This window comes from Janthinobacterium sp. AD80, assembly GCF_002878455.1.
GTDB lineage: Bacteria > Pseudomonadota > Gammaproteobacteria > Burkholderiales > Burkholderiaceae_D > Janthinobacterium.
On sequence record NZ_NRDQ01000091.1, the window covers coordinates 1 to 45,696 of the forward strand.

Annotated in this window: 40 protein-coding genes and 1 pseudogene; 35 read left to right on the forward strand and 6 right to left on the reverse strand. The window is 62.4% G+C overall.

Going from position 1 to position 45,696, the window contains the following annotated elements:
- The 33 genes from JaAD80_RS17945 to tatC form a co-directional block, all read left to right on the forward strand.
- The coding region (locus JaAD80_RS17945) for a putative porin (protein WP_102296014.1) at positions 1-1,505 on the forward strand (1,505 nt) is incomplete at its 5' end.
- Between the two features lie 9 nt (positions 1,506-1,514).
- Positions 1,515-2,210, forward strand: coding sequence for a hypothetical protein (locus JaAD80_RS17950; protein WP_102296072.1), 696 nt, complete (start codon positions 1,515-1,517; stop codon positions 2,208-2,210).
- Between the two features lie 28 nt (positions 2,211-2,238).
- Positions 2,239-2,727: a YbjN domain-containing protein gene (locus JaAD80_RS17955; RefSeq protein WP_258003068.1), complete on the forward strand. Its 489-nt coding sequence runs from the start codon at positions 2,239-2,241 to the stop codon at positions 2,725-2,727.
- 208 nt (positions 2,728-2,935) lie between these two features.
- A complete protein-coding gene (locus tag JaAD80_RS17960; RefSeq protein WP_102296017.1) occupies positions 2,936-6,040 on the forward strand; it encodes a DEAD/DEAH box helicase in 3,105 nt (1,034 codons plus the stop codon).
- A 50-nt stretch (positions 6,041-6,090) separates the two neighbouring features.
- Positions 6,091-7,218, forward strand: a complete 1,128-nt coding sequence (locus JaAD80_RS17965; RefSeq protein WP_102296019.1) for a HAMP domain-containing sensor histidine kinase — start codon at positions 6,091-6,093, stop codon at positions 7,216-7,218.
- A gap of 137 nt (positions 7,219-7,355) precedes the next feature.
- Entirely contained in the window at positions 7,356-8,036 is a 681-nt protein-coding gene (locus tag JaAD80_RS17970) for a response regulator transcription factor (RefSeq protein WP_102296021.1), read from the forward strand.
- A gap of 156 nt (positions 8,037-8,192) precedes the next feature.
- The gene (locus JaAD80_RS17975; protein ID WP_102296023.1) at positions 8,193-8,900 is read left to right on the forward strand and encodes a transposase; all 708 of its coding nucleotides are present in this window, start codon (positions 8,193-8,195) and stop codon (positions 8,898-8,900) included.
- Positions 8,901-9,094: 194 nt separating this feature from the next.
- Entirely contained in the window at positions 9,095-13,795 is a 4,701-nt protein-coding gene (locus tag JaAD80_RS17980; protein WP_102296024.1) for a glutamate synthase-related protein, read from the forward strand.
- A 77-nt stretch (positions 13,796-13,872) separates the two neighbouring features.
- Positions 13,873-15,336: a glutamate synthase subunit beta gene (locus JaAD80_RS17985; protein WP_102296026.1), complete on the forward strand. Its 1,464-nt coding sequence runs from the start codon at positions 13,873-13,875 to the stop codon at positions 15,334-15,336.
- 241 nt (positions 15,337-15,577) lie between these two features.
- Complete coding sequence (locus JaAD80_RS17990) at positions 15,578-16,387, forward strand: ABC transporter ATP-binding protein (protein WP_102296028.1); 810 nt, start codon at positions 15,578-15,580, stop codon at positions 16,385-16,387.
- On the forward strand, positions 16,384-17,169 hold the full coding sequence (mlaE, locus tag JaAD80_RS17995) for a lipid asymmetry maintenance ABC transporter permease subunit MlaE (RefSeq protein ID WP_102296030.1): 786 nt from the start codon (positions 16,384-16,386) through the stop codon (positions 17,167-17,169). The genes JaAD80_RS17990 and mlaE overlap by 4 nt, the downstream gene beginning before the upstream one ends.
- A gap of 79 nt (positions 17,170-17,248) precedes the next feature.
- Positions 17,249-17,719 (forward strand): outer membrane lipid asymmetry maintenance protein MlaD, encoded by a 471-nt coding sequence (gene mlaD / locus JaAD80_RS18000; RefSeq protein ID WP_102296032.1) that lies wholly within the window; start codon positions 17,249-17,251, stop codon positions 17,717-17,719.
- An 11-nt stretch (positions 17,720-17,730) separates the two neighbouring features.
- A complete protein-coding gene (locus JaAD80_RS18005) occupies positions 17,731-18,603 on the forward strand; it encodes a VacJ family lipoprotein (protein ID WP_258003069.1) in 873 nt (290 codons plus the stop codon).
- 71 nt (positions 18,604-18,674) lie between these two features.
- Positions 18,675-19,310 carry a phospholipid-binding protein MlaC gene (locus JaAD80_RS18010; protein ID WP_102296035.1) on the forward strand — a complete coding sequence of 212 codons (636 nt, stop codon included), beginning with the start codon at positions 18,675-18,677 and terminating at the stop codon, positions 19,308-19,310.
- 52 nt (positions 19,311-19,362) lie between these two features.
- Positions 19,363-19,710 carry a lipid asymmetry maintenance protein MlaB gene (locus JaAD80_RS18015; RefSeq protein WP_102296037.1) on the forward strand — a complete coding sequence of 116 codons (348 nt, stop codon included), beginning with the start codon at positions 19,363-19,365 and terminating at the stop codon, positions 19,708-19,710.
- A gap of 209 nt (positions 19,711-19,919) precedes the next feature.
- Positions 19,920-20,837: an ABC transporter ATP-binding protein gene (locus JaAD80_RS18020; protein ID WP_102296038.1), complete on the forward strand. Its 918-nt coding sequence runs from the start codon at positions 19,920-19,922 to the stop codon at positions 20,835-20,837.
- Complete coding sequence (locus JaAD80_RS18025) at positions 20,834-21,595, forward strand: ABC transporter permease (protein ID WP_102296040.1); 762 nt, start codon at positions 20,834-20,836, stop codon at positions 21,593-21,595. The genes JaAD80_RS18020 and JaAD80_RS18025 overlap by 4 nt, the downstream gene beginning before the upstream one ends.
- 46 nt (positions 21,596-21,641) lie before the next feature.
- A complete protein-coding gene (locus JaAD80_RS18030; RefSeq protein WP_034753824.1) occupies positions 21,642-21,878 on the forward strand; it encodes a BolA family protein in 237 nt (78 codons plus the stop codon).
- 4 nt (positions 21,879-21,882) lie between these two features.
- Positions 21,883-23,133 carry a UDP-N-acetylglucosamine 1-carboxyvinyltransferase gene (gene murA / locus JaAD80_RS18035; protein ID WP_102296041.1) on the forward strand — a complete coding sequence of 417 codons (1,251 nt, stop codon included), beginning with the start codon at positions 21,883-21,885 and terminating at the stop codon, positions 23,131-23,133.
- Between the two features lie 18 nt (positions 23,134-23,151).
- The gene (gene hisG / locus JaAD80_RS18040; protein ID WP_102296043.1) at positions 23,152-23,832 is read left to right on the forward strand and encodes an ATP phosphoribosyltransferase; all 681 of its coding nucleotides are present in this window, start codon (positions 23,152-23,154) and stop codon (positions 23,830-23,832) included.
- A 24-nt stretch (positions 23,833-23,856) separates the two neighbouring features.
- Positions 23,857-25,182 (forward strand): histidinol dehydrogenase, encoded by a 1,326-nt coding sequence (gene hisD, locus JaAD80_RS18045; RefSeq protein WP_102296045.1) that lies wholly within the window; start codon positions 23,857-23,859, stop codon positions 25,180-25,182.
- Positions 25,179-26,147, forward strand: coding sequence for a site-specific DNA-methyltransferase (locus JaAD80_RS18050; protein WP_308410621.1), 969 nt, complete (start codon positions 25,179-25,181; stop codon positions 26,145-26,147). Before hisD ends, JaAD80_RS18050 begins: the two co-directional genes overlap by 4 nt.
- Positions 26,148-26,180: 33 nt before the next feature.
- The gene (gene hisC, locus JaAD80_RS18055) at positions 26,181-27,275 is read left to right on the forward strand and encodes a histidinol-phosphate transaminase (protein ID WP_102296047.1); all 1,095 of its coding nucleotides are present in this window, start codon (positions 26,181-26,183) and stop codon (positions 27,273-27,275) included.
- 19 nt (positions 27,276-27,294) lie between these two features.
- Positions 27,295-27,885 (forward strand): imidazoleglycerol-phosphate dehydratase HisB, encoded by a 591-nt coding sequence (gene hisB / locus JaAD80_RS18060; RefSeq protein WP_092801522.1) that lies wholly within the window; start codon positions 27,295-27,297, stop codon positions 27,883-27,885.
- Between the two features lie 33 nt (positions 27,886-27,918).
- The gene (gene hisH, locus JaAD80_RS18065) at positions 27,919-28,557 is read left to right on the forward strand and encodes an imidazole glycerol phosphate synthase subunit HisH (RefSeq protein WP_102296048.1); all 639 of its coding nucleotides are present in this window, start codon (positions 27,919-27,921) and stop codon (positions 28,555-28,557) included.
- Between the two features lie 55 nt (positions 28,558-28,612).
- Complete coding sequence (hisA, locus tag JaAD80_RS18070; protein ID WP_102296050.1) at positions 28,613-29,386, forward strand: 1-(5-phosphoribosyl)-5-[(5-phosphoribosylamino)methylideneamino]imidazole-4-carboxamide isomerase; 774 nt, start codon at positions 28,613-28,615, stop codon at positions 29,384-29,386.
- Between the two features lie 61 nt (positions 29,387-29,447).
- The gene (hisF, locus tag JaAD80_RS18075; RefSeq protein WP_102296052.1) at positions 29,448-30,209 is read left to right on the forward strand and encodes an imidazole glycerol phosphate synthase subunit HisF; all 762 of its coding nucleotides are present in this window, start codon (positions 29,448-29,450) and stop codon (positions 30,207-30,209) included.
- Positions 30,210-30,243: 34 nt separating this feature from the next.
- Positions 30,244-30,681, forward strand: coding sequence for a phosphoribosyl-AMP cyclohydrolase (gene hisI / locus JaAD80_RS18080; RefSeq protein WP_102296054.1), 438 nt, complete (start codon positions 30,244-30,246; stop codon positions 30,679-30,681).
- A complete protein-coding gene (locus JaAD80_RS18085) occupies positions 30,678-31,049 on the forward strand; it encodes a phosphoribosyl-ATP diphosphatase (RefSeq protein WP_102296056.1) in 372 nt (123 codons plus the stop codon). The genes hisI and JaAD80_RS18085 overlap by 4 nt, the downstream gene beginning before the upstream one ends.
- Before the next feature lie 15 nt (positions 31,050-31,064).
- Positions 31,065-31,436 (forward strand): histidine triad nucleotide-binding protein, encoded by a 372-nt coding sequence (locus tag JaAD80_RS18090; protein ID WP_102296058.1) that lies wholly within the window; start codon positions 31,065-31,067, stop codon positions 31,434-31,436.
- A 79-nt stretch (positions 31,437-31,515) separates the two neighbouring features.
- Positions 31,516-31,752, forward strand: coding sequence for a Sec-independent protein translocase subunit TatA (tatA, locus tag JaAD80_RS18095; RefSeq protein WP_102296059.1), 237 nt, complete (start codon positions 31,516-31,518; stop codon positions 31,750-31,752).
- Positions 31,753-31,799: 47 nt separating this feature from the next.
- A complete protein-coding gene (tatB, locus tag JaAD80_RS18100) occupies positions 31,800-32,342 on the forward strand; it encodes a Sec-independent protein translocase protein TatB (protein ID WP_102296061.1) in 543 nt (180 codons plus the stop codon).
- On the forward strand, positions 32,339-33,094 hold the full coding sequence (gene tatC, locus JaAD80_RS18105) for a twin-arginine translocase subunit TatC (RefSeq protein WP_102296062.1): 756 nt from the start codon (positions 32,339-32,341) through the stop codon (positions 33,092-33,094). Before tatB ends, tatC begins: the two co-directional genes overlap by 4 nt.
- Before the next feature lie 83 nt (positions 33,095-33,177).
- On the opposite strand, the gene JaAD80_RS18110 is transcribed toward tatC, so the two are convergent.
- The 6 genes from JaAD80_RS18110 to JaAD80_RS18130 all read right to left on the reverse strand — a co-directional run bounded on the left by JaAD80_RS18110 (position 33,178) and on the right by JaAD80_RS18130 (position 42,752).
- Positions 33,178-33,843 (reverse strand): hypothetical protein, encoded by a 666-nt coding sequence (locus JaAD80_RS18110; RefSeq protein WP_102296064.1) that lies wholly within the window; start codon positions 33,841-33,843, stop codon positions 33,178-33,180.
- 179 nt (positions 33,844-34,022) lie between these two features.
- Entirely contained in the window at positions 34,023-35,882 is a 1,860-nt protein-coding gene (locus tag JaAD80_RS18115; RefSeq protein ID WP_102296076.1) for a DUF885 domain-containing protein, read from the reverse strand.
- Between the two features lie 176 nt (positions 35,883-36,058).
- Positions 36,059-36,247 (reverse strand): hypothetical protein, encoded by a 189-nt coding sequence (locus JaAD80_RS31565; RefSeq protein WP_258003070.1) that lies wholly within the window; start codon positions 36,245-36,247, stop codon positions 36,059-36,061.
- The gene (locus JaAD80_RS31570; protein ID WP_258003071.1) at positions 36,240-36,548 is read right to left on the reverse strand and encodes a hypothetical protein; all 309 of its coding nucleotides are present in this window, start codon (positions 36,546-36,548) and stop codon (positions 36,240-36,242) included. The genes JaAD80_RS31565 and JaAD80_RS31570 overlap by 8 nt, the downstream gene beginning before the upstream one ends.
- A 67-nt stretch (positions 36,549-36,615) precedes the next feature.
- A complete protein-coding gene (locus JaAD80_RS18125) occupies positions 36,616-40,797 on the reverse strand; it encodes a DEAD/DEAH box helicase (RefSeq protein WP_102296065.1) in 4,182 nt (1,393 codons plus the stop codon).
- Positions 40,794-42,752: a prolyl oligopeptidase family serine peptidase gene (locus JaAD80_RS18130; RefSeq protein ID WP_102296067.1), complete on the reverse strand. Its 1,959-nt coding sequence runs from the start codon at positions 42,750-42,752 to the stop codon at positions 40,794-40,796. Before JaAD80_RS18130 ends, JaAD80_RS18125 begins: the two co-directional genes overlap by 4 nt.
- A 198-nt stretch (positions 42,753-42,950) precedes the next feature.
- On the opposite strand from JaAD80_RS18130, the gene hemE reads away from it, so the two are divergent.
- Positions 42,951-44,036 carry a uroporphyrinogen decarboxylase gene (gene hemE, locus JaAD80_RS18135; protein WP_102296068.1) on the forward strand — a complete coding sequence of 362 codons (1,086 nt, stop codon included), beginning with the start codon at positions 42,951-42,953 and terminating at the stop codon, positions 44,034-44,036.
- A gap of 869 nt (positions 44,037-44,905) precedes the next feature.
- Positions 44,906-45,696, forward strand: a pseudogene (locus JaAD80_RS18145) (histidine kinase); the annotation flags it as partial.

Here is a 45,696-nt window from a genome sequence, read left to right on the forward strand (position 1 = left end):
CTGCCGGCGCGCCCGTGGCCCTGGCGCAAGTGCAGCCGGGCGACGTGCGCGTGCCGTACATTTCGCAAACCGTGCGCGAACAGATCCGTGACGAAATCAAGGGACAAGTCATGGCCGAGGCAAAAGCGGGCGGCTGGGCCGCGCCGAATGAAACGCCGGCATGGACCAAGCGCATCCGCATGGAAGGCGATGTGCGCGCGCGCTATGAATCGCGCTATTACGACATGGCCAACAGCAATATCGAGATCGACTGGCGCTCGCTCAACAGCGGCAGCGGCTATGACGTCAACCCGAATACCAACCTGACCCTGCCATCGCTGCTGAACACGCGCCAGGACCGCAAGAACTTGCTGCGCGCGCGCGCCCGCCTGGGCATCCTGGCCGATATTTCCGACAGCACGCAAGCAGGCATCCGCCTGGCCAGCGGCAATGACGACAGCCCCGTGTCGACCACGCAAACCCTCGGTGGCGGCCTGGGCAAGAAAAACATCTGGCTGGATCAGGCCTGGGTGTCGTACCAGCCCGCTTCCTGGCTGACGGTGACGGCGGGCCGTTTCGACAATCCCTTCGTGTCAGCCGATGAACTGTTTTCCAGCGAACTCAATTTCGACGGCATCGCCGCCAAGGTGCGGCAACCGGTTGGCGACAGCAAGGACGTGACGGTCTTCGGCACCCTGGGCATCATTCCGCTCGAGTATTCGTCCGACAATGCGCCGAGTCGCAGCCAGGCCAAAATGTCCAGCGAAAACAAATGGCTGCTGGGCGCGCAAGTGGGCGCCGCGTGGAAGGTCAACAGCGACAACCAGCTGCGCGGCGCGCTGGCCTACTACAACTTCCGCAACATCAGCGGTGAATATTCGCAGCCATGCGCGCTGTACGCGGGCGCCGATGGCTGCGGCACGGACTGGTCGCGTCCGTCGAGCATGCAAAAGGGCAATAGCTTGATGTTACTGCGCAATATCGCCCTGAACCCGCTCGACCCGGCGAATACGCCGCAGCCGCAATATGTGGGCCTGGCATCGAAGTTCCGCCTGGCCAACCTGAACGCGCGCTGGGACAGCAAGGTGGCCGGCGGCACGGACTTGCGCATCGAAGGCGATTATGTGCGCAACATGGCTTACGACAAGAACGACATGTGGGCGCGCGCGAAGGGCGGCATCATGAACAATTTCGGCGGCACGGGCGGCGTCACGCAAGCCGATTTCAAGAGCGGCGGCAATGCCTACATGCTGCAGGCGACCCTGGGCAAGGCCAGCCCGGCGGCGCGCGGCGACTGGAACGTGCTGCTCGGCTACAAGCGCATCGAACCGGATGCCTTGCCTGACGCCTACAACGATTCCACCTTCCACCTGGGCGGCACGAATGCGCGCGGCTACTACCTGGGCGGCGCGTATGCGCTCGACAAGAATACCTGGCTCAACGGCCGCTGGACGTCGAGCCGCGAAGTGTTCGGCTCGGCACTGTCGATCGACACCCTGCAAATCGAATTGAACGCGCGTTTTTAAGGAGCCATGATGTCGATTGTTAACGCGAACACGGCGCGCCTGTCGGCCGTGCTGCTCTTGCTGCTGGCGGGTAATGCCGCCCAGGCGCAGGGGCAGAAGGGCCAGAGCATGGAAGAGCGCCTGCGGGCCGAGCTGCGCAATGTCACGGCGCAGCTGCAGCAGACGCGCGGCGAACTGGAATTGCTCAAAGCCAAGGGCGCGCCAGCGGCCAAGGCGGCACCCGCCGCCGCGCCCGCCAGCGATGCCTTGAAAAAAGACCTGGCGCGCAGCCAGTCGCAGCTGGCGCAAGAGCGCGCGCAGCGGGAGCAGCTGGCGCAGGAGCAGCAGCGCAGCACAGCTGCCGCGCAAGAGGCGGCGGCCAGCCTGGCGCAATACCGCCAGGCCAGCGCGCAGCTGACGGCCAGCGGCAAGCAGCTGGAAGCGGAACGTGTGCGCCTCGACGGCGAAGTGACGGCGCAGCGCGGCGCGCTGGCCCGTTGCGAGAGCAAGAATGCCCAGCTGTATGCCACCGGGCAAGAAATTCTGCACGCGTACGAAGGACTCGATGTGCTGGACGTCATGCGGGCACGCCAGCCGTTTGCCGCGCAAAGCCGGGTCAAGCTGGAGCAAATCGCTCAGCAGTACGGCGACCAGTTGTACCAGGGCCGCTTTGATGCACGTCAAACGGAAGCGGCCGCCACGCCGGCCGCGCCCGCTCCCCAATAATTTTACTTTCTGACTGAATGGAATGACCATGGAACACACGAATACCTTGCTGACCACCCTGAACGCGGAACAAATGGCCGACGCCATCAAGGCGGCCGGCTGCGCCGTCACCAGCATCGAACACGATGGCGTGGTCCGCCTGCACAGCGCCAGCCATGGCATCGGTTTCCAGGTGCTGTGGGGCAATGAAGCGGCGCCTGGCCAGTATGCGGACCTGACCCTGAGCTGCCCGCTGCGCGTGCAGGGCGGCGACTTGCCGGCCGGCTTACTGGCTGAGTGGCACCGCAGCAAGCGTTTCGCGCGCGTGGCCCAGCATGGTGATTTTGTCGTGCTGGAAATGGATGTGCTGGTGGCCGGCGGCGTCAGCAAAGAGTACCTGAATATCAATCTGCAATTGTGGACACAGATGATGGGCCAGTTTTTCTTGTTTTTACGCAACTTTACGCCCGCCAATGACGGCGCCGCGCCGGCTGTCGCGGCGCCGGCCGTGGCCGAAGAAGAAAGCGTGCCAGCCTGACAAGGGCCTTGCGCGCGGCGGGAATGGCCGATGGCGGGCCATTTTTGCCGCCAGCGGGGCAGGAGTGTCGCATTAAATACTTATTTTTTAAGCATCGCGCATTAAAACTGCTCAAAGAGCGTGTGTGAATCAAGCCAGCAACGCCTGTATGGCGGATAATATTGCCTGTTGCCGATTTGGATACGACCTTTACACTCTAATGCGCCCCATGGATTTTACCCGCGACGAAACCAGTGAAACCCCAGTTGCCCCGGCCAGCGCGCCGGGTGCGCCTTTGCCGTATGCCGTCGCCACCTGGCTGCAGCGGGTGGAGGCAGCCGCCCATCCGAAGGCCGTGCTGACGATTGCCGAACCGGATCCCAAGCTCAACGGGCATCGTTTGATCTACGTGCTGGCGCCCACCAGCGGTGGCCGCCACGTGGCCCTGTGCCTGTACAAGGCGCGGCTGAGGCCGAATGGCGACGTGGCGGCGGCGTCTCCCATCAGCGAAATCTTTTCGCTGCTGTCGGCGCCGCCCAGCTTTTTGACGCCGGCCGACGAAGACCTCGTGCGTTTCTTCGTGGCCATGCGCAGCGGGCAGAATTCGCAGACGGGCAGCGCCACGGAGCCGAAGGGCAAGGTCGGCGCGGCCCTGCTGAAAATGCTGGCCGAGCAGGATAAGCTGCTGTGGGCCAATTCCTGGGCCGATGTCGGCAATGGCCTCGTGTACCCGCTGAAAGAAGGTCCCGTGCGTCCCGCCCGCCTGTTCTGGCGCGACGAGGGCAAGACCATGCGCCTGGGCTGGCAAGTCGATCCGCCGGAAGGCGCGAAGCACCATGGCGCCGACCAGATCGACTACATGCTGCCCACCGATCCGCCGTGGTATATCGACAACCTGTCGTGCGGCGTGCTGGAACTGAACCAGGGCGGCTCCGACATTTCCCTGGCCGACTTGCAGGCGCTGGTGGCGCAGGCGCCGCCCCTGAACGCCAACGACAAGGTGCGCGTGTCGCAACTGCTGCTGGCGCAAGGCTTGCAGCATCTGATGCCGCTGCCGCAGCCCCTGCCGCAGCGCTTGCGCAAGGATGTGCCGGCGCAACCGGTGTTGCTGATGGACAGCGCCATGCTGGCCGACGGCAGCGTCCAGCGCTGGCATGACTTCGCTGTACTATCCTACGACTACGATGGCGAGCGCGTCTCGTTCGATCCGTCGCAGCGGGTGGTGCGGCAAGTGGGCGAGGTGACGGAAATTATCCAGAGAAACACGGTCGATGAAGCGCGCGCGCTGGCCACCCTGGCCGAGCTGCAATTCAAGAAGCCGGGCGCCGCCCCCTTGAGCGGCTTGAAGGGCGCCTTGCTGCTGCCGTCCCAGGCGGACTGGCTGCGTTTTGCCGAGTCCGGCATTGATACCCTGCTGGAGCAGGGCTGGATCGTGGAAAAGACGGCCAAATACCGCTACGACGTGAGCGACGTGGACGACTGGTATGCAGAGATCGACGACCAGGACCCGGACAGCGGCAATGCCTGGTTCGAACTGGAACTGGGCATCGTCGTCAACCACGAGCGCGTGCCGCTGCTGCCCGTGCTGGTGCAGCTGATCCGCAACGCGCCCAACGATTTCAACCCGAAAGTCATCGAGGCGCATGCCGACGATGACCAGATGCTGGCGACCTTGCCCGATGGCACGCGCGTGGCCCTGCCTTGGGGCCGCGTGCGCCCGATCCTGAACACGCTGGGGGAACTCTACTTCAGCGACAAGATCAAACATGCGGTGCGCATGTCGACCCTGGACGCGGCGCGCCTGGAAGACCTGGCGCGCGGGCTGGAATTGCGCTGGTCGGGCGGCGAGCAGCTGCGCGCCATGGGCCGCAAGCTGAGCCAGTTCGGTGCCGTGCAAAAAGTGGCGGCGCCAGCCGGTTTGCAAGCCACCTTGCGCGACTACCAGGCCGATGGCCTGGCGTGGATGCAATTCCTGCGCGACCATGACCTGGCGGGCATCCTGGCCGATGACATGGGTCTCGGCAAGACGGTGCAGACCCTGGCGCATATCCTGGTGGAAAAGGAAGCGGGCCGTTTGACGCATCCGGCGCTCGTCATCGCGCCGACGAGTTTGATGGGCAACTGGCAGGACGAGGCGGCCAAGTTCGCGCCCAGCCTGAAAGTGCTGCTGCTGCAAGGCAAGGACCGCGCGCAGCAATTCGACCAGATCGACCAATGCGACCTGGTGCTGACCACCTACGCTTTGCTGCCGCGCGACGAGGAAACCCTGCGCGAGCATGATTTCCACCTGGTCATCCTCGACGAATCGCACTACATCAAGAATACGCGCAGCAAGGCGGCGCAAAGCGCGGGCCTGCTGCGCGCGCGCCACCGCCTGTGTTTGTCCGGCACGCCGCTGGAAAACCACCTGGGCGAACTGTGGTCGCAATTCCACTTCCTGCTGCCGGGCTTGCTGGGCGACGAGAAAACCTTCAACACCCAGTTCCGCCATCCGATCGAACGCCAGGACGACCCGCTGCGCCGCATGCTGCTGAACCGCCGCATCAAGCCGTTCCTGCTGCGCCGCACGAAAGATAACGTGGCCAAGGAACTGCCGCCGAAGACGGAGATGGTGCGCAAGGTGGAACTGACGGGGCCGCAGCGCGACCTGTACGAAACCGTGCGCCTGGCGATGGATCAGAAAGTGCGCGAGGAAATCGACAAGAAGGGCGTGGCGCGCAGCCAGATCGTCATCCTCGAAGCGCTGCTGAAGCTGCGGCAGGTGTGCTGCGACCCGCGCCTGGTGAAATCCCTGCCGGCGAAGAAGCAGTCGGCCGGTTCGGCCAAGCTGCTCGACCTGATGCAGATGGTGGAAGACTTGCTCGACGAAGGACGCAAGATCCTCGTCTTCTCGCAATTTACCAGCATGCTGGAATTGATCGAGGAAGAACTGGAATCGCGCGATATCCCGTATGCGCTGCTGACGGGCGAAACGAAAGACCGGGGCGCGCAAGTGGCGGCCTTCCAGCAGGGCGCCGTGCCGATCTTCCTGATCAGCCTGAAAGCGGGCGGCGTGGGACTGAACCTGACGGCGGCCGACACGGTGATCCACTACGATCCGTGGTGGAATCCAGCGGCGGAAAACCAGGCCACGGACCGCGCCTGGCGCATCGGCCAGGACAAGCCCGTGTTCGTGTATAAACTGATCGCCAAGGGCACGCTGGAAGAAAAAATCCAGCTGCTGCAGCAAAAGAAATCGGAACTGGCGCAATCGATCCTGGCCGAAGGCGAATCGCAAAAGATGGCCCTGACGCAGGAAGACTTGCAGCAGATTTTCGCCCCGCTCGAGGATTAACGGGGCGGCTGGCCCTATACTTGGCGATTATTTCTTGCCAGGTATAAAGCATGCTGCCTTTTCTCCTCTTGCTGCTTGCCGGCGTCATCCTCATGGCGCTGCGCTTTGTCCAGCTGCGCCGCGCCCTGCTGCGTGCGCGCGCCGGCGAACATCAGTTCCGCCTGCTGGCCGAGCACGGCCGCGATGTGGCCTTTTTGCTCGATGCCAGCACCCTCGAATTGCTGTACCTTAGTCCTGCCGCGCAGCGCATGACGGGCCACGACATGCCCGCCCTGCGCGTGCATGCGGCGCAGCTGGCAGCCGACGTGCCGGCCCGTCTGCAGCGCTGGCGCGCTGGCGATGCCAGCCGCTTGACACTGCTGCGTGAAGTGGCATTGCCGCATGCGGATGGGCAGGTGCTGGCGCTGGAAATCAGCTCGACCATCGTGCCGGGGCATGGCAGCCGTGGCGTGACCTTGGTGGGCACGGTGCGCGATGTCACGGCCATTCAGGCACAGGAAGCTGAGCGGGAAAAAGAGCAAAAACGCTTCGCTTCGATGCTGTCGCATGAATTCCGCACGCCGCTGGCCACCATTGATGGTGCCATCCAGCGCCTCGTTTCGACCTCGAAGGATGCCGACGAGGCCACGCGCAAGCGCTATGTGAAAATCCAGACGGCCGTGGACCGGCTGCTGGGCATGATCGACGAGTATTTGTCGCCTGAACGTATGGCGGCCATCGGCCGCGAGCGGGCCGCCGACGGCATCGCGCCGCTGGCCCTGCTGCAGCAGGCGGCGGCCACCGTGCCCGCCAGCCACACGGTGCAGCTGGAACTCGATGAAGACTTGCCGCTCAAACTGCGCTGCGACGTGCCGGGCATGGCCCTGTGCCTGAAGATTTTGCTGGACAACGCCGTCAAGTTCAGTCCGCCGGGCAGCGTGATTGGCTTGTCGGCCAGCCTGGTGCCCGAAGGCGGCGTGGCGCTATGCGTGCGCGATGCGGGGCCAGGCCTGCGGGAAGAGGAGCTGGCGCGGCTGTTTGAGAAAGGAAGCCGTGGAAGCCATGCCACGCACCCCGGTGCGGGGCTGGGACTGTATATGGCGCGCGCCGTCGTCGAGGTGCATGGCGGGACTTTGCAGGGGCATAATCTGCCCGAGGGCGGGGCACTTTTCCGGATTTGGCTGCCCGTTCCTGTCTAGACAAGGAAAAGCCTTGCTTCCGCTGAAGGCAACCGTGATAATTCCTTGACGTAAACCTGTTAGGCCGTCCATCATGGTGTCGAAGTGAATGGCATGGTTTGCCCACGGAAGCTCACTAACGGAAGAATGGCGTAGCAATGACGAAAATACTGATCGTCGAAGACAATCTGGACTACGCCGAAGACATGGCGGAGTTCCTCGTTGAGCTCGAACACGAAGTGCATATCACCAGCTCCGCTGGCGGGATGTGGACGGCGTTGAGCCATGGCAATGTTGGCGTGGTCGTGCTGGACCTGGGCTTGCCCGATGAGGATGGCTTCAACGTCATCCCCCGCATGCGCCAGCTGTATCCGCAAATCGGCGTGCTGGTGCTCACGGGCCGCGTCGCCTTCGACAGCCGCATCCTCGGCCTGCGTCTGGGCGCCGACCACTATCTCACCAAGCCGATCAAGTTTCCCGAACTGGCCGCCCACATCGAGGCGCTCGACCGCCGCGTCGGTCCGCAAGACCCCTTGCCCGAGCCGGGCAAGTGGACCTTGAAAGTAAGCGCTCGCCAACTTGAACTGATGGGCTCTGTCATCGCCCTGACGGAAAAAGAATTCAATTTCCTGCACCTGCTGACCATCAATACCCGCCCCGTGCCACGCGACGTCATCGTGGCCGGCATGGGCGGCGAAGATCCCGACGCGGGCCGCCGGGTCGACATGCTCGTGTACCGTTTGCGCAAGAAAGCCAAGATGGGCCTGGGCCAGGACTTGCCGCTGCGCAGCGCGTATGGCGAAGGCTACAGCCTGTCGGCCAGTTTCAATTTGTCGTGATCCGCTACTTCCTGCCGCCCGCCAGCGGCCGGCAGGATAAAAAGGGACAGAGTCAGCCGCCGTTTCCCGCATTTTCAATAAAACAGGGTCAGAGTCGACCTGCGCGTGCATACTGTGTAAAATCAAGGCCTTAGCCTTCATTTTTGTGACTTTGCCATGGCCCGTTTGCCCCGCCTCATCATTCCCGCCCTGCCCCATTACGTGATCCAGCGCGGCAGCAACCGCCAGAGCGTGTTCCAGGATGCGGCGGACTACGCGCAATTTTTGTCCTGGCTGAAAACGGGCGCGAAAATGTTCAAGGTGGCCATTCACGCTTATGTTTTATTGCCTGATCAACTACATTTACTGGCTACACCAGCCGATTCGACGGGCCTGGGACAGCTGATGCAGTGGCTGGGGCGCTACTACGTGCCGTATTTCAACCAGAAATATGGCCGCGAAGGAGCGCTGTGGCAGGGACGCTACAAAACTTCCGTCATCGACCCTGACAATTTCTTTCTCACCTGTTGCCGCTACCTGGAATGCGTGCCCGTGCAGGCCGGTCTGGCGGGCCAGGCGCTGGACCACGCCTGGTCCAGCTATGCGCACCATGCGGGTATGCGTCCCGACCCCGTCATTACCGACCACGCGCTGTACTGGGCGCTGGGCAACACGCCGTTCGACCGCGAGGCCGCGTATCTGCGCCTGTTTGAGCAGGGCCTGGGCAGCAGCCAGGTGAAGGTGGTGGAGCAGGCGGTGCTGAAGGGCTGGCCGCTGGGTAGCGACGCTTTCAAGCAGGCGCTGGAGCTGAAAATGCAGCGGCAGGTGCTGCCTGCCAAGCGTGGCCGTCCCCGCAAAATCGTGGCGGCAGCGGACGCTGCTTGAAAATCATTCGCATTTAAAACAAAAAGTGACACCGATCTCACGTTTTAATGAAATTGCTTTGACTATGTCCCTATTAAATTTTTAGAGCGACGGAAACGAATTTAATTCGACTCCGACCCTAATTGTTCTGGTTGAGTTTTTTGTTGCGTTGCACTACTCTAGTTTTTCGATAGTCATACGCAGCGGAGAAGCCCATGAAAGCGCAAGGCCTGTACGACCCAGCCAATGAACACGATGCCTGCGGCGTCGGTTTCGTCGCCCATATCAAGGGCAACAAGACCCATTCCATCGTTGAACAGGGCTTGCTGATTCTGAAAAACCTCGATCACCGGGGCGCCGTGGGCGCCGATGCGCTGATGGGCGATGGCGCCGGAATCCTGATCCAGATTCCCGACCAGTACTACCGCGAGGAAATGGCCAAGCAGGGCGTGGAATTGCCGCCGCCTGGCGAATACGGCGTGGGCATGGTCTTCCTGCCGAAGGAGCACGCGTCGCGCATCGCTTGCGAACAGGAAATCGAACGCGCCGTGCGCATCGAAGGCCAGGTCGTGCTGGGCTGGCGCAACGTGCCCATCGATACGGACATGCCGATGTCGCCCACCGTGCGCGCCAAGGAACCCGTGATCCGCCAGATTTTCATCGGCCGCGGCCCGGACATCATGGTCACCGATGCGCTTGAGCGCAAACTGTATGTGATCCGCAAGTCGTCAGGCCACGCCATCCAGGCCTTGAAGCTGTTGCACGGCAAGGAATTCTTCGTGCCGTCGATGTCGGCACGCACCATTGTGTACAAGGGCTTGCTGCTGGCCGACCAGGTGGGTGTCTACTATAAAGACTTGCAGGACGCGCGCTGCATCTCGGCCCTGGCCCTCGTCCACCAGCGTTTTTCGACAAATACCTTCCCCGAATGGCCGCTGGCCCACCCGTACCGCCTGATCGCGCACAATGGCGAGATCAACACGGTGAAGGGCAACTTCAACTGGATGCGCGCGCGCGAAGGCGTGATGAAGTCGGCCGTGCTGGGCGAGGACCTGCAGAAACTCTTCCCGCTGATCTATGAAGGCCAGTCCGACACGGCGTGCTTCGACAATGCGCTGGAACTGCTGTTGATGGCCGGTTATCCGATCGCCCAGGCGATGATGATGATGATTCCGGAAGCGTGGGAAAACCACACGACGATGGATGACAACCGCCGCGCCTTCTACGAATACCACGCTGCCATGATGGAACCGTGGGACGGCCCCGCCGCCATGGCGTTCACGGACGGGCGCCACATCGGCGGCACGCTGGACCGCAACGGCTTGCGTCCGGCGCGCTACATCGTCACGGACGACGACCTGGTGGTGATGGCGTCGGAATCGGGCGTGCTGCCGATCCCCGAATCGAAGATCATCCAGAAATGGCGCTTGCAACCTGGCAAAATGTTCCTGATCGACCTGGAAGCGGGCCGCATCATCGACGACCAGGAACTGAAAAACACCTACGCCAACGCCAAGCCGTATAAAGCGTGGATCAACTCGGTGCGCATCAAGCTCGACGAGATCAAGCTGGCTGAAGGACAAGCCAAGCTGGACCGTGCCCAGGGCGAAAAAGCCCAGCCATCGCTGCTGGACCGCCAGCAGGCGTTCGGCTACACCCAGGAAGACTTGAAATTCCTCATGGCGCCGATGGCCGTAGCCGGCGAAGAAGCGACGGGTTCGATGGGCAATGACTCGCCGCTGGCCGTCATGTCGAACAAACTGAAGCCTTTGTATAACTACTTCAAGCAGCTGTTCGCGCAAGTGACGAACCCGCCGATCGACCCGATCCGCGAAGCGATGGTGATGTCGCTGGTGTCCTTCATCGGCCCGAAACCGAACTTGCTCGATACCAACAACGTCAATCCGCCTATGCGCCTGGAAGTGGCGCAGCCCGTGCTGGGTTTTGATGACATGGCGCGCCTGCGCAACATCAGCGCACACACGGGTGGCAAGTTCAAGTCGTATGAGCTGGACATCTGCTACCCGCTGGCCTGGGGCAAGGAAGGCGTGGAAGCGTGCCTGGCCTCGCTGTGCGCGGAAGCCGTCGACGCCGTGAAATCCGGCCACAACATTTTGATCGTCTCGGACCGCGCCATTTGCGCCGACCAGGTGGCGATCCCCGCGCTGCTGGCCACCTCCACCGTGCACCAGCACCTGGTGAGCAAGGGCTTGCGCGCCTCCACCGGCCTTGTCGTGGAAACGGGCTCGGCCCGCGAAACCCACCACTTCGCCCTGCTGGCAGGCTATGGCGCGGAAGCCGTCCATCCCTACCTGGCCATGGAAACGCTGGTCGACATGGCGCACGGCTTGCCGGGCGAGCTGTCGGGCGATAAAGCCATCTACAATTACACCAAGGCCGTCGGCAAGGGCTTGATGAAGGTCATGTCGAAGATGGGTATTTCGACGTATATGTCTTACTGCGGCGCGCAAATCTTCGAAGCCATCGGCTTGAACAAGTCGCTGGTCGACAAATACTTCAAGGGCACGGCGTCGAACGTGGAAGGCATCGGCGTGTTTGAAGTGGCGGAAGAAGCGCTGCGCCTGCATGCGCTGGCCTTCGGCAACGATCCCGTGTTGTCCGACAAGCTCGACGCGGGCGGCGAGTACGCGTTCCGCGTGCGCGGCGAAGACCACATGTGGACGCCGGATGCGATTGCCAAGCTGCAGCACTCCACGCGCAGCAACAATTTCTCCAGCTATAAGGAGTACGCGCAAATCATCAACGACCAGAGCCGTCGCCACCTGACCCTGCGCGGCCTGTTCGAGTTCAAGCTCGACCCGACCAAGGCCATCGCGCTCGAGGAAGTGGAGCCTGCCAAGGAAATCGTCAAGCGTTTTGCCACGGGCGCCATGTCGCTCGGCTCGATCAGTACGGAAGCGCACGCCACCCTGGCCGTTGCCATGAACCGCATCGGCGGCAAGTCGAATACGGGCGAAGGCGGCGAAGATCCGAACCGCTACACGCAGGAATTGAAGGGCATTCCGATCCGCCAGGGCGATACCATGGCGTCGGTGGTCGGCAGCAAGCAGATCGTCGTCGATATTCCCCTGCAGGAAGGCGATTCCATGCGCTCGCGCATCAAGCAGGTGGCGTCGGGTCGTTTCGGCGTCACGGCCGCCTACCTGAATTCGGCCGACCAGATCCAGATCAAGATGGCGCAAGGCGCGAAACCGGGCGAAGGCGGCCAGTTGCCTGGCCATAAGGTGTCCGAATACATCGCCAGCCTGCGCTTTTCCGTGCCGGGCGTGGGCCTGATTTCGCCGCCGCCGCACCATGACATTTATTCCATCGAAGATCTGGCGCAGCTGATCCATGACTTGAAGAATGCCAATCCGCGCGCCTCGATTTCCGTCAAACTGGTGTCGGAAGTGGGCATCGGTACGGTCGCCGCCGGCGTCACCAAGGCGAAAGCCGACCACGTGGTCGTTGCCGGCCACGATGGCGGCACGGGCGCCTCGCCACTGTCGTCCGTGAAACATGCGGGCACGCCGTGGGAGCTGGGTCTGGCCGAAACGCAACAAACCCTGGTGCTCAACGGCTTGCGCAGCCGCATCCGCGTGCAGGCCGACGGCCAGATGAAGACGGGCCGCGACGTGGTCATCGCCGCCTTGCTGGGCGCCGACGAGATCGGTTTCGCCACGGCGCCGCTGGTGGTCGAAGGCTGCATCATGATGCGCAAATGCCACTTGAATACATGCCCGGTGGGCGTGGCCACGCAAGATCCGGTGCTGCGCGCCAAGTTCTCGGGCAAGCCCGAGTATGTCGTCAATTACTTCTTCTTCGTTGCCGAGGAAGCCCGTCAATTGATGGCGCAGCTGGGCATCCGCACGTATGACGAACTGATTGGTCGCGTCGACCTGCTGGACAAATCCAAGGCCATTTCGCACTGGAAGGCGCAGGGCCTGGACTTCTCGGCCATCTTCCACAAGCCGGAAACCCCGGACGGCCAGGCCTGTCGCCACGTCGAGTTCCAGGACCATGCGCTGGAAAAGGCGCTCGACCACAAGCTGATCGCGCAAGCGCGCGCGGCGCTGGAAAAGGGCGAGCGCGTCTCGTTCATCTCGCCCGTACGCAACTTGAACCGCACGGTGGGCACCATGCTGTCCGGCGAAGTGGCGAAGAAATACGGCCATGCCGGCTTGCCGGACGACACCATCCACATCCAGCTGCAAGGCACGGCGGGCCAGTCGGCCTGCGCCTTCCTGGCGCACGGCATCACCATCGACCTGGTGGGCGAGGGCAACGATTACGTGGGCAAGGGCTTGTCGGGCGGACGCATCATCGTGCGGCCGAATACCGAGTTCCGCGGCTGGGCCGTGGACAACATCATCATTGGCAACACGGTGCTGTACGGCGCGATTGCCGGCGAAGCCTTCTTCAATGGCGTGGCCGGCGAACGCTTTGCCGTGCGCAACTCGGGCGCCACCACGGTGGTCGAGGGCCTGGGCGACCATGGCTGCGAATACATGACGGGCGGCACGGTGGTGGTCCTGGGCAATACGGGCCGCAACTTTGCGGCCGGCATGTCGGGCGGCATCGCCTACGTGTACGACCCGGCCGGCGACTTTGCCAGCAAGTGCAACACGGCCATGGTCAGCCTGGACAAGGTCGTGTCGGCAGCGGAACAGCATGTCGACCGCGACGCCTGGCATACGCAGCACCGCGACGGCGCGCCGGAAGCCGATGAGGTGATCCTCAAGCGCCTGATCGAGCGCCACTTCAAGCACACGGGCAGCACCCGCGCCCGCGTCTTGCTCGATGACTGGGCCGCGGCGCGCGGCAAGTTCGTGAAAGTCTTCCCGAACGAATACAAGCGCGCGCTGATTGAAATGGCAGCTGACGCCGCCATGGAAGTGCAAGCCGTCGCCGCCTGAGCCAGCAGCTCATTGCCAAATGAATGACCAGGGAGCGGCCCGGCCGCTCCCCGCCAGCCAAATACAAAGGAAACATCGTGGGTAAAATTACCGGCTTCATGGAATTCAAGCGCCAGGACGAGCACTATCTGGAGCCTGCCGCGCGTCTGAAGAACTACAAGGAATTCGTGCTGCACCTGTCGGATGCGCAAGCAACCGTGCAGGGCGCGCGCTGCATGGATTGCGGCATCCCCTTCTGTACCACGGGTTGCCCCGTAAATAACATCATTCCCGACTGGAATGACCTGGTGTACCGCGGTAATTACCGCGAAGCGCTCGACGTTTTGCATTCGACGAATAACTTCCCGGAATTTACGGGCCGCATCTGCCCGGCGCCGTGCGAATCGGCCTGTACCCTGGGCATCCACGAAGATCCGGTCGGCATCAAGTCCATCGAGCATAAAATCATCGACATGGGCTGGGAGCACGGCTGGGTCACGCCGCAGCCAGCGGGATTCAGCACGGGCAAGAAAGTGGCCATCGTCGGTTCCGGCCCTGCCGGCCTGGCGGCGGCGCAGCAACTGGCACGCGCCGGCCATGCCGTCACCGTGTTTGAAAAGAGCGACCGCGTGGGCGGCTTGCTGCGCTACGGCATTCCCGACTTCAAGATGGAAAAGTCGCACATCGACCTGCGTGTGAAACAGATGGAAGCCGAAGGCGTGGTCTTCCGCACCAGCGTGCTGGTCGGCAAGGACTTCCCTGCCCACGTGAACAACTGGGCCAAGGAAACCATTTTCCCCGAAGACCTGGAAAAGGAATTCGACGCCGTCATCATGGCCGGCGGCGCCGAGCAGCCGCGCGACCTGCCCGTGCCGGGCCGCGAACTGAAAGGCGTGCATTTCGCCATGGATTTCCTGCCGCTGCAAAACAAGGTCAACGCGGGCGACAAACTCAAGGATCAGATCAAGGCCACCGGCAAGCATGTGGTGGTGATTGGCGGCGGCGACACGGGCTCCGACTGCGTCGGCACCTCGAACCGCCATGGCGCCGCCTCGGTGGCGCAGTTCGAACTGATGCCGCAGCCGCCGGAACAGGAAAACAAGCCGCTGGTCTGGCCGTACTGGCCGACCAAGCTGCGCACCTCGTCCTCGCACGAGGAAGGCTGCGAGCGCGACTGGGCCGTGGCCACCAAGCGTTTCGAAGGCAAGGGCGGCAAGGTGGAAAAGCTGATCGCCTGCAGAGTCGAATGGAAAGACGGCAAGATGAGCGAAGTGCCGAACTCGGAATTCGAGATGAAGGCCGACCTGGTTTTCCTGGCCATGGGTTTTGTTTCTCCCGTACAACAGGTGCTGCAAGCGTTCGGCGTCGACACGGATGCGCGCGGCAATGTCAAGGCGACAACGGATGGGGCCGGCTGCTACCAGACCTCGGTGGCCAAGGTGTTTGCCGCCGGCGACATGCGCCGCGGCCAGTCGCTGGTGGTGTGGGCCATCCGCGAAGGGCGCCAGTGCGCGCGCGCCGTCGATGAATTCCTGATGGGCGGCTCCCTGCTGCCGCGCTAGATTTCGCTCGCTTGCTCTAGCGGGGGCCACGGCGCGCGTTGCGCCGTGGCCCTTGTTATTTTAGTCACGTCGCCAGGCGCTGGGGGATGGACGTGCAGGCAGGCGTTTTTTACAATAAAATATCTGACTTTCGATTCATTAGTGTTGTATTCTCCCCCTCTACCGGGTTGCACAAGGGGGCGCCTCAGCAGAGATTGGCGTTTCTGCACTACAATACGCCATTAAAATAGCGAGTCTCGTCGTGCCAAATCTTGTTGAAATCCGTGATTTACACTTTGCCTATGGAGAACGTTCGATTTTATCGGGCCTTCAAATGGATTTCCCACGTGGAAAAGTTGTGGCCGTCATGGGTGGTTCCGGGAGTGGCAAGACAACCGTATTGCGCCTGATCGGCGGACAATTGCGGCCCAGTTCGGGCTCCGTGAATGTCGACGGCCAGATCGTGCATACGCTCAAGACCGAGCAGTTATACCAGCTGCGCCGCAAGATGGGCATGCTGTTCCAGCATGGCGCCTTGTTTACGGACCTGACGGCGTTCGAGAACGTCGCCTTCCCGCTGCGCGAACACACGGACTTGAATGAAGAGCTGATCCGCACCCTGGTGCTGATGAAACTGCATGCCGTGGGCTTGCGCAATGCCGCGCAACTGAAGCCGGCCGAGATTTCCGGCGGCATGGGCCGCCGCGTCGCCCTGGCGCGCGCCATCGCGCTCGACCCCGAATTGATCATGTATGACGAGCCGTTCGCCGGCCTGGATCCGATTTCCATGGGCGTGACGGCCAATTTGATCCGCAATTTGAACGATGCGCTGGGCTCCACGTCTATTCTGGTATCGCACGATGTGAAGGAGTGTTTCGCCATCGCTGATTACGTCTATTTTCTGTCATCGGGCAAGATCGTGGCGCACGGCACGCCCGCCGAGATGGCCGTGTCGACGCATCCGTACGTCAAGCAGTTCGTCAATGCCGAGGCCGATGGCCCCGTGCCCTTCCATTATCCGGGCAAGTCGCTGGCCGACGACCTGGGTCTGCAAGCGGGAGCGGGCCGATGATCGCCGGTTTCCTGGCAGCGATCGGAGCGTGGTTGCGTCGTTCGGTACAAGACCTCGGCTTTGCCGTGCGTTCCTTCTTTGTCATCATCGGCGCCTCGGGTGGCCTGTGGCGCCGTCCGCGCCTGGTGGTCGAGCAGCTGTTCTATATCGGCAGCCGCTCGGTGGTGATCATTGCCGTGTCCGGCCTGTTCGTCGGCATGGTGCTGGGTTTGCAAGGCTATTACACACTGAGCACCTTCGGCGCGACGCAGTCGCTGGGGCAGCTGGTGGCGCTGTCACTGATGCGTGAGCTGGGTCCGGTCGTGACGGCACTGCTGTTCGCCGGCCGCGCCGGCACCTCGCTGACGGCCGAAATCGGCCTGATGAAGGCGGGCGAGCAGCTGTCGGCCATGGAAATGATGGCCGTCAACCCCATCCAGCGCGTGCTGGCGCCCCGTTTCTGGGCCGGCGTGATCGCCATGCCGATTCTGGGCGGCATCTTCACGGCCGTTGGCATCATCGGCAGCTATCTGGTCGGCGTGGTGCTGATCGGCGTCGACGAAGGCTCGTTCTGGTCGCAGATGCAGGGCGGCGTGAATGTCTGGAAAGATATTGGCAACGGCACCTATGTCAAAAGCATGGTCTTCGGCGTCGCGGTGACCTTCATCGCCCTGTTCCAGGGTTATCAGGCACAGCCGACGCCGGAAGACGTCTCCGGTGCCACCACGCGCACCGTGGTGATTTCGTCGCTGATGGTGTGGTGGCTCGATTTCATGATGACGGCGTTGATGTTTAGCAAGTAATTGCCGATCGGCGACAAAATTAGCCGCTGGCGCAGGGTTTGCGCAGGGGGCAGCAAGTAAAAATTATTTAGGATTGTTTATGCAACGTAAATCTTTGGATGTCTGGGTGGGCCTGTTCGTCTTGCTGGGTGTGGCGGCGGTGATGTTTCTGGCGTTCAAGGCCGGCAATATGAGCTCGCTGTCGTTCAGCAAGACGTATACCATTACAGCCAAGTTCGACAATATCGGCGGCCTCAAGCCGCAAGCGCCCGTCAAGGGCGCCGGTGTGGTGGTGGGCCGCGTGGCGGCCATCACGTTTGACGACAAGACGTATCAGGCGCTGGTGCAACTCGACATCGAAGATGGCTACAAATTTCCGAAAGACAGCTCGGCCAAGATTCTGACGGCCGGTTTGCTGGGTGAACAATATATCGGCCTGGAAGCAGGCGGTGATTTGGCCAACCTGGCGGAGGGCGACAAGATTGCCCGTACTCAATCGGCCACAGTGCTGGAAGACCTGATCAATCAGTTCATCTACAGCAAGGCAGCGGAAGGAAAGGACAGCAAATGAGCGAGTCGACCATGAATAGCAACAAAGGCAGCCTGGCGCGTATCGGCCTGGCCCTGGCCATCGCCGCCAGCGTCAGCGCTTGCGCCACCGGCACCAATCCGCGCGACCCGCTTGAGGGCTACAACCGCGCCATGTTCAAGTTCAACGATACCGTTGACCAGGTGGCCCTGAAACCGGTCGCCACCGCCTACAAGAAGGTCACGCCGTCGTTCGTGCAAACGGGCGTGGGCAACTTCTTCGGCAACTTGTCCGACGTGTGGAGCGCCATGAACAACTTGCTGCAAGGCAAGGGCGAAGCGGGCTTGCAGGACGTCGTGCGCGTCAGCATGAACTCGACCTTCGGTATCTTCGGCCTGATCGACATCGCGTCGCAGGCGGGCATTCCCAAGCATAGCGAAGACTTTGGCCAGACCCTGGGCTGGTATGGCGTGCAGTCTGGTCCGTACGTGATGCTGCCGCTGCTGGGCCCGTCGACCGTGCGCGACACGGTGGCCCTGCCGCTCGATATCGCGGGCGACCCATGGCGCTACAAGGATCCGGCCTATGTGCGCAACATCGGCACGGTGACGCGCGTGGTCGACAAGCGCGCCGCGCTGCTCGACGCCACCAACCTGATGGAAGCGGCTGCGCTGGACCGCTATGAATTCATCCGTGACGGTTTCCTGCAGGCACGCGAAAGCAAGGTATTCGACGGCGACACGGACCGCCGCGACCGTAAAGTGCCAAAAAACGACACCAGCGATTACGCGCCGGAGTACGATGCACAACCGCAGCCGGCCCCGGTGGAAACGCCGCCTGCCACGGCAGCGGCCGACATGGCGCCTGCCGGCCTCGTAACATCTGGTAGCAATACCGTCGCTGTCGAAGCCAGGTCGCAAGAGTAAACTGGACGCAAGAACACCACGGCTGCGATCAACGCCAGCCGGTGCATAGCAACACCATGAAAGGTACAACCATGAAATTGATGAAACAATTGCTCGCGATGGCGACCATCGCCTTTGCCACCGCCGCCCAGGCCGCGCCTGCCGTGGAAGCGCCCGATGTGTTGGTAAAACGCATCAGCCAGGACGTGATCGACACGGCCAAGAACGACAAGGCCATCCAGGCTGGCGATATCAAGCGCGTCACCGAACTGGTGGAAAGCAAGATCTTGCCTTACGTGGACTTCCAGCGCATGACGGCCCTGGCCGCCGGCCGCTTCTGGCGCGATGCCACGCCGGAGCAGCAAAAGCAGCTGGCGGCGGAATTTCGCACCCTGCTGATCTACACGTATTCGGGCGCCCTGTCGCAGATCAAGAACGAAACCGTGGAATTCAAGCCGCTGCGCGCCGATCCCGCTGATACGGACGTGGAAGTGCGTTCGCAGGTGAACATGGCGCGCGGCGAACCCGTGCCCCTGAACTACCGCGTGGCGAAAACCCCGGCCGGCTGGAAGATCTATGACATCAACGTGCTGGGCGCGTGGCTGGTGGAAACCTACAAAAGCAGCTTTGCCAGCGAGATCAGCAAGGGCGGCATCGATGGCCTGATCAAGACCTTGCAAGCGAAAAACAAGGCCCTGGCCAGCCGTCCCGCTGCCAAAGCCAAATAATCGGCTATCATATAGCTCCTGACCCAGCTCCAGACCAGCGCAGCCCGACGCCATGCCCGACTCTCTTGACACCTTGCAGTCCCTGACTTCCCTGACCGTGCACAATGCCACCTCGGCATTGGAGCAGGGTCTGGACGCCATCCGCTCGGGCCAGACGAAGTTTGATTTGCGCAACGTCAAGGCCGTCGATTCGGCCGCCGTCTCCGTCATGCTCACGTGGCAACGCGCGGCGCAGGATGCGGGCGGCGTGCTGGAGCTGAAAAACCTGCCGGACAACCTGAAAAACCTCACCAAGCTGTATGGCGTCTGCTCGCTCGTCTCGAGCACCTTGAGCGCCGACGACTGCGCCAGCGCCGGCGGCCACGCCGAACGCAGCCCGTCCGACCTGCATCATCATTGATCCTGTCCCACTCCCCGCATCAGCAGTAGCTTTCAAGCCGGCAGGCCAGCAGCGCCGACGGATTGAACTCCAAGTGTTCCACGAATTTTCCAACTATAATTGACTGTTGCGCCGTCCTCCCTGAAGGTGGCGCCCTGCACCGGCCTGTCGGCCTGGATTTTGCCGGCACTGGCGCATCACACCAGACGCATCACACTTGAAACAAGCACATGACCGCAATTCAAATAACGAATGTAGAAAAGAGCTATAAATCGCTCAAGGCGCTGGGCGGCGTGTCGCTGGCCATCGAGGAAGGCGAGTTCTTTGGCCTGCTCGGTCCCAACGGCGCCGGCAAGACCACCCTCATTTCCATCATCGCCGGCCTGATACGGCCCGACGCGGGCACCGTCAAGATCCACGGCCACGACGTGGTCAAGGACTTCCGCAATGCGCGCCGCAACCTGGGTGTGGTGCCGCAGGAACTGGTGTTCGATCCGTTTTTCACCGTGCGCGAAACCCTGCGTCTGCAGTCCGGCTATTTCGGCCTGCCGAACAACGACAAATGGATCGACGAGGTCATGGAAAACCTTGACCTCACCGGCAAGGCCGACACCAACATGCGCGCCCTGTCCGGCGGCATGAAGCGCCGCGTGCTCGTCGCGCAGGCGCTGGTGCACAAGCCGCCCGTCATCGTGCTCGATGAGCCGACCGCCGGCGTCGACGTGGAACTGCGCCAGACCCTGTGGAAGTTCATCTCGCGCCTGAACCGCGAAGGCGGCCACACCGTCGTCTTGACCACCCACTACCTGGAAGAGGCGCAAGCCATGTGCCAGCGCGTCGCCATGCTGAAAACCGGCAAGGTGGTGGCGCTCGACACCATGTCGGCCCTGATCCGCCGCATCGCCGGCTCGCAGCTGCAGGTGCACCTGAAACACGGCGTCTTGCCGGCCGACCTGCGGCACCTGGTCTTGCACCCGGAGGAGCCGCAGGCGCCCAACAAGTTCAGCCTGCGCGTCAACGAATACAGCGAAGTCGAGAAAATCCTCGCCCGCCTGCGTGAAGCGGGCGCCGAGATCGACGAAATGCAATTGCAACAAGCCGACCTGGAAGATATCTTCTTGCAGATCATGGATAAAGGTACCGTATGATTTCGACAGGATTTCGCACCCTCGTCTACAAAGAGACGCTGCGCTTCTGGAAAGTGGCGACGCAAACCGTGGCCGCGCCCGTGCTCACGTCGATGCTGTACCTGCTGGTGTTCGGCCATGTGCTCGACGGCAGGGTCGAGCCTAGCCCCGGCGTCAGCTACACGGCCTTTCTGATTCCCGGCCTGGTGATGATGAGCGTGCTGCAAAACGCGTTCGCCAATTCCTCGTCCTCGCTGATCCAGTCCAAGATCACGGGCAACCTGGTGTTCGTGCTGCTCACGCCCCTGTCGCACTGGGAAATCTTCTCGGCGTATGTACTCGCTTCGGTCGCGCGCGGCCTGGCCGTGGGCTTTGGCGTATTTGCCATCACCTGCTGGTTCGCCGACCTGTCGTTTGTCGCACCGCTGTGGATCGTCGTCTTCGCCTTTTTGGGCGCCGCCATGCTGGGCACCATGGGCCTGATCGCCGGCATCTGGGCCGAGAAATTCGACCAGCTGGCCGCCTTCCAGAATTTCCTGATCATGCCGGCCACCTTCCTGTCGGGCGTGTTCTACTCGATCCACTCGCTGCCCGCGTTCTGGCAGACGGTGTCGCATTTGAATCCCTTTTTCTACATGATCGACGGCTTCCGCTACGGCTTCTTCGGCACCTCCGACGTCAGCCCGTGGCTGAGTTTATCCATCGTCGCCGGCTTCCTCGTGATCCTGGCGCTGGTATCGATCCGCCTGCTCAAGAGCGGCTATCGCTTGCGCCACTGATCGCGGCACATCACATCACCACATTATTCAATATCAAGGACTTATCGTGACCACCACACCAGAACTGATCCACGGCTACTTGTCGGCCGGCCTCGAATGCACGCACCTTGAAGTGGAGGGCGATGGCCAGCACTTCCAGGCCGTGATCGTCTCGCCCGCGTTTGCCGGCAAGCGCCTGATTCAGCGCCACCAGATCGTCTACGCGGCACTGGGCGACCGCATGCGCGAAGAAATCCACGCGCTGTCGATGAAAACCCTGACACCTGAAGAATTCCAAGGATAAGCACATGGACAAGCTCCTGATCAACGGCGGCAACCGCCTGAACGGCGACATCGCCATCTCTGGCGCGAAAAACGCCGCCCTGCCCATCCTGTGCGCCGGCCTGCTGACGGCGGGTGACCTGAACCTGAGCAACGTGCCGCATTTGCACGACGTCGCCACCATGCTGAAACTGCTGGGCCAGACGGGCCTGAAAGTGCAGCAGGACGGCGACCGCGTGGTCCTCAACGGCAGCGCCATCGACACCCTGGAAGCGCCGTATGAACTGGTGAAAACCATGCGCGCCTCGATCCTCGTGCTCGGTCCCCTGCTGGCGCGCTTCGGCGAAGCCAAGGTTTCCCTGCCGGGCGGCTGCGCCATCGGTTCGCGTCCTGTCGACCAGCACATCAAGGGTCTGGAGGCGCTGGGCGCCGAGATCCGCATTGAAGCGGGCTACATCTACGCCAAGTGCGCCAAGCTGAAAGGCGCGCGCATCGTCACCGACATGATCACCGTCACCGGCACCGAGAACCTGCTGATGGCTGCGACCCTGGCCGAAGGCGAGACCATCCTGGAAAACGCCGCCTGCGAACCGGAAGTGACGGACCTGGCGCACCTGCTGGTGGCCATGGGCGCGAAGATCGACGGCATCGGCACCAGCCGCCTGGTGATCCAGGGCGTCGACGCGCTGCACGGCGCCTCGCACGCGGTAATCGCCGACCGTATCGAAACGGGTACCTTCCTGTGCGCCGTGGCGGCCACCGGCGGCGATATCACCCTGCGCAACGTGCGCACCGATATCCTCGACGCGGCGCTCGACAAGCTGCGCGCCATGGGCCTGACGATGACCTTCGGCGCCGACTGGATCCGCGCCGAGATGTCGGCCCGTCCGAATCCCGTCAGCTTCCGCACCACGGAATACCCGGGCTTCCCGACCGACATGCAGGCGCAGTTCATGGCCGTCAACACCATCGCCAATGGCGCCAGCCGCGTCACCGAGACGATTTTTGAAAACCGTTTCATGCACGTGCAGGAAATGAACCGTCTGGGCGCCGACATCACCATCGACGGCAATACCGCCAGCATCGCCGGCGTCAAGCAGCTGCGCGGCGCACCCGTGATGGCCACCGACCTGCGCGCTTCGGCATCGCTGGTGATCGCGGCCCTGGCCGCCGATGGCGAAACCCTGATCGACCGCATCTATCACCTCGACCGCGGCTACGACCGCATGGAAGTGAAGCTCTCTGCAGTCGGTGCCAACATCGTACGCGTCAAATAACAATAACAAGGAACGAGCATGAACGGATCGAACACGGGAGATAGCTCCCAGCTGATTCTGGCGCTGTCGAAGGGCCGCATTTTTGAAGACACCATGCCGTTGCTGGAAGCGGCCGGCATCCGTGTGCTGGAAAACCCGGATACCTCGCGCAAGCTGATTTTGGCCACCAACGATCCGAACGTGCGCGTCATCATCGTGCGCGCCAGCGACGTGCCGACCTATGTGCAGTACGGCGCGGCCGATTTCGGCGTGGCCGGCAAGGACGTGTTGCTGGAACACGGCGGCGAAGGCCTGTACCAGCCGATCGACCTGAATATCGCCGCCTGCCGCATGTCGGTGGCGGTGCAGGCCGGTTTTGACTACGAAAAAGCCGTGCACCAGGGCGCGCGCTTGCGCGTGGCCACCAAGTTCGTGCACACGGCGCGCGAGCATTTCGCCGCCAAGGGCGTGCACGTCGACCTGATCAAGCTGTATGGTTCGATGGAACTGGCGCCGCTGGTCGGCCTGTCCGACGCCATCGTCGACCTGGTCAGCACCGGCAGCACCCTGCGCGCCAACAACCTCGTCGAGGTTGAGCACATCATGGAAATCTCGTCGCGCCTGGTGGTCAACCAGGCGGCGTTAAAACTCAAGCGCGAGCGCCTGCAGCCGATCATCGAGGCGTTTGAACGCGCCTCGCAAACCGCCTCGCAAGCCTAGACATTCAGTAGCAGAAAGCCGATTATGCCGATACAGATACGCAAGCTCGATTCAAGCCAGGAAGGTTTCCAACAATCGCTCGACACGCTGCTGGCGTTCGAGGAGGGTACCGATGCGGCGATTGAAACGTCGGTCGCAAAAATCCTGGCCGATGTGAAGACGCGCGGCGATGCCGCCGTGCTGGAATACACCAACCGTTTTGACCGCATCCCGCATGGCGGCGCTGCGGAAATGGCAGCCTTCGATATTTCGCAGGCCGAATTGCAGGCGGCCCTGAACGGCTTGCCGTCGGCCCAGCGCGAGGCGCTGCAGATCGCCGCCCAGCGCATCCGCGCCTTCCACGAACGCCAGCGCGAGGAATTGCGCGGCTTCACCTACACCGAGCCCGATGGCACGGTGCTGGGGCAGAAGATCACGCCGCTGGACCGGGTCGGCATCTACGTTCCGGGCGGCAAGGCCGCGTATCCGTCGTCCGTGCTGATGAACGCCATTCCCGCGCACGTGGCGGGCGTGAGCGAGATCATCATGGTGGTGCCGACGCCCGATGGCGTGAAAAACCAGATGGTGCTGGCCGCCGCCGCCATCGCCGGCGTGACGCGTGTGATCACCATCGGCGGCGCGCAAGCCGTCGGCGCGCTGGCGTATGGCACGCAGAGCATCACCGCCGTGGACAAGATCGTCGGTCCGGGCAACGCCTACGTGGCCGCCGCCAAGCGCCGCGTGTTCGGCATCGTCGGCATCGACATGATTGCCGGACCATCCGAAATCCTGGTGCTGTGCGACGGCACCACGGACCCGGACTGGGTGGCGATGGACCTGTTTTCGCAGGCCGAGCACGACGAACTGGCGCAAGCCATTTTGCTGTGCCCGGACGCGGACTACATCGCGCAAGTCGAAGAGAGCATCGCCAAGCTGCTGCCGACGATGCCGCGCCAGGCCACCATCAGCACTTCGCTGGCCGACCGCGGTGCGCTGATCAAGGTGCGCAGCATGGAAGAGGCCTGCGAGATCGCCAATGCCATCGCTGCGGAACACCTGGAAATCTCGGCGGACAACCCGCAGCAGTGGGCCGAACAGATCCGCCACGCGGGCGCCATGTTCCTCGGTCGCTTCTCGTCCGAATCGCTGGGCGACTATTGCTGCGGTCCCAATCACGTGCTGCCGACCTCGCGCACGGCGCGCTTCTCGTCGCCGCTGGGCGTGTACGACTTCCAGAAGCGCTCGTCCATCATTCACGTCAGTGAAGCGGGCGCGCAAACCCTGGGCCGTGTCGCCGCCACGCTGGCGTACGGCGAAGGCTTGCAAGCGCACGCGCGCAGCGCGGAACTGCGTTTGAAGCCGCAGCCATGATGGCAGCGGCGGAGCGGCCGGACTGGGTCAACCGGGTGTATTGCGAAGACGCGCTGGCGGGGCTGGCGCGCATTCCCGATGGCTCGGTGGACCTGATCCTGACGGACCCGCCGTACAACCTGGGCAAGGATTACGGCAATGCCTCGGACCAGCAGTCGGTGGCCGACTACCTGCGCTGGACGGAACAGTGGATCGATGCGGCGCTGCCCAAGCTGAAAGCCAACGGCAGCCTGTACATTTTTCTGACCTGGCGCTATTCGCCGGAGATCTTCGTCATGCTGAAACAGCGCATGGCGATGATGAATGAAATCATCTGGGACCGCCGCGTGCCGTCCATGGGCGGCAGCGTGCGCAGCTTTTCATCGGTGCACGACACCATCGGCTTCTTCGTCAAGCGCAAGGATTACTACTTCGACCTTGACGCGGTGCGCATCGCCTACGACGCGGCCACCAAGAAAGCCCGTTCGCGTTCGATTTTCATCGGCGCCAAATGGCTGGAAGTGGGCTACAACCCGAAAGACTTGTGGAGCGTGTCGCGCCTGCACAAGGAACACCCGGAACGGGCCGACCACCCGACGCAAAAGCCGCTCGAAATCATCGAGCGCATGGTCAAGGCCTCGTGCCCGCCCGGCGGCGTGGTGCTCGACCTGTTCATGGGCAGCGGCACCACGGCGCTGGCGGCGAAGCGCTGCGGTCGCGACTTCGTCGGCTTTGAACTCAATCCCGACTACTGCGCCATTATCGAACAGCGATTGACGGCGCTGGCACAGGAGCTGGCCGAACCGGCCGCGCCGCAGGCGGAAAAGAAGGTCGCGGCCAAGCGCCGCACCGCGGCCAGCACCGCGCCGAAGGCCGCCAAGGCGGTGAGTAAAAAAACGCCCGCCGCAAAAAAGCCGCCGGCCGTGAAAAAAGCCCTGGCCCGCAAGGCGCGCAGCGCCGCCGTGCCGGAAGACGTCGTTATTTAGTCTCCATTTAATTCCCTCAGGAGTGTTTGCAGCATGTCTTTCCTCGATCAGTTAATCAGCAACACCGTGCGGCCCGATGTGCGGGCCGTCAACAGCTACCAGGTAGCCGATGCCAGCGGATATATCAAACTCGATGCGATGGAAAACCCGTATCCGCTGCCTCAGCATTTGCGCGACGCGCTGGGCGCGCGCCTGGCCAGTGTCGTGCTGAACCGCTACCCGCCGTCGTACGCCAGCCTGCAACACGCCATTTGCGCCAAACTCGGCGTGCCCGCCGGCTACGATGTCCTGCTGGGCAACGGTTCCGATGAACTGATCTCCATCCTGGCCATGGCCTGCGCCACGCAGCAGCCGGGCCAGCGCGCCGTGCTGCTGGCGCCCGTTCCCGCCTTCGTCATGTATGCGCGTTCGGCGCAGTTTGCCGGCATGGATTTCGTCGGCGTGCATTTGAAGAGTGACTTCAGCCTGGACATGCCGGCCATGCTGGCGGCCATCGAACAGCACCGCCCGGCGCTGGTCTTCCTCGCGTACCCGAACAACCCGACGGGCAACCTGTTTGCCAGCGCCGATATCGAGCGCATCCTCGCGGCGCTCGGCGACACGGGCATCGCCGTCGTCGATGAAGCGTATGAGCCGTTCGCGCAGCAAAGTTTCATGGGCCGCCTGCCCGAGTTCGAAAACCTGGTGGTGATGCGCACCGTGTCGAAACTGGGCCTGGCCGGCATCCGCCTCGGCTATATGTCGGCAGCACCCAAGCTGCTGGCGCAATTTGAAAAAGTGCGCCCGCCATACAACGTCAATGTGCTGACGCAGGCGGCGGCCGAATTCGCGCTTGAACACATCGATGTGCTCAATGCGCAGGCGGCCTTGCTCAACAGCGCGCGCGATGACCTGGCGCTGCGCCTGGCAGAGCTGCCTGGCGTGACCGTGTTTCCCTCGAAGGCAAATTTTCTTCTGATTCGTGTGGCTGATGCCGACGATGTTTGCGCCAAACTGCTTGCCCACAGGGTTTTAATTAAAAATATGAGTAAAATGCATGTTGCGCTGGCCAATTGCCTGCGCATCAGCGTCAGCACCCCGGAAGACAATTCCGTTTTTTACGATGCCTTCAAGGTATCCCTCGTTTAGCCAATCGCCAGAGCCTCCCATGACCCGCACCGCAGAAATCACGCGCAACACCAATGAGACGCAAGTTCGCGTCGCCCTCAACCTGGACGGTACCGGCCAGCAAAAGCTGAACACCGGCGTGCCCTTCCTCGACCATATGCTGGACCAGATCGCCCGCCACGGCTTGATCGACCTGGATATCGAAGCGACCGGCGACGTGCATATCGACAACCACCATACGGTGGAAGACGTGGGCATCACCCTGGGCATGGCCGTGGCCAAGGCCATCGGCGACAAGAAGGGCATCCGCCGCTACGGCCACGCCTATGTGCCGCTGGACGAGGCGCTGTCGCGCGTGGTGCTCGATTTCTCGGGCCGCCCGGGCATCGAATACCACATCCCGTTTACGCGCGCCATGATCGCCGGCTTCGACGTCGACCTGACCCTGGAATTTTTCCGCGGCTTCGTCAACCACGCGGGCGTGACCTTGCATATCGACAACTTGCGCGGCACGAATGCCCACCACCAGTGCGAAACCGTGTTCAAGGCCTTTGGCCGCGCGCTGCGCATGGCTGCCGAGCTCGACGAGCGCGCGGCCGGCATCATTCCGTCGACCAAGGGCAGCCTGTAAGCGCCCGCTATCCTGTAGATTCCGAGATCAAACATGAATAAAATTGTGGTGGTGGATTACGGCATGGGCAACCTGCGCTCGGTAGCGCAGGCCCTGCGTGCCGTGGCGCCGGAAGCCGATGTGCGTATTTCCGGCGCAGTGGCCGACATCGACAGCGCCGACCGCATCGTCCTGCCGGGCCAGGGCGCCATGCCCGACTGCATGCGCAGCCTGCGCGAATCGGGCGTGCTCGAAGCGCTGCTGCGCGCCGCCGACAGCAAGCCCGTGCTGGGCGTGTGCATCGGCGAGCAAATGCTGTTCGAACGCAGCGAAGAAGGCGATGCGGCCGGATTGGGCTTGCTGCCAGGCAAAGTCGTGCGCTTCCAGCTCGACGGCCAGGAGCAGGAAGACGGCTCGCGCTTCAAGGTGCCGCAAATGGGCTGGAACCAAGTGCGGCAAACGGCGTCCCATGCCATGTGGGCTGGCATCGCCGACAACGCTTATTTTTACTTTGTGCACAGCTATTTTGCTCAACCTCAAGTGGCGGCGCACACGGTCGGCGAGACTATCTATGGCGCACCGTTCGCGTGCGCCGTCGGCCGTGATAATATTTTCGCGACACAGTTTCACCCTGAGAAAAGCGCTGCCGCTGGCTTGCAGCTGTACAAGAACTTCGTTCATTGGCAACCTTGACCTTATCTTTCCGGCTTTTTTTCGCTCCTCACACTCACTCTAGACCACACTGACCATGCTGCTTATTCCCGCCATCGACCTGAAAGACGGTCACTGCGTACGCCTGAAACAAGGCGATATGGAACTTGCCACCGTATTTTCCGAAGACCCGGCCGACATGGCCCTCCATTGGCTCAAGCAAGGCGCGCGCCGGCTGCACCTGGTCGACCTGAATGGCGCTTTTGCGGGCAAGCCGAAGAACGAAGGCGCCGTCAAGGCCATCCTGAAGGCCGTGCAGGATTTCGCCGTGGAACACGACATCGAGGAAATCCCCGTGCAGCTGGGCGGCGGCATCCGCGACCTCGACACCATCGAGCGCTACCTGGACGCCGGCATCAGCTACATCATCATCGGCACGGCGGCCGTGAAAAGCCCCGGCTTCCTGCATGACGCCTGCAGCGCCTTCCCCGGCCACATCATCGTCGGCCTCGACGCCAAGGATGGCAAGGTGGCAACCGATGGCTGGAGCAAGATGTCCGGCCACGAAGTGATCGACCTGGCGAAAAAATTCGAAGCCTACGGCGTTGAGTCGATCATCTACACGGACATCGGCCGCGACGGCATGATGGGCGGCATCAATATCGAGGCCACCGTCAAGCTGGCGCAAGCCGTCAAAATCCCCGTCATCGCTTCGGGCGGCCTGCACAATATCGGCGACGTGGAAGCGCTGTGCGCGGTCCAGGCCGAAGGCATCGAAGGCGTGATCTGCGGCCGTTCCATCTATGAAGGCACGATCGACCTGGCGCAGGCGCAGGAACGCGCCGACGAACTGACCGACGCCGCCGTTTAAGCCAGCCCGGCCGGGAGCGTGCACGCGCACGTCCCGGCCTGGCGACAATCTGGAACTCATCATGCTTGCAAAACGTATCATCCCCTGCCTCGACGTGACCAATGGCCGCGTCGTCAAAGGCGTCAATTTCACGGAATTGCGCGACGCCGGCGACCCGGTGGAAATTGCCCGCCGCTATGACGAGCAGGGCGCCGATGAAATCACTTTCCTCGACATTACCGCGTCCAGCGACAACCGTGGCCTGATCTTCGACATCATCGAAGCCGTCGCCTCGCAAGTGTTCATTCCGCTGACGGTGGGCGGCGGCGTGCGCGTGGTGGAAGATGTGCGCCGGCTGCTCAACGCTGGCGCCGACAAGGTCAGCATCAATACCTCGGCCGTGACGAACCCGCAACTGGTGTACGAAGCGTCGCAAAAGCACGGCTCGCAATGCATCGTCGTGGCCATCGATGCCAAGCAGGTGTCGCCCGGCAAGTGGGAAGTGTTTACCCACGGCGGGCGCAATGCCACCGGCCTGGATGCGTTCGAGTGGGCGCGTAAAATGGAAAGCCTGGGCGCCGGAGAAATCTTGCTTACCAGCATGGACCGCGACGGCACCAAGGTGGGCTTCGACCTGGGCCTGACGCGCGGCGTGTCCGACGCCGTCAGCATTCCCGTGATCGCCTCGGGCGGCGTGGGCGGCTTGCAGGACCTGGTCGATGGCATCAAGGTGGGCCGCGCGGACGCCGTGCTGGCCGCCAGCATCTTCCACTATGGCCAGCACACGGTGCAGGAAGCCAAGCGTTTCATGGCGCAGCAGGGCATTCCCATGCGCCTGGCGTAAATAGCAGCAGTCAATATCAGCAGGATAGAAGAACATGCAAAACGCAACAATTGTATCGAGCAATGCCAAGTGGCTGAAAAAGGTCAAGTGGGACGAGCATGGCCTGGTGCCCGTGATCGCGCAGGAAGCGGGCAGCAATGACGTGCTGATGTTTGCCTGGATGAACCGCGACGCGCTGGCGCGCACGGTGGAGCTGGGCGAAGCCGTGTACTGGAGCCGTTCGCGCAAGAAGCTGTGGCACAAGGGCGAAGAGTCCGGCCACACGCAAAAGGTGCTGGAAATCCGCCTCGATTGCGACGAAGACGTGGTCTTGCTGAAAATCGAGCAGGCTGGCGGCATCGCCTGCCATACGGGCCGCCACTCGTGCTTCTTCCAGAAGTTTGAAGGCGACGAAAAAACCGGCGAATGGCAAGTCACCGATCCCGTGCTGAAAGACCCTGAGACGATTTACGCGGAAAGCAAGAACAAATGAGCGAAACCTTGAAACGCCTGGCCGCCGTGATCGAATCGCGCAAGCTGGCCAATGGCGGCGACCCTGCGACCTCGTACGTGGCGCGCCTGTTTGCCAAGGGCGATGATGCGATTTTGAAAAAAATCGGCGAGGAAGCGACGGAAACCGTGATGGCCGCCAAGGATGCGCGCCGCGACAACGACCCGTCGAAGGTGCTGTACGAGTGCGCCGACCTGTGGTTTCACTCGCTGGTGATGCTGGCGCAGTTCGACCTGACGCCGCAGCAGGTGCTCGACGAGCTGGCGCGCCGCGAAGGCCTGTCCGGACTGGAAGAGAAAGCCGCGCGCAAGGACGAGTTGCGCGACGCGGGCGAAGCGGATCAACACTGACTTATTGGAGTGGACGTGGATAACTGTATTTTCTGCAAGATTGCTGCAAAACAAATTCCTTCGACCATCGTGTATGAAGACGAGGACTTGCTGGCCTTCAACGACATCAATCCGGCCGCGCCCGTGCACCTGCTGTTGATCCCGAAACAGCACGTGGCCAGCCTGTCCGACTGCGACGACAGCTACACGCAAGTGCTGGGCAAGCTGCTGCGCCTGGCGCCAAAACTCGCTGCCGAGTTCGGTTGCGCCGTCCGCTACGACGCCGATGGCGTGCCGTCCGGTGGCTTCAAGACCATGATCAACAGCGGCCCGGACGGCGGGCAAGAGGTGTATCACCTGCACATGCACGTGTATGGCGGCCCGCGTCCCTGGCGCGGCCAGCACTGATTTCGCCGCGCGCCGGGTTCGCGTGTATACTACCGGCATTGGTTGACGCTATCGGGCACCGTCCCGCAAGGAGAATATGATGGGTTCATTGAGTATTTGGCACTGGCTGATCGTTCTGGTCATTGTGATGCTGGTCTTCGGCACCAAGAAACTGGGCAATATGGGCGGTGATATCGGCAAGGCCGTCAAAGGCTTCAAGGATGGCGTCAAGGGCGACGATGATGCGTCTGCCACCAACACCCCTCCTGCTGCGCCATCGCAAGTGGCCGACAAAAGCACCATCGACGTCGAGACGAAAGAGAAAAACAAGTCCTGATAGCGTGGCGGGGCGCTTGCCTCGTCCGGTAACAGCCTTGTCCGCTTATGATCGATCTCGGTCTCTCTAAAATCGCCATCATCGGCGTGGTTGCGTTGATAGTCATCGGCCCTGAAAAGCTGCCGAGAGTGGCGCGCATGGCCGGTACCCTGTATGGCCGCGCGCAGCGCTATCTGAACCAGGTGAAGTCCGAAGTCTCGCGTGAAATCGAGATGGAGGAGCTGAAAAACCTGCAGAAGGAAGTGCAGGATGCCGCCCAGTCCGTCAAGCAAAGCGTGGAGAAATCCATGCATGGCGTGGAAAACTCGATTTCCGGCAACCTGGCCGAGGTGGAAAACGCCTGGCGTGGCGACTCGACCTCGTATGCGGGTCACGACGACGGGCATGACGCCCACGAAGCCATGCTGCGCGCCACCAACGATGACCTGGCCCGCAAGGCACGCGAATTCCGCCGCAAAAAGCTGGTGCGCAACTCCGCCGTGCCTGGCTGGTACAAGCAGCGCCATGGCGGCAAGACGCACGTGCAGTCGGCGGCCGCCCGCGTGGCGCGCTTCCGTCCGCGCGCCAGTTCCTCCTCCTTTTACTCATGAGTAGCAAATCCCCGGTGGAAGAAACCTTTATCTCGCATCTGATCGAGCTGCGCAACCGCCTGGTGAAAGCCTCGATCGGCATCGCCGTCGTCTGCGCCATCCTGTTTTACTGGCCCGGTCCGTCGCAGATCTACGATTTCATCGCCGCACCGATGATCGCCTCGCTGCCGGCCGGCTCGAAAATGATCGCCACCGGCGTCATTTCGCCGTTCCTGGTGCCGATGAAAGTGACGTTGGTGATTGCCTTCATCGTTGCCTTGCCCTGGGTGCTGTACCAGATGTGGGCGTTCATCGCCCCCGGCCTGTACACGCATGAAAAGCGCCTGATCGCGCCGCTGGTCATTTCCTCGTCGCTGCTGTTCATGGCCGGCGTGGCCTTCTGCTATTTCTTTGTCTTTGGCCGCGTCTTCCACTTTATCAGCGATTTTTCGCCTTCCTCGATCGCGGTCACGCCGGATATCGAAAACTACCTCGACTTCGTCATGTCGATGTGCCTGGCCTTTGGCGCCACCTTCGAGGTGCCCGTCGTGGTGGTGATCCTCGTGCGCATGGGCCTGGTTTCCATCGCGAAACTCAAGGAAGTGCGCCCCTACATCATCGTCGGCGCCTTCGTCATCGCCGCCATCGTCACGCCGCCGGACGTGGTCAGCCAGTTCTCGCTGGCCATCCCCATGTGTTTGCTGTTCGAGCTGGGCCTGCTGGTGGCGCCGATCTTCGTCAAGGCCACGCAGGCGCCGGAAGAGGCGTCCTAGACGTCTGGCGGGCGCGCAAGCAAAAGCCGCTGGCCTCTTTCGGGAGCAGCGGCTTTTTCTTTGGGCAGTCGCTTGGTGAGTGCTTACTGCAGCATCAGTTTGCTGAGGATGCCCAGGTTGAGCAGGATCAGGGTGCTCATCATCCAGTACACGTGTTTCATGTCCGCCCCATGGCGCAAGTCCAGGCGTTCCAGGCGGGCATCGAATTTGTGCTCCGAGTGATCGAATCTGGCATCGAATTTCTGTTCCAGCGCATCGACCTTGGTATCGAATTTCTGTGCCAGTGCATCGACCCTGGTATCGAGTTTCTGTGCCAGTGCACCGACCCTGGTATCGAGTTTCTGTTCCAGTACATCGATCCGGGCATCGATTTTTTGTTCCAGCGCATCGACCCGGGTATCGACTTTCTGTTCCAGCGCATCGATCCTGGTATCGAATTTTTGTTCCAGTGCATTTACCCTCGTATCGAATGTCTGCTCCAGCGCATCTTTGCTGCCATCGAGTGTCCGCTCCAGCCCGTCGATCTTGAATTCCAGGGCGCCACACTTGGTGTCGACCTTGTGCGACACCAGCTTGATTTCCCCCAGCAGATTGCGCTCCAGCGCCGCCAGTTCGCCATGCACGACGACAGCCGAACCGAGCACATCGCCCAGGGCCGACGCATGCGCTTCCGCCTGCGGCATGGGCACGCCGGCCGAGGCGAGGCGTTTGGCGTAATCGAGGGTGTCGAACTGGATGGGCATATGCATGGACGCTCCTGATATCCAGCCTAGCAGGAAAATCGGCAATTGCCAGCGAGGAGTGCGGCGGCGCCTGCCTTCACAGCAGATTAGCGCTCACGGAGCGGGGTGGTTTGCGCTGGCGCAAACGCGCATGCGGAGCACAAAAAAAGGGCGCCGCAGCGCCCTTCCCATGGAAACAAAGCCGCTTAATTCATCAGTTCCTTGATGACTTTCACGGGGGCGCTGCCGTAGCTGAGGAATTGCTCATGGAAATCCTTCAGCACGAATTTGTTGCCCAGGGCTTGCTTGCGCTGTTCGCGCAAGTCCATGATTTCGCTGTAGCCACTGAAATAGCTGGTCAGTTGTACCGAGCTCAACTGCACACGGCGCCATTTTTCCGTTGCTTCGCGCTTGGTCTGGAAAGCCTGGCGCGTCAGCAGGTCGAGTGCCTGCGCTTCCGTCATGCCCAGCACGTGCACGCTGTAGTCGAGGATGGTGTTGGTGACGCTGCGCAAGTTCCACTTCGAGTACATCAGCCACATTTCCGGCGCGTTATTGCCATAGCCCGACTCGAGCATCATGCGCTCGCCATACACGGCCCAGCCTTCGATCATGGCGCCATTGCCGAAGATCGACTTGACCAAGGACGGCGACTTGTTGGCGTACACGAGCTGCGTGTAATGGCCGGGAATGGCTTCGTGGATATTCAGGATCTGCAAGATCCAGTGGTTGTATTCACGCAAGCTGCTTTCCGCCTGTTCCGGCGTTTCGCCATCGAGCGGCGTCACATTGTAATAGGTGCGGTCCTGCGGACGGTAAGGGCCCGGTGCTTCGATGCTGGCACCGGCCACGCCGCGCTGATAGGCCGGCGTTTCACGCACGACCAGGGGCTTTTTCGGATCCATGGTCAGCAGGTTGTGGCTGGTGACCCATTCCTGCAGCTCGGGAATCTGGCGACGGATTTCCGGCACGAAGTCGGCGGCGGCCACGTGGTTGCTCGACAGCTTGTCGATCACCATGCCGATCTTCGCCGTGCGGTCGGCCGGCTTGGCCGTGTTGCCCATGGTTTTCAGCCACAGTTCGTCGGACAGGCTATCCATGTGTTCAAGCAGCTTTTCACGCGCGGCCAGGGCTTTCTGGTACATCTGTTCGGCGCTCACGCTGGCCTGGATATCGTAGGCAAATTTCTGCTCGTACAAATCCTTGCCGATGCGGAAGGAGCGCGCATTGCCATTCTGCGCCAGCGCGGCATCCTGCTCCGTCAGCCAGGCGGCATAGCCTTGCACGGCCGTGCGGGCCGCAGTGACGCGGGCGTGGTACAGCTGCTTCTCGGTCGGCGTCAGGATCGACGCCTGCGCCGTCTTGTTCAGGTCGTCAAGCACGCTGAGCACGCCAGCGCTCTGGGCAATGGCCAGCTGCGTGTGTTCGCGTGTCGGGTTGACGATGCTGGCGCGCGCGGCCAAGTAATATTGCGGCACCGTGGCGATGCGCTTGAGCAAGGTGCGCAGGCGCTGCGGCTGCGCCGCGTATTCCGTGTTCAGGATGAAGTCGATGGTGCCGGCCACGTTGTACTGGGCGGGATTCCATTCGAACTCGCGGAAGGTGGTCAGATACCAGCGGTCCGACTGCAGTTTGTTGGTCAGCAGGGCCAGGTCGGTACGTTGTTTGTCCGACATTTTGCTCGCGTTCAGCTTGCCGAACTTGCCCAGCCATTCTTCGATAAACGCCAGTTGCTTCTGGCGGCTGGCCGCATCCGGGATGGTGAGGTTGGCGGCGCCGTCGTATTTGCCGGCGGCAATCGCGCTTTCCGGATCCAGGCGCCACAGGGCCGTGAGGAACTGGCCGCTGAGGTTATTCATCGAGCGGTCGCTGCTGGTCTCGTTCGCGGCGGCCGCGGCGGTGGCAGCCGTGGCGGCGGTGACGACGGCGGCTTTCTTGCCGACGCTTTTTTTCTTGCTGCTGCTGGTGCTTGCCTTGCCGTTCTTTTGCGGCTTCTTGGCGGCGCTGGCCGGTGTCAGCGTGAAGGCCATCATCAATGCGGCGAGCGCAACTTTATTTTTTATCAGCATAGTTCATCTCTTGAATATTTGGCTATTTGTTATTATCAGTAAACAAAAAACTGACAATATAGGCAACAAACAACTATTGAAAGGTTGGCTTTGCTTGCCAGGGCGGCCCAAAGATTAGCATTAATTGCCGCCGCTGCGCAGATTTTTGCGCTCGCGCCGCCCGGCTGCCTGGCCTAGACGACGATGGCGCTGCCGCCCAGCAGTTCCTGATGGCGCGCATTCAGGGCCGCCACGGCATCCTTGCCGCGTGCCATGCCGGTGGCGTGGATCTCGATGTCCTGCGTGTAGCGCTGGCTGACGCGCACCGTATACGACTGGAACAGCCAGCTCCAGAAGTTCGTTTCATAGACGGCTTCATCCATGTCGCGCCATTTGACGCCCATCAGTTTTTTTCTTCCACGGCAAGATGCCGGAGGCCAGCCACACGCCCGCCTCGTCGTAGTACAGCTGGTAGCTGCGGATGGTCAGCACGCGGTAGCCGACGATCAGCGCCGAACCGATCAGCACCACGAGGGCGGCGCGCGTGTTGTACTTGAAAGCCAGGGGCAGGGCGGCGAAAAACAGCAGCACGGCGATGATGAAGGTGCTGACGTAGGCGGTCCAGGATTTGCCGCACAAGAAGGTGGCGCGCTGGCCGGCGCTGGTGGCGATAAGGTCGGTCATGGCAGGGTATCAACACAGGGAAAAGAGATCATCGCATGGAACGCCGCTTGCCATTTATTTTTCAAGCTCATCGCTTCAAGCCCTCCTGCAGCATGCCCAGCATGTCGCCCGCAGACATGCGCGCGGCCGCGTCGCTGCCTTCCAGCAGACTGTCGGCCAGGTCGCGCTTGTGCTGGTGCAATTCAACGATGCCTTCCTCGATCGTGTGCCTGGCCACCAGGCGATAGATGGTGACGGGGCGCAACTGCCCCATGCGGTGGGCGCGGTCCGAGGCCTGGTCTTCCACGGCCGGATTCCACCACGGGTCCATGTGGATCACGTAATCGGCCGCCGTCAGGTTGATGCCCATGCCGCCCGCCTTCAGGCTGATCAGGAAGACATCGCCTTCGCCGGCCTGGAAGGCATCCACGCGGCGCTTGCGCTCCTGCATGGGTGTGGCGCCATCGAGGTACTGGTAGCGCACGCCATGCTGTTCCAGGTGCTGGCGGATCAAGGTCAGATGGTCGACGAACTGGCTGAAGACGAGCACCTTGTGGCGGTTTTCCAGCAAGCCCGACAGCAGTTGCGCGAAGGCCGCCAGCTTGCTGCTGGCCAGGCCCAGTTCCGGCGCCACCAGCTGCGGATTGCAGCAGGCGCGGCGCAGCTTCATGATTTCCGCCAGGATCTGGATGGCCTTTTTCGATGCCGGCCCTTCCACCATGGCCAGCTTTTCCAGCGCTTCGCGGCGCAGCGATTCGTACAGTGCCGTTTCCTGCGGCGACAATTCCACTTCCAGCACGATTTCCGTGCGCGATGGCAGTTCCGACAGCACTTGCGTCTTGGTCCGGCGCAAGATGAACGGCGCGATCAAACGCCGCAGCCGCAGGCGCGCACCGGCCGCCGCCCGTTTATCCTGGTCCTTCTCGATGGGACCGGCAAAGCGCAGGTTGAACTGGTCGAGCGTGCCCAGCAAACCGGGATTGATAAAACGGAACAGATTCCACAATTCGCCCAGGTGGTTTTCCAGCGGCGTGCCGCTGGCTACCATGCGGAAGTCGCCTTGCAGGCCCATCACGGCTTGCGAGCGCTTGGTGGCGCCATTCTTGATCGCCTGCGCTTCGTCCAGGACGATCGTATGCCAGTGCACGCCGGCAAACATGGCCGCTTCCTGCTGCAGCAAGCCATAGCTGGCCACCACCACGTCGAACGGTTGCAGGGTCTCCAGCATGCCGGCGCGGTCGCCCGAGCCGAACAGTTTGATGTTCAAGGTGGGGGCGAAGCGCTGCGCTTCGCTGATCCAGTTCATGCACACGGACGTGGGGGCGACGACCAGGGTAGGGCCATTGGGCGCGCGCGCCAGGATCAGTGCCAGCGCCTGCAATGTCTTGCCGAGTCCCATGTCGTCGGCCAGGCAGGCGCCCACGCCCCAGTGCGCCAGACGCGCCAGCCAGTTGAAGCCGGCCAGCTGGTAGTCGCGCAGGTCCGCCTGCAAGGTGCTGGGCAGCTGCGGCTGATAGTCGTCGAGGGCGCGCAGGCGCAGCAAGTGTTCGCGCCACAATTTGTCGGCGTTGACGCCGCCCGCATCGTTGGCCAGCTCTTCCAGCGCAAACGCGGCCAGGGGGTGGATGTGCACGCCATCGGCATGCGCTTCGCCATACGCGGCCAGCTCCGACAGGCGGCGGTGCAATTCGTCGCTGAGCGCCAGGAACTGGTTGTCACCCAGGGCCACGAAGCGGCTTTTATTGTTCTGCATCAAGTCGAGCAGGGCGCGCAAATCCATCACCTTGTCTTCGTCGATCTGTACTTCGCCGCTGGCGGCAAACCAGTCTTTTTCGCTCTTGATGTTCAGGCGCATCTGGCCGCTGTCGATGCGTTTCGACACGCGCATGGTTTCGCCTTCGGGCCACGCCAGGACCATGCCGGCGGGATCGAGCGCCTGCAATTCCACCAGCAGTTGCAGGCCCAGCGCTGGCTGGCCCAGCAGCCATTCGCCATGCTCTTCTTCCGCCTCTTCCAGCACCAGGCATTGTCCGATCAGCTGGCGCTGCGCTTCGCGTTCCGCGTTCAGGTCGCGCCGCGCCTGCACGGCCCGGCCCGCCACATCGGCAAACACGCTTTCGGCGCCGCTGCCGGGCGCGTAATAGGCGCCGTTGTCGAGCAGCGGGCGCACCAAAATCTGCATTTTCAGGCCTTGCTGATACGGCAGCAGGTGCACGTGCAGGCGGTGATCGGCCGTGATGCTTTCCGCGTCGCCGGCGCCGCCGCCGATGTCCGATTGCACGGTCACCATCGAGGAGATGGCGCCGATCGCCTGCATCACCTGTTTTTCCGCATGCAGCGGCACGGACAGGCCCAGGCCGACGATGGCGCCGATGCGCCGGTGCTCGTCGAGGATGTGCACTACGCGCAGGCGCGTCGGCGTCTCGCGCTGCACCACCACGTTGCTGCCACTGTCGGGCAGCGGCGGCTGCATGCCCAGCCACAACTGCCCTTCGTGCGACTTGATCAGCAGCTCGGGCGCGCCGGCGATCAGTTCCACGCGCGTGTCGGGATGGTCGAGCCAGAACACCAGCGGGTGGCCCACCAGCAGCACGGCCGCTTTGTCGAGCTCGATTTCATAGCGTGGCGCGGATGAATAATATTGCTTGAACGGTGCGATGCTGCCGGCCGCGCGCGCATCCTGCGGCGTGAGGAAATCGATGTCGCCCGCCTCTTCGGCCAGGCGTTTGAGGCCCATGGCGCGGCCCTTGCTCCAGCCGCCACGGGCATCGCGTTTCTGCTCGCGCACCTCCACGGCCGTGAGGCCAAAGCGCGGGTCGAACGCCACCAGCCACACCAGGCGCGAAACGCTGCCGACGGCTTCGGCGGGCGCGTTCTGCTGCAGGTTGATCAGCGCGCTCAGCTGGCGCTGCCACGCTTCCTGGCGCTCGAACCACGGCGCCATGTCCGTCAAGCCGTGCCTGGCCCGCCTGGCCGTGGCATAGCGCTCCTGTTCCGGCTCGCTCATCAGGCCCAGCAGGCCGGCCGCCTGCGCCGCGATCAGCTCGTAGCCAGCCGCGTCCGCCTGCTGCACCAGCAGGCGCAGCTGGGGCTTGCGTTCGGCCAGTTGCGGCAACGCAAGCCAGTAATACAGCAAGGCCTGGAACAGCTGTGCCTGCAAGCCGGTCTCCCAGTTGCGTGTGGGAATCGCGTCGGCTTGCAGCACGCCGGCGCGCACCAGGCGCAAGGTATTGAGCTGATGGTAGACGATGCTGTCGTGGTTGGGCTGCGCATGCAGGGCGATATCGAGGTAGCTTTCCGCGTTTTTCAGCAGCTTGGCGTCGTTGCCGCGCAGCAGGGCCAGCATATATAAATGGCCGCCGATGCCGGTGAAGCACAGCTTGCGCTTGCCCGCCTCCTTGCGCAGCCCTTTCAAGGCCGTTTCAAAGCCCGCCACGGCGCGCGCATGTTCGCCGCGCAACAGGGCGATGCTGCTGTCGACAAACAGCGCCTGCGGCCCCTGCTGGCCTGCCAGGTAGCGCGCGGCCATGTCGAGCTCGCCGCACAGCAGGGCATCTTCGGCCAGGGCCAGCGGCAGGGCGGCGCCGATATGGTCGCCGGCCGCCGCCTGGCGCGTGTGATGTTCGCGCGCGTAGGCGCGGATGGCGTGCGCCGTGCCTGGCTCGCGCGGGGCATTGCCCAGCAGCACGGCGAGTATGTCATCCTGCAATTGCGGCATGACGAAGGACAACATTTCCGGTTCGAATGGACGGCCGAAAATCTCGATCAGCGGATGCAGCTGCTGCGCTTCATAGCAGGCCATGCAGGCGGCCAGGATGGCAGCCTCGTGGCGTACCTCGTCATTGCGCAGCAGGGCGATGCGCAGGCGCGCCACGCCTTGCCGGTAGCTGCGCAATTCCACATAGCCATCCCAGTTGCGGCGCACGGGATTGATGGTTTCGATGGCCTGGCACAGGTCGCGGAACGCCAGGTGCTCGATGGCCGCGCGCATGGCGGGCCAGCGCAGCTTCGCTTCGCAGGCATAGCCGCGCCCGACGATTTCCGACGCCAGCGCCAGGCGCGCCAGCCGCTGCAGCATGCCCGTGACGGCAGCCAGGGTAAATGGCGTGCCGTCCGGCTCGACCACGTTGGCGCGCTGCAAGTGTTCATACACGGCATGCTTGCCCACCGGTTCGCCCGTGATGGCCAGCAAGGCCAGGATCATTTGCTCGTGCCGCTCCAGGGCCGCGAACTCGTCCAGCAAATGCTGGTCTACAGTCTGTTCGGTCATGCAGGCAGATTATCGATATGCACGGGCGGCTCGCCGGCCGCCACGGGCAGGCCGAACACGCGCTGGTAGAAATACAGTTCCGCGTCCAGCGTGCGCACGATGTTTTCCGCCTTGCGGAAGCCGTGTCCCTCGCCTTCGAGCGGCACGTAGGCCACCGGCACGCCGCGCGCCTGCAGCGCGTCGACCATCAGCTGCGACTGCTGCGGCGGCACCACCTTGTCGTCGAGGCCCTGGAAGAAGATCATGGGGCGCGACAGCTTATCCGTGTGGTGGATGGGCGAACGCTCGCGGTACAGGGCCTCGGCTTGCGGCTGCGAGGCGATCAGGTAGTCGGTGTAGCGCGATTCGAACTTGTGCGAATCGTTGTCCAGGCCCTGAAGGTCGGACACGCCATAGTAGCTGGCGCCCGCCTTGAAGACGTCGTGGAAGGTCAGGGCGCACAGGGTCGTCAGGCCGCCGGCGCTGCCGCCGCGGATGATCAGGCGCTCGGGGTCGGCCAGGCCGTTGGCGGCCAGGTAGCGCGCGCCGGCGATGCAGTCTTCCACGTCGACAATGCCCCACTGGCCGCGCAGCGCGTCGCGGTATTCGCGGCCGAAGCCGCTGCTGCCGCCATAGTTGACGTCGAGCACGCCGATGCCGCGGCTGGTCCAGTACTGCGTCGCCAGTTTCAAGGTATTGCTGGCCATGCTGGTGGGGCCGCCATGGCTGATGACGATGACGGGCGGTAACGTTCCTGCCGGCGCCTGCACGTCGGTGTTGTGCGGCGCATAGAAGAAGGCGTGGGCCGTGCGGCCATTGCTGCTGCTAAAACTCAGGCTGCGCGGCACGGACAGATAGCCCAGCGCCGGCAGGGCCGTGATCGATTGCGCCAGCACTTCCAGCTCATGGTTAGCCAGATCGATGCGCGCCAGTTCCAGCGCGATGGTGGGGCTGCCGCCCAGCAGCGCGACGAAGCCGGGTCCCACGCGCAGTTCGCGGATTTCCTGGTATGGATGGGGTATCGGTTCCAGCTTGGCCGCCGCCACGTTCAATTGCGCCAGGTAGCTGATGCCGGCCTGGATATATGTGCAGACGATCTCGTCATCGGAAAGAAAACCGTACATGCTGCCGCCGAAGGTCCAGTGCGGCGTGGCAAATTCCGCTTCCATCGGGCACAGCGCCTCGATCTCGCCGGCGTGCAATCGATACAAATTCCACCAGCCGCTGCTGTCGGAGACAAAATGCAGCAAGCCATTGGGCGACCATTCCGGCTGGCAAATCGACTCGCGCATGCCACCGGCGATCAGGCGGGGCGAACCGAGGCTGCCATCGGCCTGCACGTCGGCCAGCCACAGTTCCGTGCCTTGCCACGGCAGGCGCGGGTGATCCCAGCTGATCCAGGCCAGTTGGCTGCCATCCGGCGACAGGCGCGGCGCCGCATAGAAGTCGTGGCCGCGCGCCAGCACCGTTTCACTGCCGTCGAACGCCACGGCGGACAGGCTGTTTTCCGGCTGCGCATGGCCCTCGTGCGGATGCTGCTCGCGCACGGCGATCAGGCGCGCGCGCGCCGCATCGATGACGAAGTCCGCATGGCGCGTGTTGCCGCCCGTGCTGAAGGCTTCCGGCGCGCCATCGCCGGCGATGCGGTACAGGCGGTTGTCGGCGAAATGCGAGAACACGATGCTGTCGCCGGCAACGGCATACGCGCCGCCGCCGTATTCATGCACGCGCGTGCGCACATTGAACGGCGCCGGCGTCAGTTCATCGACGCGCGCGCCGCGCTGGCGCAGCAGGGTGTTGCGGCCCGCTTCGCTGGCGCGGCCCGCCAGCCAGTACACGTCATCGCCAGCGGCGCCGCCCAGGGCCAGCTGCGTCAGCGGCGAGGCGCCGGCGGCGACGATGGCCGCGCTGATCGGCGAGGGCCAGGTGCCGTAAGGGGCGGTGAGGGCGGATGGACTGGATGCGGTCGATGTCATGCGGGCTCCGTATGGTGGTGGGATCGGGGCCGCCAGGCAGGGTCAGGGCGCGCGGCGGTGTCCGTCATCATAATGGAAGGGCAGGCACAACGAAAGCGGTGGCGCGCGCGGCAAATGCTGCAAAGCGGCACCGGAATCAATGAAATGGCGGCGATTGGATGCGATAATACCGCTTCTCCAAGCTATTGATTGCCTTCCATGCCACAATTTGCTCCGCTCCAGAATGACACTTTCCTGCGCGCCCTGCTGCGCCAGCCGACCGAGCACACGCCTGTCTGGCTGATGCGCCAGGCCGGCCGCTACCTGCCCGAGTACCGCGCCACGCGCGAGCGGGCCGGCTCCTTCCTGGGCCTGGCAAAGAATCCCGACTACGCCACGGAAGTCACCTTGCAGCCGCTGGAACGCTTTCCGCTCGACGCGGCGATCCTGTTTTCCGACATCCTGACGGTGCCCGACGCCATGGGCCTGGGCCTGTATTTCGCCGATGGCGAAGGACCGAAGTTCGAGCGCCCGCTGCGCACGGAGCAGGACGTCAAGGCCCTGCAAGTGCCGGACCTGGACTCGCTTGACTATGTGTTCAAGGCCGTCACGCAGATCCGCACGGAACTCAACGGTCGCGTGCCGCTGATCGGTTTTTCCGGCAGCCCGTGGACCCTGGCCTGCTACATGGTGGAAGGCGGCGGCTCGAAAGAGTTCCATACCATCAAGAAGATGCTGTACAGCCGTCCGGACCTGATGCACCACATCCTGGCCATCAACGCCACCTCCGTGGCGCAATACCTGAACGCGCAAATCGATGCTGGCGCGCAAGCCGTGATGATTTTCGATTCCTGGGGCGGTGCGCTGGCCGATGGCGCCTACCAGGAATTCTCGCTGGCCTACATGCAGCAGGTGGTGGCGCAGCTGAAACGCGACAAGGACGGCGTGAAGATCCCGGCTATCGTGTTTACCAAGGGCGGCGGCCAGTGGATCGAGCAGATCGCCGACATCGGCGCTGATGCCGTGGGCCTGGACTGGACCGTCAACCTGACGCGCGCGCGCCAGCTGGTCGGACATAAAGTGGGCTTGCAGGGCAATCTCGACCCCGCCATCCTGTTCGCCAGCCCCGAGCAGATCCGCGCTGAAGTGGCGAAAGTGCTCAACGCCTTCGGTGCGCCATCGGCCGGCACGGGCCACGTGTTCAACCTGGGCCACGGTATTTCCCAGTTCACGCCGCCGGAATCGGTGTCAGCGATGGTGGAAGCGGTGCACAGCATGAGCCGCGCCATGCGCAGCGGCCAGTAATACCGCGTCCTTCCCCTGATCGGGGACGCACAAGGCAGGCTTTCCCACGGAAGCCTGCCTTTTTTCATGGCTGCCGCATAGCAGGAAAGACCGACTTATGCACAATTTTTTTTGCTGCGGAAATAATAGGCAGTGAATACGCCTTGCCCGGGGAGTCTATGCAAGTATTTGATTATTAAGAACTAAAAATTTCATTTCCGCATGGACTTCAGGCTTGCGGACAAGGTTATGCTTGCCTTTGGACGGCTTATCAGTTCATTGTCCACAAAGTTATCAACAGATTCTGTGGATAAAATTGAAAAGTATTTTGTTAACCGGTACTTAGCGCAGATGTGCAGGTTTCACGCGAAGTGTATGTTGCAGCGCATGATATTTAAACAATTTTCAGGCGCCGGTGGCGCGTTGACCAGGCGCTTGCCCGACAACAGCGTAGTTTGCCCGGGCGTAGCCAGAAAGACATTGATTTGAGTCATACAAATTGTGTCTATTCTTGTGTAAAAAAAGCATGAACAGCTCAGTTATGCACAGACGCGTGGAAAGTGTCCCGCTTTTCGCCGTCCCGGGCAGGGATTTTCAAGTCATTGATTTTAAATAGTTTAATTTTCTTGCGTGCCCCCCTTGACGGCGCTCAAAATTTTCTGTCCACATTATTCTTGACGTTAATTTTGTTTTGTCCACAAAGTTATCCACAGACATCTTTCACAGGCAGCGGCATTCTTTGCCTGGGTAAAGAAGCGCATATTTTCCTGTAGACAAACACTAGTTCCCTGCGTACACTCGCGCATTGCAAAGAAAGCAATTTTATAGTTTTTGCATAGTGGCAAGACGTTTGACCTTGCCTGGATGACATCCCACGGCGCGGAGGTACGGTGAAGGACGAGAACGCATTCAGCGTGCAGTTGACGAGCGATACCGCCGACGCTGCCATGGTCTGCGGGATCCGCCTGCTGCTGGCCGTGTTTGCCGTACTCATCTGCGTATTCAACCCGGGCGGCGACACCCGCCTGAGCGGCGTGGCCACCGTCGTCTGCGGCGCGTATGCCCTGCACAGCGCGGCCCTGTTCGCCGTCATGCTGATCCGCCTGTCCAGCATGCCCGGCAAGGCCATCTACTGGTACGACGTGGCCTGGTTCGGCCTGATCGTGTATTACAGCGGCAGCAGCAACGGCTATGTCTTCCTGCTGTTCTTTTTCGCCATCCTGGCCGCTTCGTTCCAGTTCGGCTTTCGCGAAGGCGCGCGCGTGACCCTGCTGTCGGCCGCCGCGCTGATGCTTGTCGCCCTGCTGGCCGAGACGCCGGAACAGCGCTGGCACTTGCTGTGGTGTACCAGCTTCCTGCTGGCGCTGGGCCACCTGATCGCCTACTGGGGCGGCATGGGCTTGCAGCAGAAGCGCCGCCTGGCCCTGCTGCGCGACGTCAGCCGCCTGTCCAATCCCCGTTTCGGCGTCAACCATTCGCTGTCGTCCGTGATGGAAAAGAACCGGGTGTTCTTCCGTGCCAGCAGCTGCATCCTAGTGCTGCAGGATGGCGATTCCGAGAAATGGCTGCTGCGCACGGCGACGGCGGCCAATGCGGGCATGGCCATCGCGCCCGTGCGCCTGAGCGCCAGCGCCATGCCGGCCCTGCTGGCCTTCGCGCCCGACCAGAGCGTGCTGCATGC

Coding starts and splice junctions, on each gene's coding strand:
- JaAD80_RS17955 (WP_258003068.1), top strand. CDS start 2,239: ATGGAACACACGAATACCTTGCTGACCACCCTGAACGCGGAACAAATG.
- JaAD80_RS18010 (WP_102296035.1), top strand. CDS start 18,675: ATGAAATTGATGAAACAATTGCTCGCGATGGCGACCATCGCCTTTGCC.
- mlaD (WP_102296032.1), top strand. CDS start 17,249: ATGCAACGTAAATCTTTGGATGTCTGGGTGGGCCTGTTCGTCTTGCTG.
- hemE (WP_102296068.1), top strand. CDS start 42,951: ATGCCACAATTTGCTCCGCTCCAGAATGACACTTTCCTGCGCGCCCTG.
- JaAD80_RS18130 (WP_102296067.1), bottom strand. CDS start 42,752: ATGACATCGACCGCATCCAGTCCATCCGCCCTCACCGCCCCTTACGGC.
- JaAD80_RS31570 (WP_258003071.1), bottom strand. CDS start 36,548: ATGACCGACCTTATCGCCACCAGCGCCGGCCAGCGCGCCACCTTCTTG.
- hisI (WP_102296054.1), top strand. CDS start 30,244: ATGCAAAACGCAACAATTGTATCGAGCAATGCCAAGTGGCTGAAAAAG.
- mlaE (WP_102296030.1), top strand. CDS start 16,384: ATGATCGCCGGTTTCCTGGCAGCGATCGGAGCGTGGTTGCGTCGTTCG.
- JaAD80_RS31565 (WP_258003070.1), bottom strand. CDS start 36,247: ATGGATGAAGCCGTCTATGAAACGAACTTCTGGAGCTGGCTGTTCCAG.
- JaAD80_RS17950 (WP_102296072.1), top strand. CDS start 1,515: ATGTCGATTGTTAACGCGAACACGGCGCGCCTGTCGGCCGTGCTGCTC.
- JaAD80_RS18085 (WP_102296056.1), top strand. CDS start 30,678: ATGAGCGAAACCTTGAAACGCCTGGCCGCCGTGATCGAATCGCGCAAG.
- hisA (WP_102296050.1), top strand. CDS start 28,613: ATGCTGCTTATTCCCGCCATCGACCTGAAAGACGGTCACTGCGTACGC.
- hisH (WP_102296048.1), top strand. CDS start 27,919: ATGAATAAAATTGTGGTGGTGGATTACGGCATGGGCAACCTGCGCTCG.
- JaAD80_RS18025 (WP_102296040.1), top strand. CDS start 20,834: ATGATTTCGACAGGATTTCGCACCCTCGTCTACAAAGAGACGCTGCGC.
- hisD (WP_102296045.1), top strand. CDS start 23,857: ATGCCGATACAGATACGCAAGCTCGATTCAAGCCAGGAAGGTTTCCAA.
- JaAD80_RS17960 (WP_102296017.1), top strand. CDS start 2,936: ATGGATTTTACCCGCGACGAAACCAGTGAAACCCCAGTTGCCCCGGCC.
- JaAD80_RS18050 (WP_308410621.1), top strand. CDS start 25,179: ATGATGGCAGCGGCGGAGCGGCCGGACTGGGTCAACCGGGTGTATTGC.
- hisG (WP_102296043.1), top strand. CDS start 23,152: ATGAACGGATCGAACACGGGAGATAGCTCCCAGCTGATTCTGGCGCTG.
- JaAD80_RS17980 (WP_102296024.1), top strand. CDS start 9,095: ATGAAAGCGCAAGGCCTGTACGACCCAGCCAATGAACACGATGCCTGC.
- tatC (WP_102296062.1), top strand. CDS start 32,339: ATGAGTAGCAAATCCCCGGTGGAAGAAACCTTTATCTCGCATCTGATC.
- hisC (WP_102296047.1), top strand. CDS start 26,181: ATGTCTTTCCTCGATCAGTTAATCAGCAACACCGTGCGGCCCGATGTG.
- hisF (WP_102296052.1), top strand. CDS start 29,448: ATGCTTGCAAAACGTATCATCCCCTGCCTCGACGTGACCAATGGCCGC.
- JaAD80_RS17965 (WP_102296019.1), top strand. CDS start 6,091: ATGCTGCCTTTTCTCCTCTTGCTGCTTGCCGGCGTCATCCTCATGGCG.
- JaAD80_RS18015 (WP_102296037.1), top strand. CDS start 19,363: ATGCCCGACTCTCTTGACACCTTGCAGTCCCTGACTTCCCTGACCGTG.
- tatB (WP_102296061.1), top strand. CDS start 31,800: ATGATCGATCTCGGTCTCTCTAAAATCGCCATCATCGGCGTGGTTGCG.
- JaAD80_RS17975 (WP_102296023.1), top strand. CDS start 8,193: ATGGCCCGTTTGCCCCGCCTCATCATTCCCGCCCTGCCCCATTACGTG.
- JaAD80_RS18020 (WP_102296038.1), top strand. CDS start 19,920: ATGACCGCAATTCAAATAACGAATGTAGAAAAGAGCTATAAATCGCTC.
- tatA (WP_102296059.1), top strand. CDS start 31,516: ATGGGTTCATTGAGTATTTGGCACTGGCTGATCGTTCTGGTCATTGTG.
- JaAD80_RS18005 (WP_258003069.1), top strand. CDS start 17,731: ATGAATAGCAACAAAGGCAGCCTGGCGCGTATCGGCCTGGCCCTGGCC.
- murA (WP_102296041.1), top strand. CDS start 21,883: ATGGACAAGCTCCTGATCAACGGCGGCAACCGCCTGAACGGCGACATC.
- hisB (WP_092801522.1), top strand. CDS start 27,295: ATGACCCGCACCGCAGAAATCACGCGCAACACCAATGAGACGCAAGTT.
- JaAD80_RS18110 (WP_102296064.1), bottom strand. CDS start 33,843: ATGCATATGCCCATCCAGTTCGACACCCTCGATTACGCCAAACGCCTC.
- JaAD80_RS18125 (WP_102296065.1), bottom strand. CDS start 40,797: ATGACCGAACAGACTGTAGACCAGCATTTGCTGGACGAGTTCGCGGCC.
- JaAD80_RS17970 (WP_102296021.1), top strand. CDS start 7,356: ATGACGAAAATACTGATCGTCGAAGACAATCTGGACTACGCCGAAGAC.